This window comes from Scytonema sp. HK-05, assembly GCF_963872035.1.
GTDB lineage: Bacteria > Cyanobacteriota > Cyanobacteriia > Cyanobacteriales > Nostocaceae > Kalymmatonema.
On record NZ_CAWMYC010000100.1, the window covers coordinates 57,672 to 103,378 of the forward strand.

Sequence of the window (45,707 nt, forward strand, 5' to 3'; positions counted from 1 at the left end):
AAGTTAAAGGTAGTAATTCAAGAAACAAATACAGAAAACTAGTAGCTCTTGTTCATGAACGAGTATCAAATTCCCGTCAGGACTTCCTACACAAACTAAGTAGGAAACTGGTAGATGAAAGCCAAATCATCATTGTAGAAAATCTCAATGTGAAGGGACTGGTACGGAACCGGAAGCTGTCAAAGTCGATATCTGATGTAGGTTGGGGAATGTTCATCAACTTTCTTGACTATAAGTTGAAGCGTAAAGAGGGACGACTTGTAGAAATAGGAAGATTCTTCCCTAGTTCAAAAACTTGTTCGTGCTGCGGTCACGTTGTTGATGAGTTAACGCTCGATATCCGTGAATGGAATTGTCCATCATGCTTTACGAGTCATGACCGTGACGGCAATGCAGCCCTAAACATAAGGAAAGAAGGAATTCGGATATTATCTATGGACGGAGGGAACCCCGTTCTTGCTGATGGAGGCTGTGTAAGACCACCTACCCGTAAGGGCAAGGGGCAACGGTCAATGAAGTCAGAAGCCCACACCGACAGACGTTAGGGTCGGTGTTGGGTAGTTCACTGAGTTTTCTCCATCCCTAACTTCTAGCTGAACTTCATGATAAAATCTGACCAAAGAATATGGTGGATTTACCGATGACATCTGTAGACTTTGAAAAAAACACTCTCAGTGAGCAGGAAGTCGAGAAGCTGTGGGAAGCGTTCAAAGTATTTGATGAGGATGGCAGCGGTGCCATTTCAGCAGAGGAATTGGGGCAGATAATGCGTTCATTGGGACAGAGTCCTAACGACACCGAACTGCGCGACATGATCAAAGAGGTGGATGTTGACTTGTCGGGCAGTATCGATTTTGAAGAGTTTAAAGCGCTGATGGTATCCAGGCAAGGCGATCGCAAAAGCCGTCTCAAGCTTGCCTTCAGTGTGTTTGATGAAAACGGCAGCGGTCAAATCACCGCAGACGAGATGCAGGCGGTGATGAGGCAATTTGGGCTAACGGACGAAGAACTCGATGAGATCATCAAAGAAGTCGATCACGATGGCGATGCCTCAATTGACTTCGAGGAGTTCTGTAAACTGGTGCCGGACTCAGAGACAACAACGGGCTATAAAGACTCACCAATTGCCGTCAGCAGTTCGTTAGAGACAAGCGCAACTTTAAATAGCACAACGGTTGACACTGATCATACAGCTCATACAGATCCAGTCACCACTGAAGCCGTTCCACAGGAAGCACCCACCGAGATAGATGCAGAGGTAGCACGGCTAAAAGAACTACTCGCCCAACACCCACAAAGCGAGAAGACGCGCGGTACCTCCCGCCTACAGATGCAAATTGGTCTGTTCCGTTTGCTACAAGGAGCAGCTTACCGCTGCTTTCGCGAAAGTTTCTCCGCCAACCATGAAACACACCTGCGCGTAAGAAGCTTGCCATACAGAATAACTGACTTTGTGCAGTTTGTGCAGAAGGCGATCGCACTGTACAAAGGCTTAGGTGTGGTGGAACCAGCTTGTCACCGCGTGCTGGATGCCGTAGTGAAATCAATCGAGGATGAGTATGCCCGACTAGAAAATCGCATCCAGAACTGGAAGACAGTGGAAAAGACAAAAGAGATGTTGGCAGAGGAGAAAGCCATATTGGAGGCGCGTGGTAAGTCCGCCACTGTCAAGGAGAAGTTTGCAGCGGGTGTCGAATTTGCAATCACAATCAAGAAAAAAAGTCTCAGCTTGCGTGACATCGCGGAGGGTGTGCTGGCAATTAACGAACTCAACCGACTAAGGAAGATGGAGCTCAATGAGGAGTTAGCTCCAGAAACACCTCAATCCGAGGGAGATCCAAAAGAGTACCTCAAGAAGTGGAACCGTGTCATCCTCAACAACGCATCAGAGGAAGTCGATGGCGCGATGATGCCAGTGGCATATTGGTATGAGGACTTTATGCCCAAGCTGCTAGCTGCCTTCAGTGTTAGCACCGCAGCAGACATCCAGAGCAACACAGTGCCAGACGAAGCTGCTTTGAGTCAGTGGTATGAATCCACCAAAAACTCAGGGGAGTTTGACCGCTATGGGGCAGATGTTGCAGAGTACTTTCCAAAATGCACTCCCTCTCAGCAACTCATGCTCAAGCAGGCATGGCGTCTCACACACTACTACCTGAACGGAGTGCAGAAACGGCGCGAACGCCAAGAGTTTGGGCGTGATTCAGGCGCACTTTCACATTATGTGGCATTCATCGATATATATCTAGGGCGGAGTGATGTTAAGGACTCGCAGATGCGCGTGAGCTTCCCCTACTACATTGGTCCGGCTGTGTGGCGCTTCTTCCACACCACTGCTGAGATCGTTTCCACCAAGACACCTCAGGACCAGAAAACCTTGGTGGCAGTTTTCAAGCAGTTCTTCCAACTGTTCGCCACGATGTACCCCTGCCCCTACTGTCGCCACCACCTCAACATGTACGTCGTGCAGAACAAGGAGGTGGAAATGTACCCAGTCGAGTACCTCGTGCTTGGGCGTGATCCACAACTCACTAACTTTGAGGTATCCATGGATGCCAAACTGTCTACTGTGGTGGATGGTCCCTCCTTGCGCTTATTCTTCTGGAAGCTGCACAATACTGTTTCCTCATCGATTGCTCGCTCAGAGGAGTGGTATCACAAGGATGAGAAAGCGTTTTACACCACCCGCTATTGGCCTAGCCTTGACTCTGAGTTGGTACGAGCTAAAGCACTCAAACACATCAGCATTGCAACCGATCGCATCTATCACCTCTATGGTACGCTGAAGCCGGCTTCACGGCTGTCTGGGGTGAGAGCAACCTTGCAAAAGCTGTTGGAAAAGGGTGATGAAGAAGGGATTAAGGAGGTATGCCTAATTGCACAAGATTACATCAAGGACTTGGAGGAAGCTGTGATCAATGGAGAATTCTTGCAAGAAACCTACTACTTTGACCCGAGCCTTGTGGATAAAGCTCCACACTTCACCCCTGAGGAGGAAGAATTTGCACGGAGTGGTGTGTTTGTGGAGACGGCTTAAAATATTAGGACTCTGTCACGAATAATATCAAGTCCGGATGATTACTTCTAATAAAATTTCTCCCTGTAGGTTGGGGAGCCAGTGCTGTGATCGGGTTTCCCAACTTCAGGTACCTGGCGTTGAAATGTAGTCAACTACCGCACACTGACCCTACGGGTACAGTGTGGGCGCAGAATTTAGCCTGTTGACCAGACGGCTAGTTGTACTAGCAGCCGTTAAGACCAAGAGTTAACGTTCGTACCAAGGAATGCGTGCCAGTTCCTTGCTCTACAACTGGGTAACTAAACAGGTCATTAAGGGAAAGCCAGTGTTACCCAGAAAGTACCGAGTCTTAACACCGTCGAGGCAAACTTAACCAGAAATGAGAGGCAGCAGTAATGCGCGTTTTCGTTCTTGATAAAAACCTACAACCTCTTGACCCGACGCATCCTGCAAGGGCAAGAGAACTACTACAAAAAAGGAGAGCTAAGGTATACAGGCGCTATCCGTTCACCATTGTGTTACAGGACAGAACGACTGAAGGGTCAGTCACACATCCACATCGAATCAAAATTGACCCTGGTAGCAAGGTTAGCGGATTTGCAATTGTTCAAGAAGAAACGGGGCGAGTAACAAACGCCTTAGAAGTTTCTCACCGAGGGCAGCAAATCAAAGATTCCCTTGAGTCTCGAAGGGCATTACGAAGAGGTCGTCGTAACCGTAAAACCCGTTACCGCAAACCTCGCTTCTTAAATAGAACCCGTAAAAGCGGGTGGCTACCACCATCTCTTGAAAGTCGGCTTGCCAATATTGAAACTTGGGTGAGGCGAATCAGAAGACTTTGCCCAGTTGCCGCAATTTCTCAGGAATTAGTTCGATTTGATTTACAACAAATGCAAAGCCCTGAGATTAACGGCGTAGAGTATCAGCGCGGTGAGCTATTCGGTTTTGAGGTTAAGGAGTACCTACTTCAAAAATGGGACAGGAAATGTGCTTACTGCGGTGCTGAGAATGTTCCATTCGAGATTGAGCATATCCTAGCCAAAAGCAAGGGCGGCTCTAATAGAGTCAGTAATCTCTGCTTAAGCTGTCATTCCTGCAATCAAGCTAAAGGGAACAAGCCTGTTGAAGAGTTTTTGAAAAAGAAACCTGACGTTCTTAAGCGAGTGTTAGCTCAAGCAAAAGCACCTCTTAAGGATGCTACTGCGGTCAATGCTACTCGTTGGGAATTGTACAAACGCCTTCAATGTACGGGTTTGCCTGTAGAGGTTGGTTCAGGAGGTCGAACGAAGTTTAACCGTAAAACCAGAGGAATTGAGAAACACCACTGGACTGACGCAGCTTGTGTTGGAGCATCAACTCCTGAAAAACTCCTTATTAATGGCGTCAAACCTTTAGTTATTAAAGCCAAAGGGCATGGAAAAAGACAGCGCTGCGGTACTGACCGCTACGGTTTTGTGATTCGTCATGCCCCATCTCAAAAGTTTTTCATGGGTTTTCAGACAGGTGATTTAGTCAAGGCGGATATCCTAACTGGAAAGTATGCAGGAACTTATACGGGTCGAATCGCTATTCGATTCAAGCCAAGCTTCAAGTTAACTACGGGAGGGAAAAATTTCGACGTGCATCCGAAATATTTAAAAACTATTCATAGGGCTGATGGATATGAATATGCATCCTGAATCAATGGATTCGCTGTCGCTCAATTGTTTGTTTGGCGGCAATTCCCCAGACGCTGACCTTTCAGGTTCAGGCGTCCGCCCCCTTGCCGCATTTAAGGTGGAACCCAACCTACTTTCAGCGGACATGATACAACGAACCGCAGAGGGCGCAGAGGAGGACACTTCCGTGCAGGGGTTTCCCCCGCCCTTGGAAAGTGTCCGTTGACACCAAAGAATCAGAGTTTGAGAGGTATTTTGCGTAAGTCTTGAACGTGAGAACTCTGTTTTTCTCCTTTCTTTTCGCTCTAGCCTGCGGCACGCCGCTGCGCGTCTAATGCGTCTTGGCGGTTCGTTAAGAGCAGATTTTTGTAAGAAATTTATCGACCACCACCGCCTGTAACTCCTTCGCCTTTTCCTCTGGTAAAGCATCATTGGCAAACATCCCTGCTGCAAGTTCCGTTCCCGCCAGATACTTAAGCCTTTCGCTTGTCCGATAGGGAGGATAAAACTGAGCATGTAAATGGGCTTCGGGATGCGCTTCACCGTCAGTTGGTGCTTGGAACCAAGCCATCAAGTAAGGAAACGGGCGATTCCATAAACCGTCATACTTAAGGGTGACGGTTTTTAACGCCCTGGCAAGTCCCTGGCGTTGCTTTGGGGTAAGATCCATAAAAGTGCTAACAGGCTTAATTGGCGCAATCCAAACTTCATATGGGTAACGAGCGCACACCGGGACGAATGCGATCGCTTCCTCATCCTGATAAATAATCCGTTTGTTGTCAGCAATCTCCTTTTGGATCAAATCTTCCAGCAACCCGCGCCCCTGTTGCTGGTAAAATTGCCGCTGTTGCTCTAACATCCGTGCTGGAACAGGCGGTACAAAAGGATATGCATAAATTTGCCCGTGGGGATGGTGCAGAGTCACACCTACCTCCACGCCTTTGTTTTCAAACGGCAGTACATACTGTATGTGGTGATTTTCACCGATGACGCGAGTGCGATCGCCCCACACTTCCAACAGCAACTCCAGGTGATCCAGTTCCAGGGAACTCAGGGACGCTTGCGGGTCTTGGGTAAAAACCACTACCTCACATGCTCCATTGGCTGGCATGGTATCCACGATGCTAGCAGGCGGATCGTGAGCAGCTACCGTCATCGACGGAAAGCGGTTCTCGAACACCGCCACATCATACTTACCTTGCGGTAGTTCAGTTGGAAACTGCGGGTTGCTGGTCGGTGCGAGGGGGTTATACTCTGGGGGCGGCATGAAAGTCCGCCCTTGACGGTGAGAAGCATAAGCCACCCATTCGCCCCGCAAGGGGTGCCAGCGCAGGTGCGGATTTGCCTGTACTGGCTCGTTGCTAGGACTAGTGGCTGTAATATTTTCGGCTATAGGGTATCGACTATATAAAGTCAGTGGGCGACCATCTGGCTTTAACAGTGTGTGGGAGTACATAATCCTTCTCCTGAAAGGGTCGCTGCGCGAATCGCCTCAATAGGAAATTTCGGCGTGCGATCAGCGTACAACAACCCGTTAGCTTCTTGGAACGTATCCGTTAACTGCGTGTAACAAAACCCGCTGAATATCTCAATATTATTGATAGTTTCCAGTAGGGCAGCGTATTTCATTTGTAGCTCGGAGATATTCCAGCTGCGCTCATATCCCCAAATTTTGTTAGAATCGGGCTTGTCCTCTGGGGCATAGGCGATACCGCCAAACTCGGTCAGCATCACTGGCTGTCCCTGGTGAGGATAGTTGTCGAGTGTGAGGATGCGCCCTCCGGGACGCTTACGATCAAACAAATCTGATAGCTTGACTTCAGCTCCATAACGATGAGCCAAGTGCAGGGGATTGGTGTCGTAGTCATGGATAGCCAGAATGTCCGTATCTGTACTTTCCCAGCCATCGTTACCAATCACTGGGCGAGTCGGATCGAGCGTCTTGGTCAAGTGATACATTGCTAAAACGTAGTTCTGGTGAGCCTTTGTTTCGACCAGATTCGGAACTCCCCAAGATTCATTAAACGGCACCCAAGCCACAATACAGGGGTGGTTGACATCCCGCTTGATCACCTCTGTCCACTCTTTGGTCATGCGCTCCACCGCTTTAGGCGAGAAGCGATATGCACTGGGCATCTCCTCCCATACTAACAGCCCCAGCACGTCTGCCCAATATAAAAAGCGGGGGTCTTCAATTTTTTGGTGCTTACGTACACCGTTAAAGCCCATTGCTTTGGCTAGTTCCACATCGCGCCGCAACGCGTCATCATCGGGTGCAGTCATGAGGCTATCCGCCCAGTAGCCTTGGTCGAGAACCAGCCGCAAATAGTAAGGACGACCGTTGAGCATAAAGCGATCGCGCTGTATACTCACAGTCCGCATTGCCGTATAAGTTTTAACTTTATCCAGGAGTTCGTCTTTATACCAAAGTTCTATATCAGCATTGATGAGCGTCGGCTTTTCAGGACTCCACAGCAATTCGTTCCGGTAGTCGTCGATTCCTGGGTCGGAAAGGGCGAGGCGGCGGCTAATCTCCCCGTTGAACACTTCATAGGCATCGTTCACCAGGACGCGATGGTGCTCCGCACCCGCTTCGCGATCGCCAACGCTCAGTTTCACCTTTATTTGTACGCCCGAAGCAGGCACATTACCCGCAAGCGCGGCGTAACAACCAATTTCCCACCGCTCGAAGTCGGGAGTCCAGCGGATGTGATCTATATAACTCGTACCCACGCGCTCAACCCAGACTGTCTGCCAAATACCGCTGGTGCGAGGATACCAAATACCGTGCGGCTCAAGCTGCCAATCCTGCTTACCACGAGGCTTGGCGAGATCCTGAGGATCGTCCTGCGCCCAGACTGTCACTTTCGTTGTGCCACTGTCATTCAAGACATGGGTAATATCGAGGGTGAAAGCGGTATGTCCGCCTTCATGCTCAGCTATGTATAGGTCATTAACCCAGACACGGGCGCGATAGTCCACCGCCCCAAAGTGCAGCAGCAACCTGCCCTCGCCTGGTGGCGTTTCAAATTCCCTCTCGTACCAGCAATTTGGGTGAAATCCCGTGTCACCTATACCACTTTTGGCAGATTCCGGAGCAAACGGAACTTCTATATCATGACTCCATTGCTTAACGTCGCTGGGTTGAACGCATGTGCCTTGATCATCAAATGCGAACTTCCACAGACCGTTGAGACTTTGCCAATTCGTTCGCTCAGCGTCTCCGGAAGAGATTCGCTGGAACTGCGGACGCGGGTATGCCGTTTCTTTTAAGCTCAAACTCATCTTTTTATCGGCATTAGAGGTTAGTTCAACCGCATGATTATTTAACTCTAACAAGTTCATTGAAACCTATTCCTAACTTTGCGAAAGAAACTATTTGTAACTACTCGCCTATTACCAAACATTCCAGGAATTTTGCCTGTAAAATTACCTAAACTTCATCACTCACCTCAAACCACACTATCCCCTGGTAACAAATGCCTAAGGATGGAGCTGCAGTAAGCAAACGATAGCGATCGTCCCCAAGGCTATTGGAGTCGTTCCATTAAGTATTGGCTTCCGGCTCGTGACATTATGGCACACCTTGGGCAAATGTTTCAGGTTAAAATTTTGCTTTTTTTTACTTTTCCTGCTAAATATAAAACAACTGCCCCCTATCTACTATTTTAGGGGCATATTTGTTGAAATATAGCGGTTTCCGCTTAAATACAATATGGACTGACCTCTGCCCTAACTTCTCCCCACCTCTTTTTAACCCTCTCGTTGTAGGAGAGGGAAGCGCAAGATTTTTGTTAGCGGGAGGGGAATTTCTCCCCTTCCCTATAAGGGAACTGGGGCTGGGGGTTATGTCTTTTATAATTTTTTGGACTGAAATTTGTTAGAAAATCATATGGCAGCGATTCCCAATGAGCAATTACTGTCAAAATACCACCAAAACAGTTATTAATTAGGTAAAAGGCGAGAAATTGCTACTTTTTTTTGTTGGAATAGTGCCTGCCCCAATTTCAGCCACTAAACTTCACTAAAGTTGCGGCTAAACTCTTGGAGTTGGCTTTTGATCCAATGAGCACCCCTAGCTATGCACTCAGGACAAACATCACCAAAGCCATCACCCTGGTCGCTGCACACAATTAATCTCGCTTCCCTTGTCTGAAACAGCTGATTGCATATTAAGCACATTTGGTTATTTTTTAAGGTGTTACATTCAATTTGAAATTGCATACTTCCTGCTCCTAAACCAACTTTGGCGTCAAGTTTGTTTAATAAAAATTTACTTAATGACCACAATACAACTATTGTTGTTAATCCGACTTCTACCAAATGAATGGAATAATGTTAAGTTAATTTGTAATTAATAACACATTTTTTTTCTCAAACATTCAAACCACTGTCTACAAAACAAATGTAGAGTATAAAAAAACTACAATTATGCGGTTTACAGACGCATTTTTTATATTTAAATACCCTAATAGATAGATAAATAGATGATTTTTAAGCTACGTTCTCATGCCAAAGTAACGATTAGCTATACCTACATCTAGAGAAAGATTAAGTAAAAAAGGCAAAACGCTAAATATAAGATGACCGGATTCAAAAACAATTTTATGGAAACTATTTATGGCAATGTTCAAGGATTAAAATCTAGCCAAATCAAAAAACTGCAACAACTTTACGAACAACGACAACCCTCATATAGCCCAACTACGCCAGAATTCGCCCAAGCTTTAGCAGCAATCAGTACAGAAATCCATCAACCCGTGTGCAGCTATATTAATAGACGCGGGCAGGTGATCCGAGTCGCAGTCGGAACGCCGAGTCAAACTCAAATTCCCCGCGAACAGCTACCTCGGCATAGTGCGGAACGCTTGAGCGGGATTCACTGCGTTGCTACTCAATTGAAATCAGTGCCACCTGATGAAGCAGCGCTGATTGCAATGGCACGCCAGCGGTTAGATGCTCTTGTGGTGCTAACTGTGGCTGACGGCAAAGATGGAAGGCGGGGCAAAGAAGCTACGGTTGATGTTAAAGAAGCTTTCTTAGCTCACATTGTCCCCGATCCACAAAAGCCTTGGGTGATTTCTCCTCCCCTGAGTTTAGATGACTTAACTGAGCAAGATTTTGACGACTTAGTTGATGAATGGGAGCGGGAGATTTCTGAATCTGGCGATGGAATGCCATTCCAGAACATTGTATCTGACCAGGACAAAGTGCTGTTGGTGGGATTGAAGACAGATGACATTTCTCAGCAGCGGTTTGAAGATGGACTGCAAGAACTAACACGCTTGGTAGAAACTGCTGGCGGAACTGTAGCAGACACAGTGCAACAAAAGCGAAGTAGTCCGCATCCCCAAACAGTTGTCGGGCAGGGAAAAATTGAGGAAATTGCCCTTCAAGCTCAGAAACTGGGAGCTAATTTAATTGTCTTTGACCGAGATATTTCTCCGTCTCAAGCCCGCAACTTGGAAAACGAGATTGGCATCCGAGTTGTAGACCGAACCGAAGTTATTTTGGATATCTTCGCTCAACGCGCTCAATCGCAAGCAGGTAAATTGCAGGTAGAACTGGCGCAATTAGAATATATGCTGCCTCGCTTGCGCGGTCAAGGTCGGGAAATGTCCAGGCTAGGAGGCGGAATTGGGACACGAGGACCTGGTGAAACCAAACTAGAGACGGAACGGCGAGCCATTCAGCGGCGGATTGCCCAACTTCAGCAGGAAGTCAACCAATTACAAGCACATCGCGCCCGCATCAGACAACAGCGACAACAGCAAGAAATTCCTGCTGTCGCCTTAGTCGGTTACACCAATGCAGGTAAGTCCACTTTGCTGAATGTGTTAACCCACGCAGAAGTTTATACGGCGGATCAACTCTTTGCCACCCTCGACCCGACAACGCGAAAGCTGGTCATTACAGAACCAGAAACTCAGGAACGTCGGACAATTCTGCTGACAGATACCGTAGGGTTTATTCACGAACTCCCGCCACCGCTAGTGGATGCGTTCCGCGCCACCCTAGAGGAAGTCACTGAAGCAGATGTGTTGCTTCATGTTGTTGATTTGTCCCATCCAGCTTGGGAAAGCCACATTGCGAGTGTGGAGGAAGTGCTTGCAGAAATGCCAACTCTTTCTGGTCCTACTTTGATTGCTTTTAACAAAGTTGATCAAGTAGATAGCGAAAATCTGGCTTTGGCTGGGCAAAAGTACCCCGAAGCGGTGTTTATTTCAGCGACTCAACGCCTAGGCTTAGAAACTTTACGACAGCGATTACTGCAAGTAAGCTTACCCCCGGCTGAAGCGCGGAGGCTTTCGCCTTTGTCCCACGTTCAGAGCGAGAATTTTCAGTAGCCCTAAGAAACTAGCGGTTGAATTCCTAAACAGGTCTTGCAACACTAGCTCTTGAACCTCAGGGATGGCTTACTCAACACCACCGCGGATGTTGCTTCTACAACCGGGGCAATTCCCGGACACCCCTATTAACCACGGTTTGCGTATCTAGCTCCGATACTTGCCTACTGCGAGACCCTTTCTGCGTGGCTACTACAGTGCCTTTCGCAATTTCGGCATATCATTATAGTAGCACTATTATTGCTACGTTGTGTATATGCCAAGAGAAAAAATGCTGAGAGTTCGATTGTCTGAAAAAGAGTTTGAAATATTGAAAGAGTATGCTGAATCAACGGATATGCAAATCTCAGAAGTTATTCGAGATTTTATTAAAGACCTAGCACGTTTAAAAAAGCCGTCCTAGAAGGACGGGGCAACAGAGACCCATTTTTTCGGTGATTGATCAACCCGTTGAAGCAATTTCAGTCAAAAATTAGGGGTGTAAGGGGGTAAGGGAATAGGGGTGTAAGGGGGTGATTGGTGGGAGCTTGGATCCAAACGGTTTCGGGGCAGGGTGTACAAAAATACAATTCCCTCTTTTTCCCCTTACACCCTTACACCCTAGACCCCTACACCCTTAGCTTGGTCAAAGGTTCATAGGAAAAGAAGGAAATTTATGACACTAGCTATTATTGTTCACGGTGGAGCAAAAACCATTTCAGAGGATAAGGTTGCAGCCAACAAAGCTGGGTGCTTGGCAGCAGTAGAGGCAGGTTGGGCAGTGCTGACTAAGGGAGGCACTGCTGCAGAAGCCGTTGAGGCAGCCATCCGCGTTCTAGAAGCTGACCAGACGTTTAACGCCAGTCTGGGCGCGACTCTCAATAGCGAAGGGGAGGTCGAGTTAGACGCGGCAATCATGGAGGGCGCTACCTTAGGTTGGGGGGCAGTGGCAGCAGTTCAGGGTGTACGTCATCCGATCTCGGTGGCGCGGAAGATTATGGATGAAAAACCCCGGTTCCTAGTCGCACGCAGTGCCGAACGCTTTGCCGCAGAGAACGGACTCGAAATGTGTAAAAAAGAAGACTTGATTGCCGATGAGCAGTGGCACGAGTGGAAGGAGGAGCAGGAAGTTCTGGATCGCCCCAACACCGTCGGTTGTGTGGCTCTAGATGCTAACGGTATCTTAGCAGCTGGAACCTCAACAGGGGGCACCACGGGTCAGCTAGCCGGTCGCGTTGGCGACAGTGCGGTTATTGGCAGTGGCTTGTATGCTGATGGGAAACTGGGGGCTTGCTCAACAACGGGTGATGGCGAGTCGATTATCCCGGTGGTTCTGGCGAAAACTGCGATCGATTTCCTAGGTGGAGACAGGCATCCAGACGAAGCAGCGCAGATGGCGATCGACACTTTGAAATCTAAGGTTACAGGAGAGGCTGGGTGTATTCTCTTAGACCATCAGGGACGGGTTGGCTGGGCGTATAATTCGTCGCACATGGCTTGTGGTTATATGACCACGGAGCTGGACAAGCCAGCTGTGTTTACTAAAAAAGAAGCTAGTGCTTTGTCGCATTAATTCTGGTAGGTTGTAGAGACGTTGCATGCAACGTCTCTACAGGGTTTTGATGATACCAAACCAATTAAAACTAATGCAAGAGACCGCTAAATCTTACTGAAATTAGTGCGAAATTTTTCACGTATCGTTTCTGCTTGCAGATAGAGGAATCAAAATTCTGCAAATAATACCTTGTTTGTCAGGTAGATGCGGAAGTGAGTCTTGAAAACATTTTTTCTATGAACTTAACATACGATTTTCAGTATTTTCACGGTTCTTCTTTTTCTGATCTGTTTGCTCAAGACATCATTGATGCACATTATGGGCTCATTTTAAATTACCCTGCAACTGCAAGTTGGGCGGCTTACCCCAACACAAAAAAATACTTCATTCAAGACGGCAGTAGTGAAGCCACCAAAACTCCCTTCAACAAGCTTTGTCAGAAGGAACCTTGGAAAAATCTGGCTGTGTTAGGTGATGCCATTCCAGGAATTGTCATTGTTGAGCCGCCAAAGTTGCTGATTGACTACTGGCGAGAGCATTTTGGCTTCAGCTATAGCAGTATGCAGACGCTAGACTGCTCGCTTTATCTGGATGACCTCAGCCAGAGCGATCGCTTTGACAAACTCATCACTCTATTTCCCTTTGATAATCTAAAACCTGAAAAACACGCCGTCTCTCCAGAGACTCACTACCGCTTGCTTGACAAAGTGACGCTAGCCGAGCTAGGGGTGCAATGTCCGAAATACGAGAGCTACAATCTGCACACTAAGAGTCTCGAAGACATTCAGTTACCGGAACAATTCCCGTACTTGATCAAAACGTCCCACGGACTTTCAGGAGAAGGCACTTACATTATCAACAACGCCAGCGATCTGAACTACTGCTTAGAAGAACTCAGGAAGTATCTCGATATTAAACTGCTAGATACGATTATTGTCTCGGAGTTCGTTAAAAATGCGGTGCAGAACTACTGCGTGCAGTTCTATGTCAACAAAACGGGAGATATAACGCTCATCGGTACCACTCGCCAACTCGTCACAGAGGAGGGCACCTATTTAGGGGGACTGATTCACTACCGCGAGACGGACATGAGCAAATTCTTTGAGATGATTGCCGCCATTGGTGAGTATGCTCATAAGGTCGGTTATTTCGGCTTTATTGGCTTCGACGTGTTGGAAGATAAAGACGGACAGCTTTATGCGATCGATGCCAATTTCCGAATCAATGGCTCAACTCCGCTGTGCTTACAGCGCCATACCCTACTGTCCCTTGGAAAGGAGGTCGCTAAATATTCCACCGACTACCGCATGGATGGGACATTGGACTCAATTCTAGTCACCCTAAAACCAGAACTGGATCGTAAAGACTTTATCATCCTGTCGGCTTTAGAGAAGGTCAAATACGGAAAAATTTATACCGAAATTTCCGGGATTGTGACTGGAGAGACAATCGAGGAAATGCAGCACATTGAGAAGAACCTACAGGATAAGGGATTGCAGTCGCTTGCTTAAACAGCATGATCATTTGTTAGAGGAGCATAAAAAATGGTATCAACTCTTGATAACACTAAGCGCCTTTCAATTGCAAATAATCAAATGACATGGAAGTATATATTTCAACTAAAGGCTGTAATCAATTGGGTCGAATCTGTATTTTTGCTGTTATCCGACCAATGGATTCGTGAGTTGCTTGGTGAGAAACCCCTCATCAATGCTGAATACTCACACCTATTTCTCGCGTTGGTCTTTGTTATCGGGATTGGCTATTGGTGGGTTGGTCAGGACATTGATCGCAATCACGGCATCATAAAACTTGGAATCATAGCGCAATCTTCGGTCTTCGTTGTGCTAGCTTATCACACCTTGGTAGGCAAGCTTCACCCATTTTATTTAGTTCCAGGTGTTATTGACCTTACCTTTGCAATTCTCTTTGTTGTGTTTTTAAACTCTTACGCTCGAACTAAACCGGCTCTCGAGTGATTTTTAGTGGTCTTTGTCATTAAACAAGAGTGCAAAGGTCAATTTTATGAAAATCAAACCACAGATGCACACAGATAAACCTTGCCCTTGAGCGAAGCGAAGGGACAGATGAATTATCTGTGTACATCTGTCTTTATCTGTTTGTGTGTGACTTAATAGCGAGAAAACTCATCATGCCACAAAAAAATGGTCCTTGGACAATACAAGAAACTAACGAGAAATTCCACGATTCGTTTATTCATGTCCGTGAAGACGAAGTTCTACGACCTGACGGGCAACCTGGTAAGTATGCCACGGTTAAAATGAAACCTGCCGTTGCTATTCTACCGATAGATAACGATGGTTATGTCTATCTGGTTCGGCAATTTCGCTATGCTCTTGGTAAAGATAGTATCGAAGTTGTATGCGGTGCAGTTGAGGAGGATGAACCTAACATTGAGGCAGCGAAACGTGAAATTGAAGAAGAAGTTGGAATCAAAGCATCGGAATTGATTGAGTTAGGTGTCGTTGATTTAGATACATCAATTGTTCATTGTCCTGTGCAGATGTTTTTGGCAAAGCAGTTAACAAAAACAGAAGCCAATCCAGAAGGAACGGAAACGATAAAAACAGTTAAAGTTTCTCTCGATGCAGCGGTACAAATGGTGATGGATAACACTATCACACATGCACCAAGCTGTGTGCTAATTCTTAAAGCACGTCACGGATATCTCAACTCTAACTAATGGTAAACGTCAATATAAAACAAGGAATTGCATACACTTGGGGGTCTACGGCTGAAGAGAGGCTGATGTCGTTCCCATGCGATCGCTATATAGAAAATAGTGACGAGGCATATTTCCGAGCTATAAATGTGAAAGCACCAACTCAGATTTTATTTCGATGGCTATGTCAACTGAAAGTTGGGTCTTACAGTTATGACTGGATTGACCGCCTCGAAAGAATATTTTTTCCTGTTCAAGATTCAATATCAGACCCTCCAAGTCCAAAAAAACTGCTTCCTGGTGTGGAAAAATTAGCGTCTGACCAAAGAGTTATGGGTGTTTTTAAACTTGTTGAGTTTGAACAAAATCGACATTTAACAATAGTAATGGATGACGAACGAGCTATTACAATGTTTGGTAACATTGCAGCTAGTTATGTCATTTTGCCAATAACGGAAAACACTTGTCGCCTGATTCTCAAAGGGCATATTCGCTATCCCAGAAATATCTTTTGGTCATGGATTCGCCCTTTTTTGCCCTGGGGAGATTTATTGATGATGCGTCAGCAATTTTTGAGGCTAAAAAATCTAGCTGAATCTCAAGCTAACTGTAGCGCTGAGGTAAAGATTTAGAAAATGAAAAAGTACAAAATAGTCTTCCAAATCATACTTGCGATCGGGATGGTAGTCGTTGGTGCTTTGCACTTTACGCACCCAGGTGGATTTGAGAAGATTGTGCCGGACTTTCTTCCCCACCATCTGGCATTTGTTTACACTAGCGGGTTTTTGGAAGTTTTGGCTGGGGTAGGATTATTAATTCCTGGTGTCAGCCGTTATGCAGCATGGCTTCTGGTTGTACTTTATATTGCTGTTTTTCCCGCTAATCTTTATCAGGCAGTTAATAACATCAAGGTTGCAGCATTGCCACACGATCCGCCACTCATTTGGTTGCGACTTCCTTTTCAGGTTTTCTTAGTCGCTTGGGCTTGGTGGTTCACAAAAGAAGAGAGTAACAACAAACAACTGAATGGGTAAGCTGCAAATCGGTACAAGTGGTTGGGTTTATAAGCATTGGATGGGCATTTTCTATCCATCACATTTGCCTAGTGACCAGCAACTATCATTTTACGCCCAGCACTTTTCCACTGTAGAAATTAACTTTTCTTTCTACCGTTTGCCAGAGCGGTCTGTGTTTGAAAGTTGGCGTGAGCAAACACCATCTGGGTTTCTTTTTGCCGTCAAAGGTAGCCGCTACCTCACTCACATGAAAAAGTTGAAAGACCCCCAAGAGCCGCTATCTCGGCTCATGGAACGGGTAGAAGGCTTGCAAGAAAAGCTTGGTCCAATTTTATTCCAGTTTCCTCACACTTGGCACCTCAATCTTGAGCGTCTTCAGCCCTTTTTGGAGTTACTGCAAACATACCCGCAACAACGATTTACTTTTGAATTCCGTCACTCTAGCTGGCTGATTCCACAAGTGTACAAATTACTCGAAAATGCTGGTGCAGCCCTTTGCCTGCCAGTTAGTCCAACCGTACCGCTAGATGTTCGCCTGACTGCGCCTTGGACGTATATTCGTATGCATACCGGACAATATGGTGTTGGCTACAGTGATGAAGAACTATCTATTTGGGCGAACCGTATCCGCTTATTTCTTCAACAGGAAGCTGACGTGTACATATACTTCAACAATGACCCTGATGGTCATGCTATCCACGATGCTCAGCAGTTATGCAAGTTACTGGGGTATTGATAACTAGCATTCCTTGAAATCTTGCTTCATTTCTTCTGCGTGGCAAAAACGCACCACATGATAAAAACTGTAAAGCCTACATAGGCTAATACAGTTAGCCATTCTTGCCACCTACTAAATGTGCCGTTCATCAACTTTAGCCTCTTTGTAAATGATGTTGTATTCTCGCACATCTACACCTGCGGTATGGGCAGCTTGTCTTGCACCAGTGGCGAGGGTAGTGTTGAACCCAACGATCAAAGAGACGGAATTGCCGTTGTTGCTCTGCTGTTGCGGTTGCGATTGCGTCCCGCACTGCCCCGAATCGCGATCGCTCGCGCTTTCATCCCGTTGTGCTTTCTCGTAACCAACCCTGAGAAATCTCTTTTTGTAAACATATGTGAAGCAGCACCCCGTGCCTCACTTTTGAGATAGGATAGCACTCAGGGCAAACGCCGGAATGTCAATAAGAACGTCTCAATTTCAACAAAGCCCAAAATAATCGTATTAATGTTTGCTTATTGACAAAATCTTAGGCGCTCGCCCCCAGCGCAGTGCTATGTAGGGCGATCGCTTTAACTGGAGAAAAATAACTCTAATGATCAATTCTGATTCTTGCGTTGATACATTAACCAAGGTTTTTGTCAAGACTAATTTAGATACGTTTGCAATGGTAGTGCTACGCCATTGCATCGTATACCTGCTCCATCAAGCTGATATCAATCACGCGTAAAAACTCTTCTGGTGTTGTGTTGTCGAAAGTAGCAAAGACGACCATTCTCAGTGAAAACTAAGAATTCCTTTACATAAATAATAACTCCCAAGAAGGAGTTTGTGAAAACTGAAATTATATTATCCTAGGTAATATAGGATTTATTTGATAAATATATTTATCATAATAAAACTCCTCGAAAATAAGGGTTATTTCATTCTTCCTGATTTTGCCAGAAACTCAAGTTCTACAGCAACTAGCTTAAGTTGGTTTTAACAGACTAAAATTCTGAGTTTCATTCCGTCTGTTAAAACTGACTTCGGCTATTACCGAGGGTACTTGCGTACCGAGGTTCCCTCCAACCAAAGCAAAGTGTCCGTGCCGGAAATTTATTTCCGGGTCATCGTCCATAGAATGAAATAGGCTTGTCTGAGAAATTGTGTAGGAAACCAAAATTATGACTTTTGTGTGGCAGATTTTGGTTATAAGCTGATGCTCGTTTACATTGCACTTTTTTCTGTTGAGGCAGTCCATAGTTAATACTTACTATGGACTGTCTTCACGAGTAAGTAAGCAATTTCAATGCGTCACAGCTTATTTATGAAATTCTCTATAGCGTTTACTTAGTAATGCTGATAGGGGAAGGAGTTGCTATTACAGGATTTAACTTTTTAAATATTGGCTATACAGTATGTTCAGGCAATCAGAAGATGACTTATTAGTAGAAACGAGTCCTCTCCCTATTCAGGAAATCGCAGAAGATAGGGCAATCACAGAGACGCTACTTCCTCCAACTCCAAAACTGCTTTTTAAAATTTCTAAGCCGGAAATTCGGACAAGCCTCAGGGCGTTAACTTTTGAGAGTGTCTTCGCTACGGTTTTTTACAGTATCATCGGCAGCGCGTTGCTCACTAATTTCTTGCTGGAGCTGGGTGCCGGTCCAGTGGAAATTGGTCTTTTAGCCTCGATTCCTCAGTTGGTGAATCTGCTCCAACCGCTGGGAGCGTATCTGGTAGACAGAAGTCCTAGCTTCAACTGGTATTCGATGTGCATTTTCGTCCCGTCGCGGCTACTGTGGGTGATTCTCGTGCCAGCCATTTGGTTCGTCACCTCAGTCACCTCTAATATCACTGGGGATCAAGTGGTGCTGTTGACATTGGGAATTATCTTGGTGACTAATATCATCGAAGCTTTGGGCCGTGCTCCCTTTTTGGGCTGGACGGCTGTGTTAGTCCCACAGCGGTTGCGGGGGCGGTATTTTGGCTTTCGCAATAGTCTTGTGAGCTTGACGAATCTCATCGGTGTGCCGCTGCTGGGTCTAGCGGTATCGACCTGGCCCGGTGGAACACTCCAAGGCTACGGTGTGGTCTTGGTTCTAGGAATTGTGTTTGGGCTAAGTAGTCTGGTCAGTCAGTTCTGGTTGACCGATGTGAACCCGCAGCTTTTAAAAGTCGCCCATTCAGAGACATCCCAAGTGCAGTCAGGGGGAATAGATCTTAGCTTCCTCAAAGACGCCAATTTTTTGAAGTTTGTATTTTACATTGCTATATGGTGCTTTGCCGTTAACGTCAGCGCTCCCTTCTTTAACCTCTACATGCTGGATAACCTGGAGATAAATATCAGTGTAGTCACTATTTATACTGGTATTTCTACTGGTGCTAACATGCTGCTGCTGCTTTTGTGGGGCAAACTGGCTGACCGAATTGGGAATCGCCCACTCCTGGTATTCGTGGGATTCTTGGTGGGGGTGACACCTTTGTTCTGGCTAGGAACTGGAGCTGATCCAATTTCCCTTTGGGTCTGGTTACCTTTGTTGCACGTGCTAACCGGTGGAACATGGGCGGCAATTGACTTGTGTACCAACAATCTTATGATGGCAGTGGCACCGCTGGGTAATCAGTCCAAATACTTCGCGATCACGGGGGCGGTTGCTGGTGTGAGTGGGGCAATAGGAATCACCGCTGGTAGCTTTCTGGCGACTCAGGCTGGTGGCGGTGGCTTGCTGGGGCTGTTTGTTCTCTCAGCCGTCCTACGAGTGGTTGCCCTCCTGCCCTTGCTTTTTGTTCAGGAGGAGCGCTCTGTGCCTCTGGCTCAGCTAATGCGAGTCCTGTTCCCAGTTAGGCAGCCAACAGAGCTGATTGAAGCAGAGAAATAAGTTTTCGGAATTTCCAACAAATAAATTATCCCCTAACAGTGGGGTGGGCATCCCGGAGCGCCCAGTTTATAGGACGCTCCCCAATCCCATCCCACAAGAAAAAGTTGGATATTTTTTAATTTGGAACTCCCTTCAATCACCTATATTTATTTGCCGGTGGTGAATGAAGAAAAGTCTTCCTATAATCTCCCTTATTTAGAGAAATTATAGGAAGACTATTTACAGTAGCGCAAGAGGATTTGAGGCAGGTTACGTTTTTTCTAGTGACCAATTTCAATCATTAGAATTTAAGCTCTCTGTTTCTGATTCGTTTCTCATAGTCATAAGAGCGGGAGGTACTGGCATTCCCATTGCTTGTGCAAGTGCTTCGGGTGGCTTCTGGCGAGAAGGCGATCGCAAATATTCACCAGTCAGAATGTGATTCCCTACCTTCAAGTTGTGCCTAGTGCTATAGTAGCGATGGGTTTGCGTAATTTTGCCCCGCTCCTGCATTGAGTCATTAGATATTTTTTTGCGAAGCTTGATGATAGCATCCATAATTGCCTCCGGGCGGGGCGGGCAACCGGGTATGTAAACATCTATGGGCAGAATTTTATCAGCTCCGCGAACAGCAGTATAAGAATCGGCGCTGAACATACCGCCGGTGATCATGCACGCTCCCATTGCAATCACGTATTTCGGCTCAGGCATCTGCTCGTAAAGGCGCATTGTCGGTTGAGACATTTTCATGTTGAGAGTGCCTGCCAAAATAATTAAGTCAGCTTGACGCGGGCTAGCACGAGGAATGAGACCAAATCTGTCAAAGTCAAATCGTGAGCCAATCATGGCAGCAAATTCAATAAAGCAGCAAGCCGTACCGTACATCAGCGGCCATAAACTGGAGAGTCTAGCCCAGTTATAGACGTCGTCTAATGTCGTCAAGATGACGTTTTCCGAGAGTTGATTAGTCACCCCGTAACTAGCTCTTGACATTATTTGCTCTTTCCCAAATGAGCTATTGGGATTAATATCATTGGAATTCATCATCTTATCCCAAAGAGTTTACCAATCAGATGAAGGATAAACAATGAAATATTAATCCCACTTAATGAATTCACACTTCTGCCTTCATTTGCTGTCTTTTTCCTAACATAAGTTCTGTCATTAACAGTTCCTTCTGTCTTTAGGAAGGGGCATCTGTTAAATTGTTCTGTGCTTGCAAATACAAAAATTAAATTGCTAGATATCAAGAAACCGTAAAATTGTAAGTGATGCCATGAATGCCATTAATGAATATCTTTGAGAATCATATGGTTTCTAGAGTCAAAACAAATTTTTCCTTGTTTGTGTAACTTGCCTATCAGTCGTGTAATAGTTACCCTCGTCGTGCAGCAGGCGCTGGCAAACTCTTCATGAGTGAGGCGAACCAAAAGGCGAGTTCCCTCTGCCACTGGTTGACCGATTTCCTGTTTTAAAAGCAGTAACAATTGGTGAAACCGATCTTGTACCCTTCGTCTTCCACAAATGGCTAAAAAAGATTCTGTTTGCCGTAACCGCCGATTGATTTTCGGTAACAAAGTATGGCTAAGCATTGGCAAAGCTGCAATTTCTGCGAGGTGTACTGGCACTAATTCCACATCGGATAAGGCTGTTGCTTGGTAAATGTGCAGCGCAGTCAGACTGGCACCAAAAACCATTCCTTCGCCAGCTAACCCAACCAAGACTTCTTCGCCCTTTTCACACAGCGTACTCAGCTTCACCCAACCTTCATGAATATACCAAATCACTTCCGCGTTGAGAAGGATAGTTTCTCCTTTGCAATATTTATGCGAAGAGCGGTCTTGACGCAAGTCACAGTTATCCTTAAACAGTGTTGATTCTACTTGCTGGCGCTCAGTAATGTCACGCACTAGCCAACGTAGTGCTATTGGCTTACCCTGCTGATTGCGGACTACTCCTACTGTCATGGCGGCATCAAACAACTCATCGCCGCGTTTTTGCATACGTATAACTAACTCTTTGACCTTGTTGGATTCGGATAATTGGATAAGGAAGCCACGAAAGGTCTGACGGTCTTCTAACGTCACGAAGTTAATAATTGGTTTGCCCACTAGATACTGCTGTAAGTAGTTGAACAATTTAGCAGCAGCACAGTTAGCTTCTTGAATGATGCCCGTGCTATCAGTTACCAAATAGCCGTCTGGTGCAAACTCGAATAAATCCTGGTAGCGTTGGCGTTCCGTTTCCAGTAAATTTCGTGTTTGTATGAGTTCTTCATTTTGCTGATGGAGTTCTTGTGTAGCCAAATGTATTATTTCTGAAGCGCTCCCAAGTTCGACGAGAGCTTGCGGTAACGTATCTGGCATGACAGGCATCGTGTTTAGATTGTCGTACAAATCTGCTAAACGCCTATACATTCGGTGTGTGCGTTGGACAAATTGGTCAATTTCTAACTTGTTTACATCCATTTGAAATTCTTACTACAAAGTTTGCAGAGGTTGAGCAAAAATCTGACAAATAGGGTTGGTATCAGGTGTAGGAGTTCAAAATAATTCGTAATTATTAATTTGTCATTCTCATTGAGTTATAAAGTACGAATTATGAATGACGAATTACTAATTATTTCCCTGATAGCCGTACGAGAGCTAAGTATTCCACCAGAAACAAGTTAAAAACATCTCACCAAAATTGAGAAGCTTCTAAAAATAGAAGATGCTGATAACATAATAAATTAAAAATTCAAAAGTCTGACTTAGTTTGGCAAATTTATCATTGGTTAATTGTGTGAAAAAGTTATCTTTTCAATCTTACAAATATTAAAAAATGATGAAATAACTAAAGGAAAGTAATATTGAATTTTAATTGATTACAAAAAAATGCTTATGAATGTAACCACATAATTAACTATCTTTTGAATTAAGAGCATTAATAAGTATAATAGATGCCTCTGTTTTAGCCAACTTCTATCGGAAGAATAAGTTAACTTTAAGTTAGCTTGTATATGTAGATACAATTAACAGCCCTGACCAGAACCCCAGCAATAGAATGGCGGGATTTCCTTGCCGATTTACCCGATAGGTTTTGTTTACCCCTTCTGGTTTAGCATTTACCCAGCACAAGGTGTAAAGTAAGACCCCAATTCTCCGAGGGTGTTTTTCTATCTGAAGTATAGAGCATTACATAATAAGCTTTATCTCTTCTGGATGTAGATCTGTTGCCAAACAAAAGCCAAGATAAAACTAAAGCTGTTTAAAGCTCCTCATTGCAACTGAGCAGTGTAAGAGCCTCTGGTAAGCGCCAGAGGCTTTTTTTGTGACCGATCCTTGTGAGAGCAAAAAAGTAGTCCAAAGAGAAGAAGGCTGAAAATCACAAAAAATTTATGTAATGCTTATGAGGGCAAAACTGAGTCTATAGAGATACTGACGCCTTCTGACGAATTGTACTAGTGAGGGCCTGTTGCTTTGTTCAAGCAGTCGCTCTCCCACTTTTGCAGACTTGCCTCGCTTACCTTACCGTGTCCCTGGTTAAGCGTGTCCTCTTCAATGACTCCGGTCACGGAAACGCCTGTTATGTCGCTGCTGCCTGTGTCTCGCAACTGCTTTACGCTTGTGTTTCTCCAGAGGCGTTTCAAAGTGACGATGTTTCTTCATATCTGGAAAAATTCCCGCTTTGGAAACTTCTCGCTTAAATCGACGTAAGGCTGATTCAATTCCTTCATTTTCGCCCACAATTATTTGGGTCATTCTCTCTCCTACTAAATTGACTTAATTGGTAGCTGGATATAAGCAATCCAGTAAAACCCGAGCAAAAAAGGGCAGACTCCTTATCTGCCCAAAATACCCGAGAGTTCAATTATTTCTTTGGGATGAAACGATTGGAGAAGGAGCCAACACTCATCTCAAAGCTTAGTAGCGTCGAGAATATCCTCCACCACCACCACTATTGTTTCGTCTACCACCACCAAACGAATCTCTGTCTTCGCGGGGCTTAGCTTTGTTCACTTTTAGGTTACGACCCATCCACTCAGCACCGTCAAGAGCCTCGATCGCTGCGGACTCTTCTGCCTCTGTTCCCATTTCTACAAAGGCGAAACCTCGTACACGACCCGTTTCCCGGTCTGTAGGTAATTGAACGCTCTTAACAGTTCCATACTCTGCAAAGACCTGTTTGAGGTCGTCTTGTTCAACCTCATATGATAGATTGCCGACATAAATTGACATAAAAGATCTCCAGAATCAGATAGTAGTGTAGAGAGTTAGATTCGGAGAGACACTTGTAATAGATAAAAACAAATTGCACAACCGAATTTAATCCTATAAGGTGAGGATAACATAGAATTTAAAAGTGATGATGTCAACTTTTGAGAAAATTCCACCAAACAAAATAGACATTCAAAAGTTGCTTACGTAGTGGCTTGATTCAAGCTGCCAACGCTCCCACCACAGGCACCCAACACCTACTTGGCAGCAGTGTATCAGCTTCTGGCAGCGCGGCGAGGTTGCAACGCTGCTCTGTTGCCGCAAGGTGGCGATCGCTTGTCCGCATGAGAACCGCTATAAGTCCCGCCAGCATTCGTGACAAGTTAAGAAAACCGCCAAGTGAGCGATTGACTGGCGGTAACTGAACTCTATAATCAAACTTTCGGACAAAATTAAATTTACCAACAGATTCTGAGGAAAAAATGAAGCTCCCGGCATTGTGGCAGCAGGCTGCTCCCCGATTTACCAAAAAGATGGGTTTAAAGCCCCATCCTTCGTTTGACGGCTTTGGAGCGCGAATTATCTCAAGTACGGTACAATAATAAATGGCAATGCGGTAATACGCCTAGATAGCCAACGTTGGTAGCTCGCCCTTCGGGTTCAGCAGTCGCTCATGGGGGAAACCAACGCCAGTTACCTACGGAGGGAAACCCTCCTGCAGTACTGGCTCCCCAAGACGGCGCTGCTTCACCATCCACAATGCTCAGCTGAGTGCTCTTGTTGTGGGAATGAGAAATAAAAAGAATTGAATAAATCCTTTCAAACGCGGTCGGACAGTCCGTGTACGCTTGTGGACGTATCCGCTCCGGGGGCATCTGAATGCTTGCATTCAGATGCCTAGAGAGGACGGATGAAGCAAGAATCCTCGTACCTTTAGGTCGAGGAGTGTCAAATAGCAGTATGCCTGATGCCTTGCAAGAAAGGGCGGATAAAAAGAGCACCTTGTTGCATCAAGTGACAACACTCATGCAGTCTGCTTCTTACACCAGTTTGCATCTTTATTGAGGTACACCTTTTCAACTCAACTGCCAGATAGGGAGCAAATTTTACTTCTGAGCGGAGCTTTCGGAGTCTCCGGCTCCGCTCAGAAGCGACTCACGCTCCCGGAATGCTGGTGTAGCTCGTATGTCACCCCATCAGCAGATGGCATTTTATGACATTTACGATAACATTTTATGGCTATCAAAGAAAAATAGCGACACGGTAGTTTGCTGCTAGGCGAGTTCTGAAATGCTTGTTAAATTTGAGTCATTCCCCATCACTGTGGATGACCACCAAACATTCTTTTTGCGGCACAAATAAGAGGTGTCACAAGTTGTGTGATATTTCTTTACAAAACAATGAAAATTGCTCAACAATCACAACTCTCGAGCTGATTGTTGAAAGTTGATTCTTGAAAAAGGAGCTTTATGGCAGTTATTTACGGTACTACAGGAAACGATGATCTCAAAGGAACTCAAAGCAATGATTCAATTTTTGGTGATAAAGGAGATGACGTTCTTATCGGTCTAGTCGGTGCCGACTTTTTAGAAGGTGGACAAGGTAATGACAACATAGAAGGCGGCGACGGTGACGACATTCTATATGCTGGACTCAGCAAAGTACTATATGCTCCCGGTTACGGAGGAGACCCAAACAGCGAAAATTTCTTGTATGGGGGCAAAGGTAACGACCAGCTATTTGGCTCTTTAGGTAAGGATTTCCTGTTCGGTGGAAGTGGGAATGACCAAATTATAGGTCTTTCTGGTGATGACTATTTAGATGGTGGCGACGGTAACGACAAATTAGATGGTGGGTTTGGCAATGATACCCTCATTGGTGGCAATGGAGATGATATTTTATACGATGGAAGTTACAAGACTGGCAGCGGTAATGATTTGCTCTATGGTGGAAATGGAAATGATATTCTCGATGGTGGAAACGGCAATGATTTCCTTTTAGGTGGAAAAGGAGATGATATTCTCACTGGTGCTGGATACATACCCACTGGTCCTTCTGGTGGTAGCTATGGAGTAGGTGAAATAGACATCCTGGTTGGAGGAGAAGGCAGAGATAGATTCAACCTTGGAGGGCGAAACGCTGCTGGTACCTACTCTGCTTACTATGATGACTATAATCGGACAACTGCTGGTAAGAGTGACTACGCTATCATTACTGACTTTAATCCAAGTGAAGATATTATCCAGCTTGTCGGAAAAGCGTCTGACTATATTTTGGGATCATCTCCTACTGATTTAGCGCAAGGGGTAGCCATCAACCTTAAAAAGCCTAATGGTGAGTTGAATGAACTCATTGCAATTGTGCAAGGTGTTTCGAGTTTGAGTCTTGACAGTAGCTACTTCAGATTTCTTTCTTAGAGTCTTACTTAGCAAGGCTTTTGAAAACTACATACCGAGTCATAACAGCTACGCTATTATGAGCTTAATAAATAATTAAGCTGGTCAATCGCAGACACCCAATAATCAGAAGACGAAAACGATTAAAAAAGTGCTTATCGGTCTTAGCAATTAGCTTTACATTAATTGGTGTTGTTCTTGCTCTGGATATGGCTAGTACCGCTCCCTAGAAAGCCAAAAGGAGTTCTGAGTCTTTTGTCAAATACTTCTACTGGACTGGTTCTCTAGTGATCACGGTGATCCCAGCACTGGCAGCACTTTCTCGCCAAACACCTCGATAAACTGCTCGTGTTCTCGGTTGACATTGTGCAGGATCAATTCGTCAAACCCAAGTTCAATATATTCTTGCAGCCACTCGATATGCTGCTGCACGTCTGCTGAGATACGGACGTATGGGTCTAACTCCTTGGGTTGGACAAAGCTCCCCGCAGCATCAAATTGCTGTGGAGTTCGTAGTTCTGTCATCAAAATATTCTCAAAAATGTTGTTGCGCCACTGCTCATGAGCTTTTTGTCGCGCTGTCTCCTCGTCACGGTCGTAGGAAAGCTGCACTTTTAAAATCATGGGTTTGCCTTCTCCACCACCTTGGCGAAAGGCTTCGACGACTTCTTTTAGCTTGGGGAGTGGGTGAGAAATCGTAATCAGTCCATCTGCCCAACTACCAAGCCATTCTGCGGTTTTGGCGGTGATGGCAGCTCCAATAATTGGGGGTAGCGTTTGCGGACGGGTATAAAGTTTTGCTTCTTCAACACAGACTAGACCGTGATGCGTGACTGTCTCTCCCGCCCAAAGAGCGCGGATGATATCAACACACTCCTTGAGACGGGCATTACGTTTAGACTTGACGGGCCAAGGTTCGCCTGTAATCTGTTCGTTAAGTGCCTGACCGCTGCCTACTGTCAACCAGAAGCGGTTGGGGAACATTTCCGCTAGGGTTGCCACAGCTTGAGCGATGATAGCTGGATGATACCGCTGACCGGGAGCGCAAACAACCCGGTAGGAAAGCGTTGGGGTGGCTTGCATTGCTGCACCCAACCATGACCAGGCAAAACCGCTTTGTCCTTGCTGTTCACTCCAAGGATGGAAGTGGTCGGAAGATAAGACATGGGTGAAGCCAGCTTGTTCTGCTATTTGGACGTACTTCAGGAGTTCGCTGGGCTTGAATTGTTCGTGGGAAGCTTGATAGCCAATCTTTGCCATAATAGTTTCTTTGGTTTGGAACTAGAGCAGTGTGTGAACTCGCAAGGGGCGATCGCCTTCTCAACAGCCCAGACGCTGCGCCTGTACCGTGCGTCCTGTGTAGGAGGCACGGCACTGCGCTTTGCGCTCCGGGCACGGAGTGCCCGCGCCCGGAGCGCAAAGCGCTCATGCTGACAAAGGGATGGAGAACTGTTCTCCACGTAAAACGTACACAGCTTATTAGCCGCCATTGTTGCCCTTGCAAGGCGAATAATCAGGACAATTAACGGCTTCTTTATTTAAAACAAAATAAGGCTGTACAGCACACTGTATGTATTGATTACGTTTAAAAAATTGACATCTAAAACACGGAATTTGATAGTAAAGTTTTAGAGTCATTATTCGATTGTATAAAGCCTGTTTAAACTTGGATTGCTTCAGAAAAGCAACTGACAAAAGCAATAAAAAGTAAAGGGGAATTAAAAAGAACCCTTCTCTCGGAATTGTCACATCTTTTTGTGGTGCAGAATTTGAGGGAGACACACTCAAAGTCTGCTCGATTAAAACTTCTCTTTGTTGCTGCATTTTGAGTCAAAAGCTTTGATGACTTTATACCCTGCCTAATATTTAAATTTCGCCAATAACTTTCTTCTTAAGGAGTTCGGTTTCTGACAGTTCTAACGAACATATACCCTTCCCATACACTTAAGCCAAAGATATTGAATTTATCTTATGACTAGGGAATAAAGGTTTTATATAGACAATGAAGAAAATCGGTATCTGACGAAAGACAGGTTTAATTACAGTCATATCTCTAAAAGTAGTTCTAATACACCTACCTTTGGTTATGTCTCTGTAGAGGTGTTTTAACTCAAGCTTTGTGTGCCAAAGGATAGTTACATAAAGTGGTTGTGTATGTAGCAACAAGTCTCAACACCACCCAGGCTTTTTGTTGTAAAACGGCAAATTTGGCACTTATTAACTGAAAACCCCTAATTTTCCTTTCAGATTAAGGATATATAGTGTCAGCAACCAATACAGGCTTGTTTCTGTAATCGGCTTCCAACTGTCGTCTCACTCTTTCATCCCAGGTTATGCCATAGTCTCTCTGAATATCTGCAACGACAAACGGACGAACAACACCCACCACTCCTACTGTTTGACCCTGTTTAATAGCACTTTTTGGTGTTGCAACTAATAAAACTAGTAAATCTTCTCCACCAAGCACTGAGTTTTCATCTAGTGTAAACAAAACCGGACTTTGAATATTGTCAACTTCACTTCTAACTGCAAGTCTCATGCCATAGTATTTGCTAGGCTCTTTGGTGATTTGCCCGGCTGTGGGTGCTAGCATCATCGACTTAGCAATAATCGCAGGTTTATTGATGTAGTCTTTATAGTCTTCGTTTTGCAAACTCAGCTTATAATCGCCCTCAATATTTGGAATATCTAAGTTACGAACATCGCCCGTAACTTGAACTCTGATGTTACTATCTGTAGGTAAATCGAAAGGCACACCTGAAGCATTCACCACTACTATAGGTTCGCCGCCAAAAAATCGCTCATCGCTTACAGTAAAAGAACTTAAACCGACTTTTTTAATAGGTTTGCTTATAACAGTCACGGTTTTACCGATAATATCGTCTGTATTTCTACTGACTTCATATGTGCTTACAACTGGCGTAGGAGCAGCCCCATTATCTCTATAGCCAAATTTCACTAGCACAGCGAGCAATAGTATAGATATTATGACTTTTGCGTCCCAAAGCTTGTTAAGTAAATAGTCTCTTTCAGTACTGATTTTGTTCTTCATCTGTTGCTCATTTAAATTACTCATAGTTCAAATTTTTGAATTCAAAATTATTCAAACTAGGATTTTTACTCTAAAAATAAATGCTAAATTTACAAATATATACTCAAGTGAAATCTTATTTGAATCGCAGGTCAATATCTGCTTGTTCAAGCAGTCATTTCTTTGAATCGAGTATTTATTTGTCAGCTAATTTTAGATTAGCTATTTTCTGTCATTAGCTCTTCTAACTGAGGTAATACAATCAATATCAAAGAAGATTGATTGCCAATACTATAGGTAGATTTATATCTTTCACTAGCTGACAGGATAAAGTCTGCGGCACTTTCGCCAAGCCCGCAAGACAAAAACTCATACAAATTTAGGCTTCTTAAGTACGGTTGGGATCAGCCCATAGACCGAAGGAAAGGACGGCACTACCCTCGGTAGAGGGTGTTGTTGGTATTCGCACCTTTGACTAAAAGTACAGCAGCAATACGCTTGATTTATACGTAGTATCGGTGTTGCGATTCGGCGTATCCTTCAACGGGATGCTTTGCGCTTAGCCCACTGCCCTTTGGACGATGGGCGTAGCCCCGCCTCCGGCGATGCTCCCAAAGGGAGCCGCCCCTTGGGCGATTGCCCAAGGGGCACAGCCATTGCCAATCGCATGACTAGAAATTCTTGGCACACAACTCATAGGTCGTTCCACAATTGTCATCAACCCAGTATATGGTGACAAGGATGTGCAAACAGTTGCCAAATTTTTAAACTTTAAATGAATTTGGGGGAATTTCATCTACGGAGATAGGTATCAAAAAGCAGTCTTTTGTTTTTAGTCACACTTGAAAAGTGACGGTCGTCTGTTGTAGTTTGGTGTATCCTTGCAAGTAAGAGGTACTTGGATTTTCTATTTGTCTCTTAGTTACTAAACCACAATGCAGCAATGCTAGCAGAGATTAACCCCGGAACTTTAATTAACAATCGCTATCAGGTTCAAAGACTTCTTGGACAGGGAGGTTTTGGAAAAACTTACTTAGCATCTGACATGCAACGTTTCGGGGATCTGTGTGTCCTGAAAGAGTTTGTGCCTGTAAACACCTCAGAGCATATCCTTGTCAAATCTCGTGAGCTATTTGAGCGCGAAGCAAAGGTATTATACCAGATTAATCATCCCCATATTCCTAAATTTCTAGCTTGGTTGACTGAGAAACAGCGGCTGTTTATAGTCCAGGAATATATAGAAGGCTATACTTATTCTCAACTTTTGCGCGATCGCCTATCAAGGGAAAGAAAGCCGTTTTCCCAGGCAGAAGTATCAGCGTGGTTATCGGATCTGTTGCGCATTTTAGACTATCTCCACCAGCGCAACATCATTCATCGCGATATATCACTCGACAATGTGATGCTTTCCCATAAGCTTTCTAAACCTGTACTCATCGACTTTGGCGTAGTGAAGCACAAAGTCACTCAGATTTTGGCGGGTGATTCTTCTGATTCTCCCAATGCCTGGCACTCTGTTGCTGGTTCGATGGTGGGAAAAATGGGTTATTCTCCACCAGAACAGATTCGTATGGGACGTTGCTACCCCTCTAGCGACCTTTATGCACTAGGTGTTTCTGCTGTTGTTCTCCTGACTGGCAAAACGCCACGTTCTTTACTGGATGCCTCTTTCAAGTGGCAATGGCGCTCAATAGTTAATGTCAGTGAACCTTTGGGTGAGATACTGGAAAAAATGCTGGCGGAAAAACCAGCAGACCGCTACCAGTCAGCCAAAGAAATTTACAATCTGCTTCAGGCACCAATTTTACCTGGCAGTATCAGTGTGAGCGTGTCGCATCAGAAAGTACAAATTTACCCTGATGTTAATGAACTTGAATTACCAAAGACTATACAAGCAGAAAAAATTCAACAGTCGAACCAACACTCACAACAACCTAAGCAAAACACTGAAGCAGCAACTCCATTTCAGGCAGAAAAGCCTAGTAATATTAACCCAGAGTTTTTAGAGTATTGTCAGCGGGAACTGGCTAGTTCTGTGGGACCATTTGCCAGTGTTTTGATCAAAAAGACTTTGGAGCAAACCCCACAAATGACACCTAGCGAACTCGTAGAAAAGTTAGCTGCGGCAATTCCTGATCCGCAACGGGCACAGGAGTTTAAAACCAACATCCGAATTCCCTCACAACCTGAGTCAAAAACAAAAACACTCCCGGAAACAACCCCCTCTGGGCAAAGCATAAATAGTTATCCTGTTGCTGACAACCCAGAGTTTCTACAACATTGTCGGCAAGAACTGACTACTTTTGTAGGACCTTTCGCCAGCTTTCTTCTTGAAGACACTTTGGCTCAATATCCCCAAATAACCTCAGAGGAATTGGTAGAAGCTTTAGTCGCAAAAATTCCTCACCAGCAAAGGGCGCAAGAATTTAGAAGGCGTATTCACATTCCTCGCCAGTAAGTATAGCAGGGGACTAGGGACTCTTTACTGGGGACTGGGTGAAAAGTCTTTTTGTGTCTAGGTTTTATCATCTGTTGATGTCCTAACCACCTTGGCTGTTGTTATAATTCAAAATTCAGAAGCTGCCCATTAACTCGTGAGGGTCGTGCTTTATCATTAGTCATTACAAAGGAGTTTGGACAAATGACTAATGACGATTATAAAAAAATCTATGAGTAATCCAAATTCAACGACATCATTACCGGGTTGGACGTTATCAGCGCGAGAACCTCAATTTATTGAATCGTTGATGCCAATATGGGAATGGTTTTACCGCTACTATTTTCGAGTGCAGACTTCAGGTTGGCATCACATTCCAGACGATGGAAAGGTTTTGCTAGTTGGCTCACATAATGGTGGGATGGCATCTCCCGATTTACACATGATGATGTACGATTGGTTCCGTCGCTTTGGCACGCAACGTTTGGTGTATGGCTTAATGCACCCTTATGCGTGGAAAGTCAGTCCCCCCATCGGCAGTCTGGCACAAAAAATTGGAGCCATTCCCGCACATCCAAAAATGGCAAACGCCGCTTTTGATATCGGTGCAAGTGTACTTGTTTATCCGGGAGGACAATACGATATGTTTCGTCCTCATAGCCAGCGTTACAAAATTCAATTTGCTAATCATAAAGGATTTATCAAGCTTGCCTTAAAAAAGTTGGTACCAATCATTCCACTGATCTCTGTAGGTGCACATGATACCTTGATTGTTTTGGGTGATTGCTACGAACAGGTAAAACAGTTAAATCAGTTGGGTATGCCTTGGTTATACCAGCTAGATCCAGGAGTATTTCCCATATATCTAGGTTTGCCTTGGGGCTTGGGTATTGGTCCGCTACCCAATATTCCCTTACCTGTACAAATTCACACCCGTGTCTGTGCTCCGATTGTTTTTGAACGTTATGGCACTGAAGCAGCCAATGACCGTGAGTACGTGAATGCTTGTTATGACTTAGTTTACACCCAAATGCAACGCGCATTGGATGTTTTAGTGAAGGATGTAGCGATGTAGTTGATTACGTTATGTTGCAACTCCTACTGCATGAGTTGATTTTAGTCGCACTTATTAAGAATCGTCTGTTCTAGAACTTACGTACTTTACAAATAGGTCGCTAGCGCAATACACCCAAGTCGTTGAATCGCTTAAGCGATGACTACAAACCCGTACTTAATCTTTCAAAAGAGAAATTAATTTGCAACTTTTTATGTCTTTTTTGAAGTCATCTATCTAAAGATAGGAAAAAATCTATCTTTAGATATACAATAAGAGATAGTTAATCTTATGAATGTGTCATTGCTACTTTAGATTTGGATGATCCCAATTATTTGGTTGAAGGCAAGGTAATTTTAATTCACCAAATAATAATTGTAAAAAATTGATACATAGTTTCTGGACTCAGATTACAATCCTTGATTTATTGTCGTTTACTGGCTTCTAGCCCTTATCGCCGCCATGCTAACTTACTACAGCAAGCCCGTTTCCCTATCACTCATTTGCACGGATCAGCCACTTTGGTCTGTCGTTGAAACGGCTGTGACAGTGTATCAAAAAGACCATAATCGGTTTCACTTACTGTTGAGTGCGCCGTCTTTTAACGAGCCTGAAGTGGGAAACTCTCTGGTCCGAGAGAGTACAACTCGCCAAGAGCAAGATCATGCTGATAAGGCCAGTAGTCCCCGGCAATGGTGGTTGGAAATTGCTTCTGAGCGAGTTATCATGACACACCAAGGTCACGGTCAGGTGAATTACCGTCACTTCTGGCAACAAGGCGGCTATGGCAGGACTCGCTATTGGTTGCCGAATGAATCATCACAACATAACGAACCTATCCGTCTGCATAATTTTACTCGTAGCCTAATACTCAAGGGTGATCCAATGCCTGAGCAGTTGCGAGTGGAATACGACTTGTTAGCAGGAGACGTTCAACTGGGAAGTTACATTCTCAATATAGAAATTAAACACTAATTGTACTCACCCAAATTGAGAATTTGCGGACGTATTAAAACAAGTTCATTAAAATATTAGCAAATATTAGCAGACATCAGCATATATGCTAGACTAGCTGACAGCAATCTTTGGTTGTTGTCATGAAGCTATGCAGTGATTCTTTGTGCATATCAACGCAATACCGTTCACTTAAGGATTTTTTGTGATAGCGTAAGCGCAAAGCGTGCCGTTCGGCGGTAGCCGTGGCGTTAGCCATAGGCATACAAAGCAGCGTGTCCCGTAAGCGCTAAGCGCACACCGAAGTGTTCAAAGCAGCATGCCGCAGGCATACGCGAAGCGTGTCCGTAAGGACTCAGGGACGAGCGCGTGGCACGAATGTGCCATATATTTCACACCTGTAGAACTTTCTGATGCAACGTAAGATTGCATTGGTTATTGTTTTTGGTTTTGCAAACTTTTGATTGCTATTACCAAACTTATCTTCATGCGTGTAAAGGCTTCCACCAAACTGCCGACTTCATCGTTAGCCACTTTCTCAAATTCTACATCCATATCACCAGTACTTACAGCTTCTGCAACTCGGACGACACGCTTAATGGGACGCACAACATATTGCTTAAGCCAGAAGTTAGCCATGTATATGGCGAAGGCAAAAATCATAGTGACGATTCCCATCACTAAAACAAACGATTGATGAGCTTTCTGCAAAACTTGACTGGCAGGAATAGAAACCATCTGAACACCATTAATAAGATTTAATTTCCACCCAAATCCGTGTTCTGTCCCATAAATCTTAATCATATTCTTGGGAGCAGCCTCTGGTGTGCTGTGACATCTCAAGCAACTAGACTCAGTTATGGCTAAGGGACGCGCGATGTAATAAAATTTCTCTTTATCAAAAGAACGGAATCCTGACAAGACTTTGAGATTCTTGTTTTGACGAAATTTTTGTACAATATCAGTCTCAAAGCTATCAGCTTTATCTCGAATATTTGTTGGATTCAGCATCGCATCCTTATAAAAAAAATCTTTGTAGGCATCGTTGTCATTTCGTAGCTTTTCAAAAACTCTCCTTGATGAGTAAGATGGGATAGTCTGCGCTGCAAATTCATCTTTTCCTAAACGTTGTTCCAATTCGGGATTCACTTCATCATTTGTGTAAGAGCGGACAGAGTTTATAGTCCGGAACAACAACCAAGCATTTGAACTGATTTCATCTTGAGCTTTGTAATTCAGGATATTAGCCAAAGCTAGACCACTCAAGGTAATTCCTCCAATAAATATGATCAGTAGTAGTACAGTTAGCTTTTTGGCTAATCTGAAATTATTGAAATAGAATGAAAATTTTCTAAGCATATTTTTTTCTCCATTAACATAAATAAACGGTATTGAGTTAGGGTATATAGGGGCAATGCCTTGCGCCCGTAGAGATGTAGGAGAATAACATTAAATCAGTTATCAGTCCTGAGTCCTGAGTCCTGACGGCGGGCGCTTTGGGGGATGCGCTCACCGCCACCAACGCTCTTTGGTGCTCTTGGTGGGGGACGCGCGACCACTCGTATTTAACTGATAACTGCGTAGGTAGCTGTTCACTGTTAAAATCCACTGGGGCTTAGTATAATGAATGTCCACCTTCAGAGAGCAGCGCCTTCAGTCGTTAGCATTTGAGTGCTGAGCCTCCGTTTTTTGTTGTCAGGTACGCATTTTCCAATGAATAACTACAACGATTTTTCTCTTTTTTCGGCTAATAAGACTGCATGAAAAAGTCAGAAAAAGTCATTCCTTATAATTAGAGAATCTCACCTAACAACAATAGGATAATTTGGAGCCTAAATCGTATCCAGCCCGGACATATCGCGTTGTAGACGTTGTCATTCACAACCAGTCGTACCGCGTTGTAGAATTGGCGGGTATTTGCTGAGTCATCTTTATTTCTCCTTTTGGTTAACATGAGTTGATAGCGGTGAAGAATTGAGAAATATGCAAGCGAACTACTCAACCGCTCAAACCACACCCCTGAACCGATCCTACTCAAAATTGCTGTCTTCGCAGCAGCTCCCAAAGCGAGCTTCCTTTACCAGTATGGCTGGCGATCGCGTCCCTTGTGAGGTAGTAAGGAGCGCCTTTCAATAAGACTATCTTCTTGACAATAAAATAAGCAAGGGAGACGCTTCCTGAACCACAAAAAGATAGCTTCACTGTAGGCTAAAGCCTACGGGGCGCAGTTTTCATCCCCGGGAAGACAGCACGGAATTTGGCACTACGTGCGTCTTCCTCCGGGGTTTTCAGCCAGCCATCCTTATAAAAGTTGAAACTAAGTTATAGCTTTACTGGTTTATCTTGCCTTTTCACAACTCTAATCACACTAAATAATAGTCAGTGTTACTCAATGCTTTTGCTGTTGCTAAGTCTATAAGACTGTCTTATAGTAAGCAAACTTTGCACAGCATCACACATCAGTCTCCTTGCAAAAGTTGGTTGTTAGATAGCAACAACCGACTTTCCTAATCCAAATTAAGGACTGATGCGCTAAGAACGCACAATTATACGTGTTGCTCGCACTTTTAGTTTGGATGCAAGCGACTATCAGAAATTAGTCAAAGCAATAAGCAAAACAGTTTGGCTACTTTTAGCTCTTGTTAAACCTATTTTTCAAAGAAAATCTGAAGGAAAAATTAGATGCAATTACCCAATACTTTTAAAACTCCCTCTTTTGTGCAAAAGCTTCATTGGATTGCTGACCCTGTAAATTATATGGAAAAAGCAGCCCAGAAATATCCTGACTTGTTTACGGCTTTTGTAGTTGGTTTTGGGGATACTACCGTATTTGTACAGCATCCCCAAGCACTTCAGGAAATTTTAACCAATGATAGAAAGAGGTTTGCCGCCTTGAGTGAACCAAACAGATTTTTGCGACCTTCTATTGGGGACAATTCTGTTATTACGCTAGAAGGCGATCGCCACAAACAACGACGACAAATATTAATGCCTCCCTTCCACGGCGAACGAATGCAAGCTTACAGTCATTTAATTCCTAAACTGACCGAACAAATCTTTAGTCAATTACCGCAAAATTCGCCCTTCTTAGCTCATACTGTTACACAGCAAATTTCCCTTGAAGTTATCTTACAGGTTGTCTTAGGTTTATCAGAAGGAGAACGTTACCAAAAGCTTAAGCAACCACTGATTGAAATCACAGATATGTTTCAGTCTTCGATTGTATCTGCTTTTATGTATTTCCCTTTTCTGCAAAAAGATTTAGGCTTTTTGACTCCTTGGGGGAATTTTTTGCGTTTAAGACAACAAATTGATGAATTACTCTACGCAGAGATTGCAGAACGTCGGGAAAAACCCAATGCAGAACGCATTGATATTCTCTCCTTGCTGATGTCAGCGAAGGATAAGGAAGGTCAATCGATGACAAACCAAGAATTGCGTGATGAAATGATGACATTGCTCTTAGCTGGACATGAAACCACTGCAACAGCGATCGCTTGGGGTTTGTATTGGATTCACCGCCAGCCAGAAGTACGGAAAAAACTCATTCAAGAACTAAATACCCTCGGTGATTCCCCTGACCCTATGAGTATTGTCAGACTGCCTTATCTCACTGCTGTCTGCAATGAAACCTTGCGGATTTACCCTATAGGAATGATTACGTTCCCCAGAATAGTGCAAGAACACACGGAATTACTAGGACATCAATTAGAGCCAGGTACGATAGTCATTGGTTGTATTTATCTTTTGCATCAAAGAGAAGATTTATACCCAAATCATAAGCAATTTAAACCAGAACGCTTTCTCGAACACCAATTTTCTCCTTATGAATTTATGCCCTTTGGTGGTGGTGTCCGACGCTGCGTTGGCGATGCTTTGGCACCATTTGAAATGAAGTTAGCCTTAGCAACTATCATGTCACGCTATCAGTTGGAGCTTATTGATAATCGACCAGAACAACCTCAACGACGAGGTACTACTCTTGCGCCGAAGAATGGAGTCAAGATGAGGTTATGTGGCGATGTTGGTAAAAAAGTGTCTGAGAGTCAAAAAAACTTTACGGCGTCTACGTTTTAGCTAATATTTTACATTGGTAGTAACGAATGAAGCATCTACTACCAATGTTGCTCATTGAAAATGAGCAAAAACAGCTTTTTTGTGAATTTGATTACAACAACAAAAATGATGAAGCATTATGCGTAAAATGAAATCTCATCCACATTTATTCATCAGCATTTTCTTACTGACACTACTAATTAGCTTATTTTTGAATTTCCAAATTTCTACAACAAACGCAACTCAGACAACTCAAACTTTGGCATTCATAGCTCTACAAAACCCAGCTAATACAGTCAAAAATAGTCTATTTACAATCGAAGCTAACGGTTCGGCTCGTCATAACTTGACACCAACCTTAGAATATTCTGTTTCCCCGACTCTTATCTGGTCACCCAATGGTCAGCGACTTGCCTTTGTCGCCTCAGAAACTGAACTTTATGTAGTTAACTCTGATGGTTCTAGACTAGCCAAGGTGTTCTCTGGGGGAGGCTACTGCAAAGCAGCTAATTTCGGTATTAACTGGTTAGACAGCCAAAAAATCATTTTCGCGATTAGTTGCGACGGCCCTAGTGCTGATCTTCCTGGCAGTGAATCTCTTTACATCAGCGATACTACTGGCATTCCTGGAACTAAATTGATTAAGAAGTGGGAGGTAGGAGGAGTTCCACCGAAAACAGAAATCTCATCCTTATTGTACCTTTCACCAAATGGTAAGCAGGTAATATTCATTAAAGACCGAAATATCTACAACATGAATACCGATGGCTCCGGTTTAGTTAATTTGACTAACAAGCCTGGTGATTATATCCCTGGTAGCAGTGGACTTATGTGGTCTCCTGATAGCACCCAAATTGCTTTTTTTGAAGGTAAATATCCCACACAAAATATTTATGTCATGAATGCTGATGGGACAAATCTCAGAAATTTGACTAAAACTCCAGAAACTATGGCATATAGTGGCAGGCTGTTTTGGTCGCCTGATAGCAATCATATTGCTTACTTTCATGACCAAGGTGGAAATAATCGTAGTCAAGAAGTAGATATTTATCTGCTTGATGTGAGCAGGGGAACTGTCAGGAATTTGACGAAAAAACCTGGATGGTATGGTGAACCTTCATGGTCACCTAATGCTAAGCAAATTGCTTTTCTCTCTGGAGATCTCCACAATCCCAAGCTTTACACAATTAATCTTGACGGCTCAAACCGGACTGAGTTACTTTCTAAACAGCCATTATCGCAATTTAGCAACATTGCTTGGTCTGCTGATAGTCAGCAAATTGCTTTTACCTCTGGTGAGATTGGAAAAACGAGCCTGTATGTGGCAAAGCGCGATGGTTCGGGGTTGACTAAGTTAACAAATAATAATTTAAGTGCTTTGAATCCTACCTGGCAACCGTAGATTATGTCAATAAAAGAATTGGGTAGGTGCAAAATCTCCACTCATAAGTTTTGAACTTTGGACTCTTGACCACGGTTCCAAGCCCCTTAATTAAGGTCGGTATAAAAATCTATTCTTCTAATTATTCAAGCCCCCGGATTCATCCGTGGGGTCTTTAATTTTTAACTTTGAATGCGTGAATGCGTGAATGCGTGAATTAAGCGAAGGGGGAGTCAGCCTCTTCGGGGGTTTAATTATTTCCACTCACTTATCGAATGAATAAGCTTGCTATTAAGTTATAGCTTAACAGGTATAACTTGGCTGGTACATCTTTGCTGAAAGTCAGATACTAAACTCAGTTGTTCAGCAATTTAGAACACAACAAACAAATAGTAGTCAAAAACGAGGTAAAAAACCATGACATCTCATACTCAACAAACTTTAGTTGCCAATCTAGTTGATAATTTGCCAACAGTTCAGCAAGGAAATTCTAGTTTAGCGATCGCAATTTTGCAGCAGCTTCTCGTCCTAGAAGGCTATGGTACTAACTTGCCTGTAACTGGTTATTTTGGACAAGAAACGGCATCTGCTGTCATGAATTTTCAACAAACAATGGGTTTGTCACAAGATGGCATTGTTGGTCCAACGACCTGGAATGCGCTAGCCCAGTTTTCTCAAGCAAGCTAGCAGTTGAGATTATGACAGATAAGGGCGGCGGAATTCTTACCAATACTTTCGTCCGTCGTCTTTTAGTCGAATATGGACAATCAGTTAATGCAACCAAATAATGGAACCAAAAGGAGAATTGTAATGACTATAAATGAACACGCTGTTTTGCTCCAGCCCGGTCAAGGTACTTCTTATTGGGTATTAGGTGACTTATATACCTTTAAGACAGTGGGGAAAGAAACGGATGGAAAGTATTCGCTCATCGAGATTGTGGTTCAGCCTTCTGGCGAAACACCGCTGCACATTCATAGTCGGGAAGCTGAAGCATTCTACATTCAAGAGGGAGAACTTGAGTTTCAGCTTGATGACCAAATTGTTGTTGCAACAGAAGGAACCTTTCTCCACTCTCCGCCAGGTCAATCTCACAAGTTTGTAAACGTCGGTTCGACGCCAACCAAAATGCTGTGTTGGCTAACACCAGCCGGACTGGAGAAGTTTTTTATGGAAGTAGGCACTCCAGCAGACAATCTATCTGTGCCGCCATCTGTCAGTCCCGCAGACATTCAACGAGTAATAGCAACTGCTCCCAAATACGGTCTTGAAATTCTTCCGCTCTGTTAAACCTACCCAAAACTACCCAAATCTAGACTTAACTCGACAAAAGTAGTTTTGGTGTTAACTTCCTGTTTCATTGCGGTCTCAAGATGACTCTTGAGAGGTTTGTCCGCTCCGCAGGCAATCCCGGTAGAGCTTACCGTTTCTGACCGTTCAGGAATAAAGATATTCTCAAACCATCGGTCTACAAATCAACTTACAGTTACTCGCCCCCCATTGCTACTTAACAAGTGGTTTTGTCTGCGTAGCGCAAGCTAAAGATATGAGCTTACGGGAAAGAAGATAACCAAGGCAAATACAACTCACAAACAATATTAACAACGTCGCTCCCGAACCGATGCAGCTAAACCAACTCAAACATGGCGATCGGTGTTTCCAACCGGAGGAGATGTCAATGAGAAGATACCTCTACGAGTTAATGAAGTTTAGCCACGAGGCAGTTAAAATTATTTTTGGGAGAAATTTAACATTTGTGTCGCAAATGCACCCAAGCCACTGGGTGGTGATTCTTCATAAACTCGTTCATTTTACAACCATATGGCTTTTGAACGCAGACTGGACACCTTCTCGCTAGCAGCCTTGTTGGTGTCTGCGCATTACGGTTTGGGGTTTCTTTTGGGAACCGCTGAGAAATCCCTCACTTTCGGTACTGCTGGCAGCCTCTATGCTGTCTCTCTTGGTTTGGGTACAATTGCTCTTTTGGGATTGGCAAAGTTTTACTGGACACAAACAGAGCAAATCTGGAACTTGCTAGGTTCTGCTTACGGAGATGGGGTAAAAATCTTTGTGGGTTTGATGTCTTGGTCATCGCTGATTGGTATCGAAGCCGTTCAGTTGATTTCTGGAGCTTTTATCCTCAAGGTCTTTGGGATACCTACACTGCCCACGATGGTTGTTTTGGCTATCCTGTTTGCAACAATTTCTTTACTTCCAGTGGAGAAAGCAGGCTGGATATTGCGAGGGTTACTGGTTGTGAATTTTTTGGCTCTGCTTTATGGGCTTTGGGTGTTACACGCTTTCGGTGACTATTTGCGATCGCCCTTTGGGGGGCTTTCTTTGCAAGCATCGCCACTTACGGCGCTGGCGATCGCCCAATCCCCTATAGAGTTTGCTGGTTCAGTGGAACATATAAGTTTGCCTTCAGCAGTGGGCGTGTCATTGTCTACAATTTTGCTGGTACTCATAGATATGAAGTATCAGCAGTTTCTTGTCCAAGCAAAAGATCTGCAGAGCTTATATAAAGGTTGTGCCTTAGCAGCGATTATACTATTGTTGCTTGCTTTTTTGCCTTCAACACTTGTAGTTGCAGCACACAACGCAGGAATTTTGCCTGCTGGCATTGATGGTAAAGAAACTCTCCCGTTTATCCTATCCTGGATTGGCGGTGGTAGCCAAAAGCCTTTGGGCATTGCTTTGATTTTATCTTTATTGGTTCCAGCACTGGGTATTGGCAGCAGTATATTACGAGTGCAAACCAAGACTGTCTTGGACTTCAACATTCTGCCTGCATCTGTGTGGAGTCGGGTACTTGTCACTGCCGCGAATGCTCTGTTTGGTCTTGCTGTTGCTTTCAAAGGTGGGGAGATTGTCAATCTAATTGTGTCTTTTTATGCAGCTTATGTAGGAGCAGTGTTTGTTCCTTTTGTCACCTACTTGCTTGCTCAGACAGGACGCTATAACTTCTCCAAAGGCAGCGTTAAGCTTTCTTTAATCGTAAGTAGTTTTGCGGTTATCATATTATTAATTTTAACATTAATAAAACCAGAACTTGCACTATTTGGTAGTGTTGAATTGAACATTATGGGAATAGGAATCCTCAGTGGAATCTTATTTTTGTTTATCGGTGAGGTATTAGAGAAGTACTTGCCAACATCCAAGATTGGAGAAGAAGCTTAAGATATTACAAAATTAAAGGTATAATAAAACTTTAAACAAAACATAGTCTAACATAGTCAGATGTAGTCTAAGTTTCAAGCTGATGAAATTGTCTGATTATGCTAAAACTTTGGGGATTTCCTATCTTACAGCTTGGCGACATTACAAAGCAGGTAAAATACCATACCCAACAGAACAACTCCCTACAGGCACGGTAATTGTTGATTACGATCCAAAAAAGATGTCAGGGGGTGTTGTTAAAGTTGCGATTTATGCCAGAGTTTCAAGTGCTGAGAATAAAGATAACTTAGATAGACAAGCAGAAAGGTTGTCTCAATACGCTATGGCTAAAGGATATCAGATTGCCTATGTCATAAAGGAGGTAGGGAGCGGATTAAACGACAATCGCAAAAAGCGTGAGAATTGCTTTTTCTCAAAGATGATTATGATATTTTACTAGTCGAACATAAAGACAGACTAGGACGTTTTGGTACACATTACATAGACATTCTGCTTAAAAGATTAGGAGTAAATCTAGAGGTTGTTAATAAGGCTGATAATGGTCGGGACGAATTAATGCAAGACTTGGTGGCGATAATTACCAGCTTTGCTGCGCGATTATATGGCCAGATCCGGGCAAAGCGCAAAACAGAAAAAATTGTGGAAGCTTTAAATTCTCCCACAGATTGAAATAAATTTTATAATCAAGTATATCTAATTATCTCTTTTTTTGGATATACTAATTTCATTGCCAAAATTTGATAAATATGCGTCAGGTTGAAAAGCACATCATAAAAGAGGCACATGAATGGTTTGGTTATTGCGCTCTTATTACCACAGTTTCTCGCAAGCTTTATAACACGGCTCAATTTAGCCAACGCCAGGGATTTTTCTATGGTTGGAGTACACTTTCTTCAGCTTCTTTAGACTCATTATTTAAACAAAATGAGAACTATAAATCAATGCCTGCGAAGGTAGCGCAACTTGTTTTAAAGCAAAATGCAGACGCTTGGGTTGCTTACTACAAAGCATTGTCAGCCTACAAAATCGATTCAAGTAAGTTTACAGGTAGACCCAAACCACCTAACTACGTTGACGATAAAAACCTAGTTAAATTTAATCATCAGGCAATTGGAAAGAGGGAGTTCAAGAAAGGTTGGATAATCCCGTCTATGTCACCAATCAGGATTCCGGTAAAGTCTGGACTAAAATTTGAAGATTTGTGCGAACTACGAATTATCCCAAAAACCGGATGTTTTGTTATCGAAGTAGTTTATGAAATTCCAGACCACTCACAATTATGCAGCAGCTTGAACAAGAGTCTAAATGCGGCGATAGATATTGGCTTAGATAATCTAGCGACGATTGTTTTTAACGACTTAACGATACAGCCAATTATTCTAAACGGAAAACCACTAAAATCAGCAAACCAGTTTTACAATAAGCAGGTTGCGAAGTTCAGAGGTTTCCTCACCTTGGGCATTGGTAAGTCGCGGCGAATTGCAAACATCATTCGCAATCGTAATCAATTTGTAGATTCATATCTACATCAATCCACAAAAATGATTGTGGATGAATTTCTGCGCCTGGGTGTCACTCACGTATCAATAGGAAAAAACGCGCAATGGAAAACACATCTTAATTTAGGAAAGCGCACAAACCAAAACTTTACTCAAATACCACACGCTAAATTTATCGAGATGCTGACCCTGAAATTAGAACGAGTCGGCATCACCGTCAAGGTTGCAGAAGAAAGCTATACCAGCAAGGCATCTTTTATTGATTGGGACATTATCCCAACTTATCAACCTAACAACAAGATAAGACACGCATTCTCCGGTAAGCGTGTGCAACGCGCATGGTATTTGAGTAAAAATGGTTTTAAAATTCACGCCGACGTAAATGCGGCATTTAACATCGGCAGAAAAAGTAATCCTGAAGGTTTCGACACTCTCAAGTCTATTCTAAGGGATAGGGGATGTCTGGTAGTACATCCAAGGCGGATAACTCCACTATTTAGGCGTGTCCATGCTGAAAGTAGGGTTGCTTAAACCTAAATTGCAGATGTCTGACTATATTTGACTATGTGATTTGGAACTATTAGAAAATCGCTCTATCTGTTGACTCATCAGGTTTGATTGAAAACAGCTTGACAGTTGCTTGCGCTATTGTTTCCTTGGTTAGAGGTAAAAAATCTAGCCATCCTTCTAAAGTGAGTTGCTAGGTAACTTTAGATTGTCATCACTCTTCTGGATTACAACCATGAATAATGGCAACGGCTTAAAAAAACACAATGGCAGGCATATTCCTCATTGGAAAAAGCACATTTGTCGTACAGAACACGCCGCGATCCAAGTGCAGGACGATCGCACGGGAATGGACATCGAAACGCTCAAACGTGCTTTCTTCGATAACCTCTATTACATCCAAGCAAAAGATAAAGGTTGGGCAACAGCACACGACTACTATATGGCACTAGCGTATACCGTGCGCGATCGCCTGCTGCACCGCTGGCTGAAAACTGTTGAGCAAACCTACTTTCCCAAGGATGTCAAAGTCGTTTGCTACTTATCTGCCGAATACCTTATTGGACGACAACTCGGCAAAAACTTAACCAACGTTGGACTCCATGAGCAAGCGCGTCAAGTGGTGCAGGAGTCAGGATATGATTTGTACGACCTGATGGAACAGGAAGATGAACCAGGATTAGGCAACGGTGGTTTAGGACGACTTGCTGCTTGCTTTCTGGATTCCCTCTCGACTCTAGAAATTCCTGCCATTGGCTACGGTATTCGCTACGAATACGGCATCTTTCGACAGGAAATTCGCAATGGCGCTCAAGTAGAAGTTCCTGATCGCTGGCTGCGATTTGGCAATCCTTGGGAAATTCCCCGTCCTGAGTACACTGTGGAAGTCAAATTTGGAGGACATACCGAAGCTTTCACGGATGAGCATGGACGTTACCAAGTGCGTTGGATTCCCGAAAGAACTGTACTCGGAACACCCTACGACACACCGATGGTTGGCTACAACTCGAACACCGTGAACACCTTGCGGTTATGGAGTGCCAAGGCAAGTGATGAATTTAACTTGCAGATTTTCAACAGTGGAGACTTTGCCAATGCCGTTGCTGATAAAGTCTTCTCCGAGAACATTACCAAAGTCCTTTATCTAGTGGGGGTTCGGGGGCTATAAGACCCGCGCTATAATCTTCGATTTAGC

Annotated in this window: 42 protein-coding genes and 2 pseudogenes (1 of these 44 only partly in view); 28 read left to right on the forward strand and 16 right to left on the reverse strand. The window is 43.9% G+C overall.

All coding sequences use genetic code 11. From position 1 onward, the window contains the following. The 4 genes from AACT52_RS16970 to AACT52_RS16985 all read left to right on the forward strand — a co-directional run. Positions 1-545: the 3' end of an RNA-guided endonuclease InsQ/TnpB family protein gene (locus AACT52_RS16970; RefSeq protein WP_073632506.1), read on the forward strand. The gene continues 715 nt to the left of window position 1, outside the view; only the last 545 of its 1,260 coding nucleotides appear in the window; the start codon falls outside the window, past its left edge; its stop codon occupies positions 543-545. Positions 546-640: 95 nt separating this feature from the next. Next, a complete protein-coding gene (locus AACT52_RS16975) occupies positions 641-3,037 on the forward strand; it encodes an EF-hand domain-containing protein (RefSeq protein ID WP_073632573.1) in 2,397 nt (798 codons plus the stop codon). A 377-nt stretch (positions 3,038-3,414) separates the two neighbouring features. Beyond that, on the forward strand, positions 3,415-4,698 hold the full coding sequence (iscB, locus tag AACT52_RS16980; protein ID WP_073632508.1) for an RNA-guided endonuclease IscB: 1,284 nt from the start codon (positions 3,415-3,417) through the stop codon (positions 4,696-4,698). Beyond that, positions 4,682-4,903 carry a hypothetical protein gene (locus AACT52_RS16985; protein ID WP_096549472.1) on the forward strand — a complete coding sequence of 74 codons (222 nt, stop codon included), beginning with the start codon at positions 4,682-4,684 and terminating at the stop codon, positions 4,901-4,903. The genes iscB and AACT52_RS16985 overlap by 17 nt, the downstream gene beginning before the upstream one ends. Before the next feature lie 126 nt (positions 4,904-5,029). Here the strand turns inward: AACT52_RS16985 and galT are convergent, their stop codons facing one another. From galT to AACT52_RS17000, 3 genes are all read right to left on the reverse strand, one after another. Next, positions 5,030-6,133, reverse strand: coding sequence for a galactose-1-phosphate uridylyltransferase (gene galT / locus AACT52_RS16990; protein WP_073632512.1), 1,104 nt, complete (start codon positions 6,131-6,133; stop codon positions 5,030-5,032). Beyond that, positions 6,112-8,022, reverse strand: a complete 1,911-nt coding sequence (locus tag AACT52_RS16995) for a glycoside hydrolase family 2 protein (RefSeq protein WP_073632514.1) — start codon at positions 8,020-8,022, stop codon at positions 6,112-6,114. Before AACT52_RS16995 ends, galT begins: the two co-directional genes overlap by 22 nt. Positions 8,023-8,691: 669 nt before the next feature. Further along, positions 8,692-8,901 (reverse strand): hypothetical protein, encoded by a 210-nt coding sequence (locus AACT52_RS17000; RefSeq protein WP_073632517.1) that lies wholly within the window; start codon positions 8,899-8,901, stop codon positions 8,692-8,694. 383 nt (positions 8,902-9,284) lie between these two features. On the opposite strand from AACT52_RS17000, the gene hflX reads away from it, so the two are divergent. From hflX to AACT52_RS17040, 9 genes are all read left to right on the forward strand, one after another. Next, entirely contained in the window at positions 9,285-11,024 is a 1,740-nt protein-coding gene (gene hflX, locus AACT52_RS17005) for a GTPase HflX (protein WP_073632576.1), read from the forward strand. A 271-nt stretch (positions 11,025-11,295) separates the two neighbouring features. Next, positions 11,296-11,427: a DUF6290 family protein gene (locus AACT52_RS41410; RefSeq protein ID WP_443216656.1), complete on the forward strand. Its 132-nt coding sequence runs from the start codon at positions 11,296-11,298 to the stop codon at positions 11,425-11,427. 252 nt (positions 11,428-11,679) lie between these two features. Beyond that, positions 11,680-12,576 carry an isoaspartyl peptidase/L-asparaginase family protein gene (locus tag AACT52_RS17010; protein WP_073632519.1) on the forward strand — a complete coding sequence of 299 codons (897 nt, stop codon included), beginning with the start codon at positions 11,680-11,682 and terminating at the stop codon, positions 12,574-12,576. A 218-nt stretch (positions 12,577-12,794) separates the two neighbouring features. Beyond that, positions 12,795-14,069, forward strand: a complete 1,275-nt coding sequence (locus tag AACT52_RS17015; protein WP_073632521.1) for an ATP-grasp domain-containing protein — start codon at positions 12,795-12,797, stop codon at positions 14,067-14,069. Positions 14,070-14,102: 33 nt separating this feature from the next. Then, positions 14,103-14,537, forward strand: coding sequence for a hypothetical protein (locus tag AACT52_RS17020; protein WP_073632523.1), 435 nt, complete (start codon positions 14,103-14,105; stop codon positions 14,535-14,537). Positions 14,538-14,710: 173 nt separating this feature from the next. Continuing rightward, positions 14,711-15,262: an NUDIX domain-containing protein gene (locus AACT52_RS17025; RefSeq protein ID WP_073632525.1), complete on the forward strand. Its 552-nt coding sequence runs from the start codon at positions 14,711-14,713 to the stop codon at positions 15,260-15,262. Beyond that, positions 15,262-15,873 carry a hypothetical protein gene (locus tag AACT52_RS17030; protein WP_073632527.1) on the forward strand — a complete coding sequence of 204 codons (612 nt, stop codon included), beginning with the start codon at positions 15,262-15,264 and terminating at the stop codon, positions 15,871-15,873. Before AACT52_RS17025 ends, AACT52_RS17030 begins: the two co-directional genes overlap by 1 nt. Before the next feature lie 3 nt (positions 15,874-15,876). Then, entirely contained in the window at positions 15,877-16,275 is a 399-nt protein-coding gene (locus AACT52_RS17035; protein ID WP_073632529.1) for a DoxX family protein, read from the forward strand. Further along, entirely contained in the window at positions 16,268-16,993 is a 726-nt protein-coding gene (locus AACT52_RS17040) for a DUF72 domain-containing protein (protein WP_073632531.1), read from the forward strand. The genes AACT52_RS17035 and AACT52_RS17040 overlap by 8 nt, the downstream gene beginning before the upstream one ends. A 144-nt stretch (positions 16,994-17,137) precedes the next feature. Here the strand turns inward: AACT52_RS17040 and AACT52_RS41415 are convergent. Continuing rightward, positions 17,138-17,242: pseudogene (locus tag AACT52_RS41415) on the reverse strand (hypothetical protein); the annotation flags it as partial. Further along, a complete protein-coding gene (locus AACT52_RS41420) occupies positions 17,230-17,370 on the reverse strand; it encodes a hypothetical protein (protein ID WP_158054667.1) in 141 nt (46 codons plus the stop codon). The pseudogene AACT52_RS41415 and the gene AACT52_RS41420, both read right to left, overlap by 13 nt. Before the next feature lie 1,005 nt (positions 17,371-18,375). On the opposite strand from AACT52_RS41420, the gene AACT52_RS17050 reads away from it, so the two are divergent. Further along, positions 18,376-19,839 carry an MFS transporter gene (locus AACT52_RS17050; protein WP_073632532.1) on the forward strand — a complete coding sequence of 488 codons (1,464 nt, stop codon included), beginning with the start codon at positions 18,376-18,378 and terminating at the stop codon, positions 19,837-19,839. 273 nt (positions 19,840-20,112) lie between these two features. Here AACT52_RS17050 and nuoB read toward each other — a convergent pair whose 3' ends face one another. The 5 genes from nuoB to AACT52_RS17075 all read right to left on the reverse strand — a co-directional run bounded on the left by nuoB (position 20,113) and on the right by AACT52_RS17075 (position 24,546). Then, entirely contained in the window at positions 20,113-20,811 is a 699-nt protein-coding gene (nuoB, locus tag AACT52_RS17055) for an NADH-quinone oxidoreductase subunit NuoB (protein WP_233153978.1), read from the reverse strand. A gap of 293 nt (positions 20,812-21,104) precedes the next feature. After that, positions 21,105-22,286, reverse strand: a complete 1,182-nt coding sequence (locus tag AACT52_RS17060; RefSeq protein WP_073632534.1) for a PAS domain S-box protein — start codon at positions 22,284-22,286, stop codon at positions 21,105-21,107. A 1,071-nt stretch (positions 22,287-23,357) separates the two neighbouring features. Then, a complete protein-coding gene (rpsU, locus tag AACT52_RS17065; protein ID WP_073632536.1) occupies positions 23,358-23,561 on the reverse strand; it encodes a 30S ribosomal protein S21 in 204 nt (67 codons plus the stop codon). A gap of 162 nt (positions 23,562-23,723) precedes the next feature. Further along, positions 23,724-24,038 (reverse strand): RNA recognition motif domain-containing protein, encoded by a 315-nt coding sequence (locus AACT52_RS17070; protein ID WP_073632538.1) that lies wholly within the window; start codon positions 24,036-24,038, stop codon positions 23,724-23,726. Between the two features lie 199 nt (positions 24,039-24,237). Beyond that, complete coding sequence (locus AACT52_RS17075; protein WP_073632540.1) at positions 24,238-24,546, reverse strand: hypothetical protein; 309 nt, start codon at positions 24,544-24,546, stop codon at positions 24,238-24,240. A gap of 110 nt (positions 24,547-24,656) precedes the next feature. Between AACT52_RS17075 and AACT52_RS17080 the strand changes: the two genes are divergently transcribed. The 3 genes from AACT52_RS17080 (at position 24,657) to AACT52_RS17090 (ending at position 26,434) form a co-directional block, all read left to right on the forward strand. After that, on the forward strand, positions 24,657-24,788 hold the full coding sequence (locus tag AACT52_RS17080) for a hypothetical protein (RefSeq protein WP_272937107.1): 132 nt from the start codon (positions 24,657-24,659) through the stop codon (positions 24,786-24,788). 108 nt (positions 24,789-24,896) lie between these two features. After that, the gene (locus AACT52_RS17085) at positions 24,897-25,082 is read left to right on the forward strand and encodes a hypothetical protein (protein WP_143172813.1); all 186 of its coding nucleotides are present in this window, start codon (positions 24,897-24,899) and stop codon (positions 25,080-25,082) included. A 404-nt stretch (positions 25,083-25,486) separates the two neighbouring features. After that, the gene (locus AACT52_RS17090; RefSeq protein ID WP_073632544.1) at positions 25,487-26,434 is read left to right on the forward strand and encodes a calcium-binding protein; all 948 of its coding nucleotides are present in this window, start codon (positions 25,487-25,489) and stop codon (positions 26,432-26,434) included. A gap of 270 nt (positions 26,435-26,704) precedes the next feature. Here the strand turns inward: AACT52_RS17090 and AACT52_RS17095 are convergent, their stop codons facing one another. The 4 genes from AACT52_RS17095 to AACT52_RS17110 form a co-directional block, all read right to left on the reverse strand. After that, positions 26,705-27,673, reverse strand: a complete 969-nt coding sequence (locus AACT52_RS17095; RefSeq protein ID WP_073632546.1) for a TIGR03885 family FMN-dependent LLM class oxidoreductase — start codon at positions 27,671-27,673, stop codon at positions 26,705-26,707. A gap of 219 nt (positions 27,674-27,892) precedes the next feature. After that, positions 27,893-28,237 carry a hypothetical protein gene (locus tag AACT52_RS17100; protein ID WP_073632547.1) on the reverse strand — a complete coding sequence of 115 codons (345 nt, stop codon included), beginning with the start codon at positions 28,235-28,237 and terminating at the stop codon, positions 27,893-27,895. Between the two features lie 424 nt (positions 28,238-28,661). Next, complete coding sequence (locus AACT52_RS17105) at positions 28,662-29,489, reverse strand: hypothetical protein (protein WP_073632549.1); 828 nt, start codon at positions 29,487-29,489, stop codon at positions 28,662-28,664. A 514-nt stretch (positions 29,490-30,003) separates the two neighbouring features. Then, positions 30,004-30,204: a hypothetical protein gene (locus tag AACT52_RS17110; RefSeq protein ID WP_143172814.1), complete on the reverse strand. Its 201-nt coding sequence runs from the start codon at positions 30,202-30,204 to the stop codon at positions 30,004-30,006. Positions 30,205-30,387: 183 nt separating this feature from the next. Here AACT52_RS17110 and AACT52_RS17115 point away from each other — a divergent pair, with 183 nt between their 5' ends. The 3 genes from AACT52_RS17115 to AACT52_RS17125 all read left to right on the forward strand — a co-directional run bounded on the left by AACT52_RS17115 (position 30,388) and on the right by AACT52_RS17125 (position 33,910). Beyond that, entirely contained in the window at positions 30,388-31,902 is a 1,515-nt protein-coding gene (locus AACT52_RS17115; RefSeq protein ID WP_073632551.1) for a serine/threonine protein kinase, read from the forward strand. 211 nt (positions 31,903-32,113) lie between these two features. Beyond that, positions 32,114-32,956: a lysophospholipid acyltransferase family protein gene (locus tag AACT52_RS17120; protein WP_073632553.1), complete on the forward strand. Its 843-nt coding sequence runs from the start codon at positions 32,114-32,116 to the stop codon at positions 32,954-32,956. Between the two features lie 441 nt (positions 32,957-33,397). Next, positions 33,398-33,910, forward strand: a complete 513-nt coding sequence (locus AACT52_RS17125; RefSeq protein ID WP_073632555.1) for a hypothetical protein — start codon at positions 33,398-33,400, stop codon at positions 33,908-33,910. A gap of 88 nt (positions 33,911-33,998) precedes the next feature. On the opposite strand, the gene AACT52_RS17130 is transcribed toward AACT52_RS17125, so the two are convergent. Next, the gene (locus tag AACT52_RS17130) at positions 33,999-34,148 is read right to left on the reverse strand and encodes a hypothetical protein (protein WP_198940945.1); all 150 of its coding nucleotides are present in this window, start codon (positions 34,146-34,148) and stop codon (positions 33,999-34,001) included. Between the two features lie 176 nt (positions 34,149-34,324). Continuing rightward, positions 34,325-35,248 carry a Tll0287-like domain-containing protein gene (locus AACT52_RS17135; protein WP_073632557.1) on the reverse strand — a complete coding sequence of 308 codons (924 nt, stop codon included), beginning with the start codon at positions 35,246-35,248 and terminating at the stop codon, positions 34,325-34,327. Between the two features lie 1,323 nt (positions 35,249-36,571). On the opposite strand from AACT52_RS17135, the gene AACT52_RS17140 reads away from it, so the two are divergent. From AACT52_RS17140 to AACT52_RS17175, 8 genes and pseudogenes are all read left to right on the forward strand, one after another. Then, complete coding sequence (locus AACT52_RS17140) at positions 36,572-37,966, forward strand: cytochrome P450 (protein WP_073632559.1); 1,395 nt, start codon at positions 36,572-36,574, stop codon at positions 37,964-37,966. Positions 37,967-38,093: 127 nt separating this feature from the next. Next, positions 38,094-39,347 carry a DPP IV N-terminal domain-containing protein gene (locus AACT52_RS17145; RefSeq protein ID WP_073632561.1) on the forward strand — a complete coding sequence of 418 codons (1,254 nt, stop codon included), beginning with the start codon at positions 38,094-38,096 and terminating at the stop codon, positions 39,345-39,347. Positions 39,348-39,743: 396 nt separating this feature from the next. Continuing rightward, positions 39,744-40,013 (forward strand): peptidoglycan-binding domain-containing protein, encoded by a 270-nt coding sequence (locus AACT52_RS17150; protein WP_073632563.1) that lies wholly within the window; start codon positions 39,744-39,746, stop codon positions 40,011-40,013. A 123-nt stretch (positions 40,014-40,136) separates the two neighbouring features. Further along, entirely contained in the window at positions 40,137-40,616 is a 480-nt protein-coding gene (locus AACT52_RS17155) for a quercetin 2,3-dioxygenase (RefSeq protein ID WP_073632565.1), read from the forward strand. A 531-nt stretch (positions 40,617-41,147) separates the two neighbouring features. Then, positions 41,148-42,506 carry a hypothetical protein gene (locus AACT52_RS17160; protein WP_073632567.1) on the forward strand — a complete coding sequence of 453 codons (1,359 nt, stop codon included), beginning with the start codon at positions 41,148-41,150 and terminating at the stop codon, positions 42,504-42,506. A gap of 88 nt (positions 42,507-42,594) precedes the next feature. Further along, positions 42,595-43,175 (forward strand): annotated as a pseudogene (locus AACT52_RS17165) (IS607 family transposase). 77 nt (positions 43,176-43,252) lie between these two features. After that, positions 43,253-44,536 (forward strand): RNA-guided endonuclease InsQ/TnpB family protein, encoded by a 1,284-nt coding sequence (locus tag AACT52_RS17170; RefSeq protein ID WP_073632569.1) that lies wholly within the window; start codon positions 43,253-43,255, stop codon positions 44,534-44,536. Positions 44,537-44,747: 211 nt separating this feature from the next. After that, complete coding sequence (locus tag AACT52_RS17175) at positions 44,748-45,680, forward strand: glycogen/starch/alpha-glucan phosphorylase (RefSeq protein WP_337251615.1); 933 nt, start codon at positions 44,748-44,750, stop codon at positions 45,678-45,680. Positions 45,681-45,707 lie beyond the last annotated feature (27 nt).

Excerpts from the sequence above, each read along its gene's own strand:
- AACT52_RS17100 (WP_073632547.1), bottom strand. The coding sequence starts at position 28,237 with ATGCAGCAACAAAGAGAAGTTTTAATCGAGCAGACTTTGAGTGTGTCT.
- AACT52_RS16995 (WP_073632514.1), bottom strand. The coding sequence starts at position 8,022 with ATGAACTTGTTAGAGTTAAATAATCATGCGGTTGAACTAACCTCTAAT.
- AACT52_RS17105 (WP_073632549.1), bottom strand. The coding sequence starts at position 29,489 with ATGAGTAATTTAAATGAGCAACAGATGAAGAACAAAATCAGTACTGAA.
- AACT52_RS17010 (WP_073632519.1), top strand. The coding sequence starts at position 11,680 with ATGACACTAGCTATTATTGTTCACGGTGGAGCAAAAACCATTTCAGAG.
- AACT52_RS17150 (WP_073632563.1), top strand. The coding sequence starts at position 39,744 with ATGACATCTCATACTCAACAAACTTTAGTTGCCAATCTAGTTGATAAT.
- AACT52_RS17070 (WP_073632538.1), bottom strand. The coding sequence starts at position 24,038 with ATGTCAATTTATGTCGGCAATCTATCATATGAGGTTGAACAAGACGAC.
- AACT52_RS17160 (WP_073632567.1), top strand. The coding sequence starts at position 41,148 with ATGGCTTTTGAACGCAGACTGGACACCTTCTCGCTAGCAGCCTTGTTG.
- AACT52_RS16975 (WP_073632573.1), top strand. The coding sequence starts at position 641 with ATGACATCTGTAGACTTTGAAAAAAACACTCTCAGTGAGCAGGAAGTC.
- AACT52_RS17000 (WP_073632517.1), bottom strand. The coding sequence starts at position 8,901 with ATGCAATTTCAAATTGAATGTAACACCTTAAAAAATAACCAAATGTGC.
- AACT52_RS17020 (WP_073632523.1), top strand. The coding sequence starts at position 14,103 with ATGGTATCAACTCTTGATAACACTAAGCGCCTTTCAATTGCAAATAAT.
- AACT52_RS17175 (WP_337251615.1), top strand. The coding sequence starts at position 44,748 with ATGAATAATGGCAACGGCTTAAAAAAACACAATGGCAGGCATATTCCT.
- AACT52_RS17140 (WP_073632559.1), top strand. The coding sequence starts at position 36,572 with ATGCAATTACCCAATACTTTTAAAACTCCCTCTTTTGTGCAAAAGCTT.
- AACT52_RS17170 (WP_073632569.1), top strand. The coding sequence starts at position 43,253 with ATGCGTCAGGTTGAAAAGCACATCATAAAAGAGGCACATGAATGGTTT.
- AACT52_RS17025 (WP_073632525.1), top strand. The coding sequence starts at position 14,711 with ATGCCACAAAAAAATGGTCCTTGGACAATACAAGAAACTAACGAGAAA.
- AACT52_RS17090 (WP_073632544.1), top strand. The coding sequence starts at position 25,487 with ATGGCAGTTATTTACGGTACTACAGGAAACGATGATCTCAAAGGAACT.
- AACT52_RS17035 (WP_073632529.1), top strand. The coding sequence starts at position 15,877 with ATGAAAAAGTACAAAATAGTCTTCCAAATCATACTTGCGATCGGGATG.
- hflX (WP_073632576.1), top strand. The coding sequence starts at position 9,285 with ATGGAAACTATTTATGGCAATGTTCAAGGATTAAAATCTAGCCAAATC.
- AACT52_RS17085 (WP_143172813.1), top strand. The coding sequence starts at position 24,897 with ATGCTTGCATTCAGATGCCTAGAGAGGACGGATGAAGCAAGAATCCTC.
- AACT52_RS17155 (WP_073632565.1), top strand. The coding sequence starts at position 40,137 with ATGACTATAAATGAACACGCTGTTTTGCTCCAGCCCGGTCAAGGTACT.
- AACT52_RS41420 (WP_158054667.1), bottom strand. The coding sequence starts at position 17,370 with ATGTTTACAAAAAGAGATTTCTCAGGGTTGGTTACGAGAAAGCACAAC.
- AACT52_RS17030 (WP_073632527.1), top strand. The coding sequence starts at position 15,262 with ATGGTAAACGTCAATATAAAACAAGGAATTGCATACACTTGGGGGTCT.
- AACT52_RS17115 (WP_073632551.1), top strand. The coding sequence starts at position 30,388 with ATGCTAGCAGAGATTAACCCCGGAACTTTAATTAACAATCGCTATCAG.
- AACT52_RS17120 (WP_073632553.1), top strand. The coding sequence starts at position 32,114 with ATGAGTAATCCAAATTCAACGACATCATTACCGGGTTGGACGTTATCA.
- AACT52_RS17060 (WP_073632534.1), bottom strand. The coding sequence starts at position 22,286 with ATGGATGTAAACAAGTTAGAAATTGACCAATTTGTCCAACGCACACAC.
- rpsU (WP_073632536.1), bottom strand. The coding sequence starts at position 23,561 with ATGACCCAAATAATTGTGGGCGAAAATGAAGGAATTGAATCAGCCTTA.
- AACT52_RS17125 (WP_073632555.1), top strand. The coding sequence starts at position 33,398 with ATGCTAACTTACTACAGCAAGCCCGTTTCCCTATCACTCATTTGCACG.
- AACT52_RS17095 (WP_073632546.1), bottom strand. The coding sequence starts at position 27,673 with ATGGCAAAGATTGGCTATCAAGCTTCCCACGAACAATTCAAGCCCAGC.
- AACT52_RS17015 (WP_073632521.1), top strand. The coding sequence starts at position 12,795 with ATGAACTTAACATACGATTTTCAGTATTTTCACGGTTCTTCTTTTTCT.
- AACT52_RS17130 (WP_198940945.1), bottom strand. The coding sequence starts at position 34,148 with ATGGCTAACGCCACGGCTACCGCCGAACGGCACGCTTTGCGCTTACGC.
- galT (WP_073632512.1), bottom strand. The coding sequence starts at position 6,133 with ATGTACTCCCACACACTGTTAAAGCCAGATGGTCGCCCACTGACTTTA.
- AACT52_RS17040 (WP_073632531.1), top strand. The coding sequence starts at position 16,268 with ATGGGTAAGCTGCAAATCGGTACAAGTGGTTGGGTTTATAAGCATTGG.
- AACT52_RS41410 (WP_443216656.1), top strand. The coding sequence starts at position 11,296 with ATGCTGAGAGTTCGATTGTCTGAAAAAGAGTTTGAAATATTGAAAGAG.
- AACT52_RS16985 (WP_096549472.1), top strand. The coding sequence starts at position 4,682 with ATGAATATGCATCCTGAATCAATGGATTCGCTGTCGCTCAATTGTTTG.
- nuoB (WP_233153978.1), bottom strand. The coding sequence starts at position 20,811 with ATGTCAAGAGCTAGTTACGGGGTGACTAATCAACTCTCGGAAAACGTC.
- iscB (WP_073632508.1), top strand. The coding sequence starts at position 3,415 with ATGCGCGTTTTCGTTCTTGATAAAAACCTACAACCTCTTGACCCGACG.
- AACT52_RS17145 (WP_073632561.1), top strand. The coding sequence starts at position 38,094 with ATGAAATCTCATCCACATTTATTCATCAGCATTTTCTTACTGACACTA.
- AACT52_RS17135 (WP_073632557.1), bottom strand. The coding sequence starts at position 35,248 with ATGCTTAGAAAATTTTCATTCTATTTCAATAATTTCAGATTAGCCAAA.
- AACT52_RS17050 (WP_073632532.1), top strand. The coding sequence starts at position 18,376 with ATGTTCAGGCAATCAGAAGATGACTTATTAGTAGAAACGAGTCCTCTC.